The 40,515-nt window shown below is 57.3% G+C and carries 31 protein-coding genes, 1 tRNA gene and 1 pseudogene (1 of these 33 running past the window's edge); 19 read left to right on the forward strand and 14 right to left on the reverse strand.

Annotated features, from left to right (window positions below):
- Positions 1–1,177: the beginning of a bifunctional aconitate hydratase 2/2-methylisocitrate dehydratase gene (locus J7399_RS17115; RefSeq protein WP_209087894.1), read on the reverse strand. It extends 1,613 nt beyond the left edge of the window; the window shows 1,177 of its 2,790 coding nt (coding positions 1–1,177); its start codon is at positions 1,175–1,177; its stop codon lies beyond the left edge, outside the window.
- 369 nt (positions 1,178–1,546) lie between these two features.
- On the opposite strand from J7399_RS17115, the gene J7399_RS17120 reads away from it, so the two are divergent.
- The 7 genes from J7399_RS17120 (at position 1,547) to J7399_RS17150 (ending at position 10,955) form a co-directional block, all read left to right on the forward strand.
- Positions 1,547–2,191, forward strand: a complete 645-nt coding sequence (locus tag J7399_RS17120; protein WP_209087897.1) for a hypothetical protein — start codon at positions 1,547–1,549, stop codon at positions 2,189–2,191.
- Between the two features lie 12 nt (positions 2,192–2,203).
- Positions 2,204–3,193 (forward strand): hypothetical protein, encoded by a 990-nt coding sequence (locus J7399_RS17125; RefSeq protein WP_209087900.1) that lies wholly within the window; start codon positions 2,204–2,206, stop codon positions 3,191–3,193.
- Positions 3,194–3,202: 9 nt separating this feature from the next.
- The gene (locus J7399_RS17130) at positions 3,203–4,867 is read left to right on the forward strand and encodes a peroxidase (protein ID WP_209087903.1); all 1,665 of its coding nucleotides are present in this window, start codon (positions 3,203–3,205) and stop codon (positions 4,865–4,867) included.
- Between the two features lie 209 nt (positions 4,868–5,076).
- The gene (locus tag J7399_RS17135; RefSeq protein WP_209087906.1) at positions 5,077–5,964 is read left to right on the forward strand and encodes a GNAT family N-acetyltransferase; all 888 of its coding nucleotides are present in this window, start codon (positions 5,077–5,079) and stop codon (positions 5,962–5,964) included.
- Between the two features lie 184 nt (positions 5,965–6,148).
- Positions 6,149–6,697, forward strand: a complete 549-nt coding sequence (locus J7399_RS17140) for a hypothetical protein (protein WP_209087909.1) — start codon at positions 6,149–6,151, stop codon at positions 6,695–6,697.
- A 296-nt stretch (positions 6,698–6,993) separates the two neighbouring features.
- Positions 6,994–9,909, forward strand: coding sequence for a Hint domain-containing protein (locus J7399_RS17145; protein ID WP_209087912.1), 2,916 nt, complete (start codon positions 6,994–6,996; stop codon positions 9,907–9,909).
- 8 nt (positions 9,910–9,917) lie between these two features.
- Positions 9,918–10,955 carry a hypothetical protein gene (locus tag J7399_RS17150; protein WP_209087915.1) on the forward strand — a complete coding sequence of 346 codons (1,038 nt, stop codon included), beginning with the start codon at positions 9,918–9,920 and terminating at the stop codon, positions 10,953–10,955.
- Positions 10,956–11,192: 237 nt separating this feature from the next.
- On the opposite strand, the gene J7399_RS17155 is transcribed toward J7399_RS17150, so the two are convergent.
- From J7399_RS17155 to J7399_RS17170, 4 genes are all read right to left on the reverse strand, one after another.
- On the reverse strand, positions 11,193–11,906 hold the full coding sequence (locus J7399_RS17155; protein WP_209087919.1) for a sugar transferase: 714 nt from the start codon (positions 11,904–11,906) through the stop codon (positions 11,193–11,195).
- A 520-nt stretch (positions 11,907–12,426) separates the two neighbouring features.
- The gene (locus J7399_RS17160) at positions 12,427–13,647 is read right to left on the reverse strand and encodes a polysaccharide biosynthesis/export family protein (protein WP_209087922.1); all 1,221 of its coding nucleotides are present in this window, start codon (positions 13,645–13,647) and stop codon (positions 12,427–12,429) included.
- Positions 13,640–15,856, reverse strand: coding sequence for a polysaccharide biosynthesis tyrosine autokinase (locus tag J7399_RS17165; protein ID WP_209087924.1), 2,217 nt, complete (start codon positions 15,854–15,856; stop codon positions 13,640–13,642). Before J7399_RS17165 ends, J7399_RS17160 begins: the two co-directional genes overlap by 8 nt.
- A 98-nt stretch (positions 15,857–15,954) precedes the next feature.
- A complete protein-coding gene (locus J7399_RS17170) occupies positions 15,955–17,403 on the reverse strand; it encodes a hypothetical protein (RefSeq protein ID WP_209087928.1) in 1,449 nt (482 codons plus the stop codon).
- Between the two features lie 191 nt (positions 17,404–17,594).
- On the opposite strand from J7399_RS17170, the gene J7399_RS17175 reads away from it, so the two are divergent.
- From J7399_RS17175 to J7399_RS17190, 4 genes are all read left to right on the forward strand, one after another.
- Positions 17,595–19,064, forward strand: a complete 1,470-nt coding sequence (locus tag J7399_RS17175) for an oligosaccharide flippase family protein (RefSeq protein ID WP_209087931.1) — start codon at positions 17,595–17,597, stop codon at positions 19,062–19,064.
- Positions 19,065–19,220: 156 nt separating this feature from the next.
- A complete protein-coding gene (locus J7399_RS17180; RefSeq protein ID WP_247742938.1) occupies positions 19,221–19,487 on the forward strand; it encodes a hypothetical protein in 267 nt (88 codons plus the stop codon).
- Complete coding sequence (locus J7399_RS17185) at positions 19,487–21,340, forward strand: hypothetical protein (protein WP_209087934.1); 1,854 nt, start codon at positions 19,487–19,489, stop codon at positions 21,338–21,340. Before J7399_RS17180 ends, J7399_RS17185 begins: the two co-directional genes overlap by 1 nt.
- A 97-nt stretch (positions 21,341–21,437) precedes the next feature.
- On the forward strand, positions 21,438–22,235 hold the full coding sequence (locus J7399_RS17190) for a metallophosphoesterase (protein WP_209087937.1): 798 nt from the start codon (positions 21,438–21,440) through the stop codon (positions 22,233–22,235).
- Here the strand turns inward: J7399_RS17190 and J7399_RS17195 are convergent.
- Positions 22,135–23,259: a glycosyltransferase family 1 protein gene (locus tag J7399_RS17195; RefSeq protein ID WP_209087940.1), complete on the reverse strand. Its 1,125-nt coding sequence runs from the start codon at positions 23,257–23,259 to the stop codon at positions 22,135–22,137. The genes J7399_RS17190 and J7399_RS17195 overlap by 101 nt on opposite strands.
- A gap of 217 nt (positions 23,260–23,476) precedes the next feature.
- On the opposite strand from J7399_RS17195, the gene J7399_RS17200 reads away from it, so the two are divergent.
- The gene (locus J7399_RS17200) at positions 23,477–24,535 is read left to right on the forward strand and encodes an acyltransferase (RefSeq protein ID WP_209087943.1); all 1,059 of its coding nucleotides are present in this window, start codon (positions 23,477–23,479) and stop codon (positions 24,533–24,535) included.
- 8 nt (positions 24,536–24,543) lie between these two features.
- Here J7399_RS17200 and J7399_RS17205 read toward each other — a convergent pair whose 3' ends face one another.
- Together J7399_RS17205 and J7399_RS17210 are read right to left on the reverse strand one after the other, a co-directional pair.
- A complete protein-coding gene (locus tag J7399_RS17205) occupies positions 24,544–25,440 on the reverse strand; it encodes a hypothetical protein (protein WP_209087947.1) in 897 nt (298 codons plus the stop codon).
- Between the two features lie 145 nt (positions 25,441–25,585).
- Complete coding sequence (locus J7399_RS17210; RefSeq protein ID WP_209087950.1) at positions 25,586–26,032, reverse strand: hypothetical protein; 447 nt, start codon at positions 26,030–26,032, stop codon at positions 25,586–25,588.
- Between the two features lie 958 nt (positions 26,033–26,990).
- On the opposite strand from J7399_RS17210, the gene J7399_RS17215 reads away from it, so the two are divergent.
- From J7399_RS17215 to J7399_RS17225, 3 genes are read left to right on the forward strand one after another with little or no spacing between them, the layout of a single operon-like run.
- On the forward strand, positions 26,991–28,439 hold the full coding sequence (locus tag J7399_RS17215; protein WP_209087953.1) for a mannose-1-phosphate guanylyltransferase/mannose-6-phosphate isomerase: 1,449 nt from the start codon (positions 26,991–26,993) through the stop codon (positions 28,437–28,439).
- Between the two features lie 12 nt (positions 28,440–28,451).
- Entirely contained in the window at positions 28,452–29,600 is a 1,149-nt protein-coding gene (locus J7399_RS17220; protein ID WP_209079434.1) for a glycosyltransferase, read from the forward strand.
- Positions 29,597–30,697, forward strand: coding sequence for a glycosyltransferase family 1 protein (locus tag J7399_RS17225; RefSeq protein ID WP_209087957.1), 1,101 nt, complete (start codon positions 29,597–29,599; stop codon positions 30,695–30,697). Before J7399_RS17220 ends, J7399_RS17225 begins: the two co-directional genes overlap by 4 nt.
- On the opposite strand, the gene J7399_RS17230 is transcribed toward J7399_RS17225, so the two are convergent.
- Both J7399_RS17230 and J7399_RS17235 read right to left on the reverse strand, forming a co-directional pair.
- Positions 30,694–31,470: a sulfotransferase gene (locus J7399_RS17230; protein WP_209087960.1), complete on the reverse strand. Its 777-nt coding sequence runs from the start codon at positions 31,468–31,470 to the stop codon at positions 30,694–30,696. The two genes, J7399_RS17225 and J7399_RS17230, sit on opposite strands and share 4 nt — an antisense overlap.
- A 101-nt stretch (positions 31,471–31,571) precedes the next feature.
- Positions 31,572–33,203, reverse strand: a complete 1,632-nt coding sequence (locus J7399_RS17235; protein ID WP_209087963.1) for a hypothetical protein — start codon at positions 33,201–33,203, stop codon at positions 31,572–31,574.
- 205 nt (positions 33,204–33,408) lie between these two features.
- Here J7399_RS17235 and J7399_RS17240 point away from each other — a divergent pair, with 205 nt between their 5' ends.
- From J7399_RS17240 to J7399_RS17250, 3 genes are all read left to right on the forward strand, one after another.
- Positions 33,409–34,323: a glycosyltransferase gene (locus J7399_RS17240; protein WP_209087966.1), complete on the forward strand. Its 915-nt coding sequence runs from the start codon at positions 33,409–33,411 to the stop codon at positions 34,321–34,323.
- 173 nt (positions 34,324–34,496) lie between these two features.
- Positions 34,497–35,087 carry an NAD(P)H-dependent oxidoreductase gene (locus J7399_RS17245; protein ID WP_209087969.1) on the forward strand — a complete coding sequence of 197 codons (591 nt, stop codon included), beginning with the start codon at positions 34,497–34,499 and terminating at the stop codon, positions 35,085–35,087.
- Between the two features lie 141 nt (positions 35,088–35,228).
- Complete coding sequence (locus tag J7399_RS17250) at positions 35,229–35,951, forward strand: glutathione binding-like protein (protein WP_209087972.1); 723 nt, start codon at positions 35,229–35,231, stop codon at positions 35,949–35,951.
- Positions 35,952–35,964: 13 nt separating this feature from the next.
- Here the strand turns inward: J7399_RS17250 and J7399_RS17255 are convergent, their stop codons facing one another.
- Positions 35,965–38,214 carry an ATP-binding protein gene (locus tag J7399_RS17255; RefSeq protein ID WP_209087975.1) on the reverse strand — a complete coding sequence of 750 codons (2,250 nt, stop codon included), beginning with the start codon at positions 38,212–38,214 and terminating at the stop codon, positions 35,965–35,967.
- 280 nt (positions 38,215–38,494) lie between these two features.
- Entirely contained in the window at positions 38,495–39,139 is a 645-nt protein-coding gene (locus tag J7399_RS17260) for a 2-hydroxychromene-2-carboxylate isomerase (RefSeq protein WP_209087978.1), read from the reverse strand.
- Between the two features lie 303 nt (positions 39,140–39,442).
- Between J7399_RS17260 and J7399_RS17265 the strand changes: the two genes are divergently transcribed.
- A complete protein-coding gene (locus J7399_RS17265) occupies positions 39,443–40,024 on the forward strand; it encodes a hypothetical protein (protein ID WP_209079425.1) in 582 nt (193 codons plus the stop codon).
- A 56-nt stretch (positions 40,025–40,080) separates the two neighbouring features.
- On the opposite strand, the gene J7399_RS17270 is transcribed toward J7399_RS17265, so the two are convergent.
- Together J7399_RS17270 and tuf are read right to left on the reverse strand one after the other, a co-directional pair.
- Positions 40,081–40,156 (reverse strand) — tRNA-Trp (locus tag J7399_RS17270).
- Positions 40,157–40,318: 162 nt separating this feature from the next.
- Positions 40,319–40,515 (reverse strand): annotated as a pseudogene (gene tuf / locus J7399_RS17275) (elongation factor Tu); the annotation flags it as partial.

A 40,515-nucleotide genomic window follows, 5' to 3' on the forward strand; every position in this document is an offset into this window, starting at 1 on the left:
AGACAGGTGTTGCTTCCACGCCCAGAGCTTCTGCGGCAAATGTCTGCAGCTTCTTACCAAAGACAATCGCGTAAGAGCCGCCAGCTTTCATGAACTCGGCTTTTTGCGGGGTGAAGGCAGAGGACACATCCACCAGCTCTTCGCCGTCTTCGCTCAGCAGCTTTTTGTCTTTGGTGTTGATCTTCAGAACGGTGCCGGTCTCAACAGAGTATTTCTGCTCAAGGATCGGGTTGCCGTCGTTGTTGAGGATCGGGTTGCCATCCTCATCAGTTTTGCGCACCCAGTTCTTCAGGTCCAGACCGATGCCGCCGGTCACGCCAACAGTGGTCAGGAAGATCGGGGAGATGCCGTTGGTGCCCGCCACGATCGGCGCGTAGTTCACAAATGGCACGTAAGGGGAAGCTTGCTTACCGGTCCAGAGCGCCACGTTGTTCACGCCAGACATACGGGAGGACCCCACACCCATGGTGCCTTTTTCAGCGATCAGCATGACCTGCTTGCCAGGGTGCTGTAGCTTCAGCTCTTCGATGTGCTTCTGTGCCGCTTCGGTGATCATGCACTTGCCGTGCAGTTCACGGTCCGCACGGGAGTGTGCCTCGGCACCTGGAGACAGCAGGTCGGTGGAGATGTCACCTTCCGCCGCGATGAAGGTCACGATCTCGATCTCTTCGTCGATGTCAGGCAGCTTGGTGAAGAACTCTGCCTTCGCATAGCTTTCCAGCAGGTCTTTTGCGATTGCGTTGCCGCCATCCAGCGCTTCCTTCAGACGCGCTTGGTCCGCGTCATAGAGGAACACCTGAGTCTTCAGAACTTCTGCAGCTTGCTTTGCGATGGCTTCATCGTCGCCCAGCGCCAGATCCAGCAGCACGCGCACGGAAGGGCCACCCTTCATGTGCGAAAGCAGCTCAAATGCAAATTCCTGAGAAATCTCGGCCACATCAGCGGCGCCAAGAATGATCTCTTTGAGGAATTCCGCTTTCACACCAGCAGCGCTCGTGGTGCCCGGAAGTGTGTTGTAGATAAAGAAGTTAAGCGCACCTTCGCGCGCCTCGTTCCCGGTGTCCTTGATCAGTTCGATCAATTCGGCAACCAGGTCTCCCGCGTCAATCGGCTTGGGGTTCAAACCCTGCTCTTTGCGCGTTTCGATTTCAGCTAGGTAATCCGTATAAAGGCTCATGGCTATCCTGACGAGTAAGCGTTAGAAGAAGCGAGAGCACAGGGTGCTGACAAAGATCAGCGCGCCCTGAAGCGCTCTTTGTATGCCGATGTATACCAAGCTTACCTCGGTTACAAGGTCCAGACCAACGACAATATGCTTAAAACGCGTTGTGAACTAGGCCATTTGGCCGGAATCTCAAGCCCAGCAATCGCTCGCCTGCCACATGGCTGCGAAAGCGCATACCATATAAGGCCGTCTCCGTCACATCTTGCGGATGCGACCAAAGCACACCCCAAATTTTTCCGCCTTTTCCGTTAACAAACCGTCTCAATTGGCTTAGTCTGAGAGAATATTTTTAAGTGTGTTGTTATTTAGGTCGAGGTTTTTATGACCAATGTTGCCGGCAAGGCGTATGCCATGAATGTCGTCACCCCCAGCAGCCCCAAGCTGACATGGCTCAACCGATTGTTTTTCATGGCGGCCCGAGGATTGCCCGAGCGTCTGGCCGGGCTTTTGGGCCTGTCTCTCATTCACTTTGCCCGCTGGGTGATCATCAAACCCAAGGACTGGCCGGATCTCGGGCAAGGCCCGCAAAATCTGCAAAACGACTACGTTCTGTTCTGTTCCAATTTCAATGGGACCTGGGACCAATATATCGACGCCTTTTCCGATGGCATTCCCAGCGGGCTTGATCTGTTCTGGTTTTCCGCCACAAAATACCCGCTGTCGATACCTGTCACGCCCTTCAAAGATTACATCACCCACAATCAGATCAACACGGATTACTACTACAACGCCACCCCCGGCGCCGCGCAGCGTGACATCAAAGGGGCGCTAAAGGTTTATGATGCGCTCCTGCACCTGGAAACGATCTACGCCGAAGAAAGCCCAGAAGCCTTTGCCCGCAGTTTTCGAGAGGCCATGAGCCGGGTTCAAGGCTGTTTGGGCGATGTGGGCTTTGGCCCCGTCGCCAGCCTCAGCACCGAACGCGCGGATCTGAACCGCAACATCTATGTCGCCAATGATGCGTGAGGAGCGCCCCCAATGCCAGATCTGGACAGCGGCCACTATTTCCTGACCACGCTCTCCCCTATCCGCGACAGCGCCGCAGGCGAGCACACCCACACCTCATACACACAAGCCGCCCGCATCGCCTTGGCAAAAATGCCACCCGCGCTGCAATCTCCTGCCACGCAGAAAAGCGGCAAAAACAGCCCCTTTGCGCGCAACACGCGCACCCACTTTGCCCGTATGTTTTTGCTCAATGACGCGGTTTACAACGGACGTGTGAGCAAACGCTTTCGCGGAGACCCGATTGATCCGCAACATGTGGACCGCCTGAACACATCTTATGTGGTTTTTTGCGCCGACATTGACGCGATAACCGAAGATGGCGCCCCCTTGCCGGAAGAGCTTTCCCGCGCGGGACAAAAAGAAGTGCGCGCGGCTTATGCCCGCACGCTCTGGAACACCATGGAAGCCGAATTGCGCGCGGTTTATTGCAATTGTGAGGGCTTTGACGGCGTTCAGTCCGCGGATGACTTCGCGCTCTATCTGGACAAGTGCCACGTCGAAACGACCATGCCGTTTCATGACTACTACCTCAACCTGCCCGACTTTCACCACCTGCCGCTGCGCCGCCTGATTGCCTTGGTCGCTGTGCCACTGCTCTTTGCTCTTTTGGGGCTCTTGCTGCGCCTGATCGGCGTAATGGACATGCCGCTTCTACCTATCAGCACCTTCTGGGCCTTTATCGGCGGCTTGCTCGCGGCTGTCCTCATGGCCGCTGCAGCGGTGTGGTATGTGTGCCAAAACGGGAAGAAACCTCTGCCCCCCGCAGAATATGACGATCTACCCTCAGTGCTTAAGGCACTCTATCTGCAGCAGAAATTTGCCGATTTCGCCATAGACACCCAAGGGGCAGATCCCGAAGAACTCCACGCGCAGTTTGGCGCCTTTCTCGCCGCCCATCAGCCGGCAAACAAGACCGCGCCAACACAGCCCCCCGGCACGATTGCCGCCCCAAAACCATAAGGACAGCCCATGGCACGCACCCTCAATCTGCATGACATTCAGGGCAATGTGATCCGCGCTTATGGCCGGTATTCCTTCCCATATGCCCGCTACTTTTTTCTGCATATCGACAAGGCTGCCGAGGGGCGCAAGTTTGTCGACGCACTTCGCAAGGTTGTCACCACAGGCGCACGCTGGCCGGAAGAGGCCGAGAAACCCGCCTGTACAGTCAATATCGCCTTCAGCTTCATGGGCCTTCTCGCTTTGGAAGTGCCAACACGCACCTTGAAAGGTATGCCCTTTGAGTTCGCCGACGGCATGAAGGCGCGCGCCTTTGTTCTGGGCGATCTGGACACCACAAAGGTGGCGCAGGACGATCCAGAATGGGATGCACATTGGGATCCCATCTGGCAAAAAAACCGCGCTCCCGGCAGCGGAGGGGCTGAGGATGTGCACATCTGGATTTCGCTGAACGCACAACTTGCGCAACCCGGTAAGGCTGCGCCCTCCCCCGCCCTTGAGACACGCACCCAGTGGATGCGCGATCTGTGCGAGGCCTCAGGTGGCGGCGTGCGCATATTGAATGCCGGTCGTGATGACAGGGCGGATTATCTGGAAGCCAATGCCGTGTTTGACACCCACGGCGATGTCGTGCTGCCCACACCCAAAGAGCATTTTGGCTTCGCAGACGGCATCGGTGATCCGGTGTTTGACGGGCAGTACCGCCCCGAAGACATGCCTGATCGGGTGATCGGGCGCGGCAAACGCATGAATGGCAAATGGACGCCCATTGCCACCGGAGAGTTTATTCTTGGCCATCCCGACGAAAGTCAGGAGTTGCCCCCTGCCGCCATGCCGCCTGAGTTTTCACACAACGGCACCTTCATGGCGTTTCGCAAGCTCCATGAAAACGTCGGCAGCTTCAATGAGGTGCTGGAGGCGGAAAGCGCACGCTTCGCTAAGGTGATGTCGGTCCCAAAAGAAGAAGCGCGTGAAACGCTCATGGCCAAAATGTGTGGCCGTTGGTCTGACGGCGTGCCGCTGGCCAAGCACCCAACATTTGCGGGCTGGCAAGCCTTTAAAGCAGGGCGCGGCTTTGACGATCCAGATCCGGTCAAAGCGCTTGAAAATCAGATGGCTTTCCTGCGCTCCCCCTGCGCTTCAGATTTCCGCTACGCAGATGACATGCCAGGCAACAAGGTGCCCGGCGGCGCACATATTCGGCGCATGAACACGCGCGACTATCTCGACCCGCTCAATCAGGACGGCGTTGATGCCGAAGGAATGCCGTACCCCAACAAAAACGCCACCCATGCGCTCAACAAACGGCGCCGCGTGCTGCGTCGTGGCCTGCCCTACGGCAGCTCAGATGCCAGCAAAAACACAGATGAAACCGAACAGGGCGTCGCCATGATACTGATGGGAGCAAGCCTGTTTCGTCAGTTTGAGTTTGTGCAGCAGCAGTGGGTGCAATACGGGCTGGATTTCAACCAAGGCAATAACACCTGCCCCATGCTGGGCGATCACAGCACCCATAAACGCCACACCATTCCGGCGGATCCGAAATGCGGAAAGCCGCCCTACATCATGTCCAAGCTCAAAACCTTTGTGGAGTGCCGGGGCGGAGAATATTTCTTTGTACCCTCAATGACCGCCTTGCGGCTCATTGCTATGGGCGTGGTGGACCCAACATAAACAAGCGACGTGGCGCGGGGTCAGAGCCAAAGCCATTCAATCACCGACAGCACCAGAAACACAGGAATAGAAAGTCCTGTGGCCAAAAGAAGGGCCGCCGCCTTCGTCCATTTCGCGCTTGGTGCGGTCTGACCATATACGGGGGTTTGTTTTGATTTTCTCATGAGTTTATTAACCATGATTTAGGTTTCAGATGCGTTAATGGCCGCATGTTTGATGCTTGCCCAGACCTCCCGCCAACCCCGCTTCAGCAAAGTGATGAATATCGCAAGGCTCTGGCGCTGACCAAGACGCAAACCTCCGCGCTGGAGGACGGCACGCTGGTGCTGCGGCGCAAATTGGCAGGTGTGCCTGTGGCAATGCTCCCCCGCGCACAGCTCTCCCAAGACACGCTCCCCGTGCTGATCCGCAAACCTATCAAAGGCGGCAGCCTCCACAAACACCTCTTGGTGTTAAACCCCGATCAGCCCGCCCCGTGGCTGGGCAAGCTCGGCGCGGTTCCGGTGATGACCCCGCAGCACATCGCGGAGCTATCTTTACAGGGTGATCTCCGCGCGCAACTTCACCAAAAGTGGCGCAACCGATTGCGCTTTGCCGAACAGCAGGATCTGCGTATCACACGGCAGAACATGACACTCAAACCCGATCAGTGGCTGCTGCAACAAAATCAGGCCCAGCAGAAAGAGCGCGGCTACAACGGCTGGCCCGATGCCCTCACGCTGGCCTATGCCAAGGCCAACCCCGGGTGCGCCAAGCTCTTCACCGCTTTCTCCGGCAAGACCCCTGTCGCTGCGATGCTGTTTTTGCGACATGGGCACAGCGCCACCTATCACATCAGCCACAGCACCGCTCTGGGCCGCTCATTGGCCGCACATAACCTGCTTATGTGGCAAGGCATGTGCTGGCTGGCCACCAAAGGGGCTTTGCATCTCGATCTGGGCATTGCCTCCACCGAAGGCTCCGCAGCAGGCCTCGCCCGCTTCAAACTGGGAACCGGTGCAACACTGCGCCCACTCGGTGGCACGTGGCTCTGGTGGCCGCCAATACGCGGAATGCTACGCCCCTTGAGTTTGCTGGACCAAAACCTGATGAAATGAGTGAACGACGGTCCAAGCCAGCAAGAAATAGCAACGCATTTCTAAGGGGGAAACGGGCTAAATCCCTGCGCCGATGGGATGCCATATTTCACCCTCCTGAACGCGTGAATTGAATTCACACAGTGTGTATCACTTGGCCCCACCCGAAGTGCGCTCACTGGCGCAAAGGACCTCAGATTGCGCCATGAAGATCAAAAACCTCATTTCTGCGAGCGCGCAGCAGATCGACAAAGGCATGGAGTTCGAGTGCAATGCCGGCGTCGCGATCAATGGCATTGCGAACCGCGTAAACCACATTTCCAAGCTGAAGCCCAAGCTGACAAACACAGCCGTCGAGCAAGTCAGAAATCTGACGGAAATCAACAGCAGCACATCTCAACCTGAGCGAATCAACCAGCGCAACGCGACGATGGGCGAAGACGCCACCGCCACCGGCCAGATACTTAGAAACGACGCAGAAACCCTGCCAGAGATCGTCGCAATCTTTCACGGTGATAGTGCTGAATCAGGTCCAAGCTCAGGAGAATCGATTGCCGCTCATCAGCTCGGAGAACGCGTCATATGCACAGCTTTCGCTGCGGCCAAACTTGAAGCCTCTTCAAGCTGCAGCTTTCGCATTCTGGTACATACGCAACGCCACAGCGCACAGATCTCTGTAAATAAGGGCATTCTCGTCACTCGTTCGTCCGAAAGGACACACCTGAGACACGAAGAGGTCCCGCACGCGTCCTAATTTTATCACAAATGAAGGGCATTTTCGTGCCCCATGACGACACTGGGGATGACTACGGACTTTGTTCAAGTAAGTTCACACTTTCATAACAAACTCGTTGCTTGGTGCGCACTCACACTCTAAGTAGTGTCGGTTCGCAAATAAGCATCGGGTAGAATACCCGTTGTGCTACGGGACTTACGAAACGGCCCTCGCTGGCATCCTCTCATGTGCGTTTAAGAAGTCTTTTATCAATCTGGGGTTAGCTCTCAGAGAATTTTTGCATTCTGCACGCGCAGACCTAAGGAGGTGCCGAAATGTCAGGCGGTAGTGGTAGCGGATCCGGTAGCGGTTCTGGAAGCGGTTCTGGGAGCGGCTCCGGCGGCGGTGGCGGAGGTCTCGCCCCCCTCAATCCTGGTCCCGATGGTGTCGTACGCGGCGGCAATGGCGGTGAGAACATCTTCCCGGGCTTCACCGATGGCGACGGCGACCGCGTTGATAGCAACGATGCGCGCCTCCCCGGAGAAGCGGGCAACGATGACATCATCTATGCCAACGGCGGCAACGACACAGTCAACGCAGGCGCAGGCAACGATTACATTGATGCAGGCTCTGGTAATGACGTTGCTTACGGCGGTGACGGTAACGATGTGGTTGCAGGCAACGAAGGCAACGACACCGTTTATGCTGGTGATGGCAATGACACTGTGTTCGGCGGCGGCGGGAATGACAGCATCAGCGCTGGCTCAGGAAATGACCGCATCTATGGGGACACGCAGACCGGCAACACTGGCAACCTGATCACCAATGGGGATTTCTCCTCAAGCGCTGGCTGGCATCGCGTCGATGGCAACTACGATGGCGTAAGGCCAATTGTTGGCGGCGGGCACGCACAGTTCAATCAGGGTGGCCGCGCGGCTGGCGACGCAATTCAGCAGTCTTTCGCAACAAATATCGGTGCAGAGCATACTGTATCTCTGGACCTGTTTGAAAACCACTCAGGTGTCGCGCACCACGGTTTCCGTATCGACGTTCTGGATTCAGACGGCAATGTCATTTCGTCTGAAACCGTCGCGGTTCAAGATGGCACGTCAGAGCATGTAAGCTTTACTTTCACAGCGACGACCCCAAACACCACGCTGCGCATCACCAACACGACGGCTACCGGTAACAGCGGCAGCAGCGACGGCAAAATCGACAATGTGTCCGTTATCGAAACCCCGTCTGTGGCGGGCAATGACACTATCGATGCGGGGTCGGGCAATGACTTCGTGGACGGTGGCGCGGGGAATGACAACATTCTGGCGGGAAGCGGCAACGATTCGGTTGATGCGGGCGCTGACAACGACACCGTCTATGGCAACGAAGGCAATGACACCATTAATGCCGGGGACGGCAATGATTTTGTGGCGGGGGGCTTTGGCACCGACTCCATGGATGGTGGCGCGGGCAACGATACGGTCACATACGCAGATTCCTTTGGCACTGCGTCGGAATTTGTGGAGCTTGACCTACAGGCAGGCACCGGGCGTCTGAACGGCGGCGCTGCTGTGGAAACCGTGCGCAACTTTGAAAACGCAATTGGTGCGCGTGGCAACGACACGATCTCCGGCACAGACGGCGGCAACATTATCAAGGGTGAAGGGGGCAATGACACCATCGATGGGCGTGGTGGCAACGACACGCTTTTTGGTGGCGATGGCGATGATCTGGTCACTGGTGGCCAGGGCGTGGACAATCAGGACGGCGGCGCAGGGAATGACACGGTGTCCTTTGAGGGTGCCAACGGCAACGGCATCTCCCATGTGCGCTTTGACATGGCCAGAGAAGAGGCCGACCTGATCAATAGCAGCAACCATGTTGTGAATATTGAGAACGTCACCAACTTCGAAAATGCCATTGGCTCCAGCGGGAGCGACTGGATTTCCGGTGACGGCAATGGCAACCGCATCGAAGGCCGGGACGGCAACGATATTCTTGACGGTCGCGATGGCGATGACACGCTGGAAGGTGATGGCGGCAATGACATCCTCATCGGTGGCAGCGGTGACGATGTGCTCGACGGCGGCGCCGGCAATGACCGACTCTTTGGCCGCTCCGATGAGGATACGTTTGTCAGCAGCGATGGCAATGACACGATTGATGGCGGCAATGACCGCGACACCTACAAGAGCGCCGACCCTGCGGATGAGCACATTGATGCCTTCATCGACGATGGTGGCAACGGCCACATCGACAAACTGATCGAGGGCTCTCGCGACACGGTCAATCAGGTCGAGCATTTTGTGGCAGATGAGACTGCAAATGATGACTCCATCACACTGACAACCAATGTCACCGACGTGTCAACGATCACGGGCTTTGACAACAGTGCCACCGGGGTGTTCACCCCCAACAACGGCGCTGCGATCAACTTTGGTGGCCCAGGTCAGCCCACGCTGCGCGACATTCTGGACGGCAATGTACCGAATGTGTCGCCGGGTGGCACCTACCGGATCACCGATGGCGACGAAAGCGGCCAAGTTGGCAATATCTCCTTTGAGAACTTCGAAGAGATCAACTTCACCGTTGTCTGCTTTGCCCGCGGCACTCAAATCGCAAGCTCGGAAGGCGAGGTCGCCATTGAGACCCTGTCGGTTGGCGACAAGGTGATGACCAAAGACAACGGCGCGCAGCCTATCCGCTGGATCGGCAACCGCCACATCTCGGCGGAGGAGCTTGAAAAGCACCCGAACCTGAAGCCTGTGCGCATCTCTGCCGGCGCTTTGGGGCCGGACATGCCCAAGCGTGACCTGGTGGTCAGCCCACAGCACCGGATCTTTGTCAGCTCCAAAATTGCCGAGCGTATGTTTGGCAAAAGTGAGGTGCTGATTGCCGCCAAGAAGCTGACCATGTTCAAAGGCATTGATGTGGTGGAGGACAACCCGGATGGCGTGTCCTACTATCACTTCCTCTGCGAGAACCACGAGCTGGTCTGGTCGGAAGGCACTGTGACGGAGACCCTCTTCACCGGCACCGAAGCGCTTAAATCGCTTTCCCCGGAGGCGCGGGACGAGATATTTGCCATCTTCCCGGAGCTCAAGACCGGTGGAGAAAATGGCATTCCGATGATCGCGCGCGCCACACCAAAAGGCGCAGAGCTGCGGGTGTTCTTGGAGCGCATGCAGCGGAACCGCAAGACGCTTGTGGACCCCAAAACGGCGGCTTCCGCCGAGGTTCAAATCCGTCAGTGAGGTAAGCCATGAAGGACACGCACAGCGTGGACCGTGTCGGCGGAGTTGAGGTCGCAAGCCTCATCTCCGCCACAGAAAAACTCCTCGGGCAGCCGGTGATCAAAGCCAGCTGCCCGGGTGGGCGTGACCGGGCGGTTTTTCGGATGTATCTGGAAGATCAAACAGTGATTGTGTCCCGTCGGGACAACACCAAAGGCGCTGCACGGGAGCGGCGCATTCTGGAGCATGTCGCCCCCTGCACAGATCATTTCCCTCAACTGATTGGCGAGCATCAGGGGTTTCTGTTTCAGACAGATATGGGCCCGGTGAGTCTCGCAAATCGGATCGGGGCCATACGTCCCGCTGAGCAAAAGGCACTGTTTGACGACGCCATTGTCTCGGTCTTCAACTATCAAATGCACATCGGACGCCCCTTGCCTCAAGCTGAGGTGCCTGTGCTGTTTCAGGACAATGCGAAGCGTCAGTATTTCTGCGACGGCCCCATTCGCACGGCATCGGTCTTTGGTCTGACGCTTGACGGATACGATCCTGACAAACTGGCAATCGAATTTGCACCAACAGACGCATTCTTTTTGAAATGGGACAACCGGCTCGCAAACGCTTCTGTCGCACCGTCAGGCACAATTGGCTGGTTTGATTTTGAGGACAGTTTTGTCGGTTCAGGTTTTGAAGATCTGGCTTGGCTGGCAGCAGATGAATACCATGCGCTGTCTTTTGCCGACATTTACCCGCTCTTTGTCGCACGGATCGAAGAATATCACGGGCTGGCCGCCCCTCTCGTGCTGCGCCGGTTCCATCTGATGACCACCCTCCTAATCGCGCTGCGCACGCGCCGCATCGGGCGTCACTTGATCAAACGCCGCCGCTGGTACACCCGGCAGGAGATCGAGAAATCAGATCGCGTTGGTGCGCATCCTGAGATGGTTCAGGCCCTGCTGCTGCGTGGCGAGACCTTCGCTGCGATGGAGAAAGAAACCTGGCCTCTCGTGAGGATGTTTGAGCAGATCCGCGAACAGCTCCAAGGCGCCCGAGGCACGGCTGACTGACATATGAAAGTGCATATCATATGCGCTTTCTGGATCGAAAAACCTCTCAAAGGAATAAGAGCGCAGATGCCCCCATCTGCGCTCTTATTTTAGTCTAGCGACGGTATTCAAACCAATTGAACTCGTTACTTAAATTGGGTCTTCAAAATTAGACCTCAAATGCATGCGCGCATTTCTGATCTCTATGCCAAAAGAAATTTCCGACTATTAAACCTCACGGCCTGCGCTGAGCTCTGATTAGCACCCAGTGCGTTTGACAACTGCTTGTGACGTCTTAAGCACAATGCGGATGTCAAATCCCATGCTCATGCGCTGCAGGTATTCGTAGTCCATAGCCACACGGTCGTCATAAGAAACGCTATTGCGTCCTGACACCTGCCAAAGACCCGTAATACCCGGTTTCTGAGCGAGGTAGAATTCTTCGCCGTGGCCGTATTTCTTAAGTTCATCCTGAACAACAGGACGCGGCCCGACAAAACTCATTTCGCCGACCAAAACATTCCAAATCTGCGGCAATTCATCCAGGCTGGTTTTTCTCAGGAAATCACCAAACTTTGTAATACGCGGATCATCAGTCAGTTTATGATTTGCATACCACTCTTTTGCCGCTTCCGGATTTTCACGCAGATAGGCTTGGAGTTTTTCCTCTGCCCCCATCACCATTGTGCGCACTTTCCAGCATTTGAACTTACGACCATCTTTCCCAACGCGCACATGACCAAAAAAGCCACTGCCGCCGTCGCGACGCGTCGCAGCCCAAAGGCAAAAAATGACCGGCGCCAAAACCGGAAGCATGATCAAGGCCAGAGCAATATCGAAGGCACGCTTACCGGCGCGGCGATAAAACCGGTTTGCCGTAGCGCGTACAGTAGCCTTTGTGGCTGATCTTTCATCAGAGCGAGTGAAGCTCTGCCGGGCGAACAAAAAACGTTCTTCCACAATATCTTTCATGACCAAAACTCAAAACAGAACTTACGAAAAATAGCGAAAAGTATTCTTAGGTATTGGATAAACAGTAGTTTGATTCTGATTGTAAGTAAATTTTTAACTTATCTATATTCGTGACTTTTCTGCGCTGCAGAGACCTTTTGATTCTCCATTTTTTAGCGCCATGCGTCAGTCAGAAAAACCTGACTAATTTACATAAAAGAGAAATCTCCCTGAAATTCACGCACAATTAGATCGCGCCAATTAGCGAATTTGAAAGCGAAATTGTTCTCAAGTTAAATTTAGAAAATACACATAAACGACATATACTTACGCAAAGCGCTCCAACGAATACCACCCGCGAAATAAGCGCATGAATCTCTCGAAAAACAAGGGGATTTGCGCCATTTGTGACATCCCCTCATTTGGGACGGCACCGGGACGCAGGCATTCATTTTTTGGCGTATTACCTTCAAGGAATTCCCAATAAACGTGTTTTCCAAGACCGGATTCAGTGCAGCTGCAGCGCCCAAAATATCAACACTCAAAAGTCGTTTGCAGCATTGCCCATCAAAGCGGAAACAATCACCGCATCGCCTGGTAGAACGACGGTGTCGCTCGTCGCGTCCAAACGCTCGATTCCGGCGTTTGTTCTACGCAAAATCACGTAATTCATATCCAAAAGATCGCTGGCGGATCCAAGAATCAACCCATTTGAGGAGAGTACAGCCAATCTTTGGCGCTGATTCTCATAGCGTTGCCGCAGACCATCGCGGGCCTGCACAGCGCTCCGCAAGGCTTCCAGCGTTTCAATGCGTCGCTGATCATGAAAGTTGGATTGCGCGCGGGATGCAGCGATCCAGTCACTTTGCGCACGCGACTTCTGTGCCTCCAATTCCAAGATGCGCGCGCGTGCCTCGGACTCAAGGCGTTCTTGCGCCGTGACAATGGTCGCGCGCTGCAGACCGCGCTCCGCCAGGGATCTGGTGCCCTCCAACTCCTCCACCCGGCTCAGCACGACATCCTGCTGAATCTCAATCCGGCTGTCCAAAAGAGCGATTTCCGTTTCCAGCTCTTTGAGATGCTGATCCCAAAGCGCGTCTTGCCTACTCCCCTGCGCAATGAAGGTGCTCAACAGCTGTTGCTCCAACCCAAGCTGCGCTTGGGTGATCTCAGGCAAAGCCACTGGCATCTCGCGCGGATCGACATCTTCTGCGGCAAGCACCGACTTTTGCGCCAACTGCGCTTCCAGCCGCGCGATCCGGACTGTCTGATGCGTGATTTCAAGGGCTGCCGCACGAAGTTGTCCTTTGGCATCTGCCTGAAGCAGTTGCCGCTGGTCATCACTCAAGTCTGTCAACGAAACACCGCCTGCCAAACCAAGCGCAAGCTCCACGGTCAATTGTGGCAGGAAATCAAACGACCCCGGGCGCTGCACTTCTCCGACAATTACGATGGGCGCATGGCTCTCAATCGCCAGACTGATATCCGGATTGACGTAAAGCTCTGCCGTCTGCAGGTCTTTCTCAAGGGCTCGCTCGGCCTCCTCCAGTGTTAATCCCGCGACACGCGACTGCGCCAGCCCTGCGAAACGCAGATACCCATCCAGATCAACGGTGCCTGTCATGGGTTGCGACTCTCCCAGCAAACTTGCCTGAAGCCGGTCGCCAATCACCAGCTTGTAGCCCTCTCCATAGGCCAACGTGGCACCTAAACTCAGAAGCGCGGCACTCAGGCCCAGCGCGCATGCACTCGCTCTAACCATAATTGTAGTGCCTCACATAATAGTCGGGATCCTGCTGTGTGGAGACCATGGTCAAAACCATGCCTTCCGGACGCGCTCCGATACTGGCGAGATGTGTCAGCCCCATTTTAACGGCGCGTTTGGGCGTCTTACGCCAGCGCACCAGATACAACAGGCTGTCCGCCACCCCTGCCACCATCAGCGCATCGGACACCGCGAGCACCGGAGGCGCATCAATGATGACAATCTCATAGTGGCGCTTCAGCGTTTCCACCAACTCGACAAGTTCAGAGTGTTTGACCGCATCAGACAAAATGCCTTTGGAGGAGGAGCTGCCCAGAACATCAAAATTCAGAGCGCCTCCGCGCATGATGGCCTGACTGAGCGAAACACGCCCAGCAATGAAATCCCCAAGATCATGCTCCATTGTCAGATTGGCTTCGCGGTAGATCGCGGACTGTCGCGTATCCAAATCCACGAGTATCGTTGAGCGGTTGGAAATCGCAAACATCCGCGCCAACGCCAAAGCCGCAGTTGATTTCCCTTCATTCGGCACAGAAGACAACAGCACGTAGCTGTGCGATGTACCACTCTCTTTTCGGCTGAGCAGGGTTTCCCGCAGCTGCCGCAAGCGTTCGCTGAATAAGGAATAGGGATCATCTGCTAGGGAGGCAAAGATCTCTCCGGGGCCAGACCAATTGCCTTTGGGCAGGCTGCCCACCACCGGGAAGCCATGCGCCGCTTCCAGCTGCGCACTACGTGCAAACCCATGGCTGCTGGTTTCAAGCACAAGCGCGGCGATCAACCCAATCACCAGTCCTAAGACCGCACCAAAGGCGGTCAGCAGCTTCGGCCGCGGTGCAGAAGGGCCTGAAGGGATTTTTGCAGCGTTGATCAAAAAGGCTTCGGCACTTTGCAATTCAACCTGTGAACGCGCCTCGCTCAAGCGCGCCAGCCAATCCTCATAGGTGCCGCGCAACGCATCCGCCTCGCGTTCCAGCTGGCGCAGCTCAAGCGAAGAGCGCGAGATGGCGGCCAGCTTGGCCTCCAGTTCGCTCACGTTTTCCAACAGCGCCTGCTCGCGAAACTCCAGTATGCGCACATCATTGCGAAAGCCTTCAATAACCTTGCGCGCCTCATCGGTCATTTCCGCATCCAGCTGCGCAATCACCGAAGCGATTTGTCGCCGCTCTGGGTGCTCTTCCTCCAAACGCGTTGCGAGATTGGCATCCTCTTGCAGCAAAACCAGACGGCGCTCCCGCAAGGTCGCGAAGAGAGGCGAGGACAACAGATCACCAACAGCGGGCGCACCGTCTCCCTGCAACACCGCCTCGATCTGCTGAACCTGCGCCTCTTCTGCTGCAATTTCCGCGCGCACCCGGGCCAGCTGATCATTGAGTTCAATCATCTGCTGAGACACGATATCGCTGGAGGCCCCATCGCTGATAATCTGCGCACTCTTGAAGTCTTCGACCGCCGCCTCGGCGCGTTCAACCTGCGTGCGCTGTGCCTCCACCTGATTGGACAACCATGTGGTCGCACGAAGCGCCGCCTCGCGCCGGTTGACGATTTGCTGCTGGATATAGCCATTGGCGAGATTGTTAGCCATGAGGCTGGAGAGCTGCGGATCCACCGTTTCAGACAGGATCTCGATGACATAGGACTGGCCCACGCGCCGAACCGAAAGCCCCTCGCGAATGCGCGAGGACACACGGTTCATCTTCACCCGCTCCGGCGGGATCAGCGCAGGCGGCGCATCGATCTCCTCTGTGGTGTCGGTTTCTGAGCCGGACGCGGGCTTTTTTGAGCGAAACCAGGAAAACGGCGGTAGCGGCGCATTGGCCTCGGCATAAAGCGCATCAATCCGATCCACACCAATGCTGCTGATGGCCTGTTCAAGCAACTGATTGGATTGAATGACCGCAACTTCGCTGTCCAAGATCGGATTGCTCAACTGCAAATCAGACACCAGCGCTTGCGAAGTCGAAATCTGCGTATCCCTTGGGTCCAGCATCAATGTGGCGCGCGCGGTGTAGTAGCTCGTCATCTGCGCGGTCAGCAAATAAAACAACGCCGCGACAGCGAATGAGCATCCTAAAATAAGCCATTTGCGCCGCAGCAAAGAGTGCACAAACTCGCTCAGATCAACCTCATCGCCCTTTGCATTGGTGGCGGGTCGAACGATGTAGGAGCGCTCCGTTCCAAGGTCTTCGTTGCCAAGCGGATTCACATTCAATCTCCGTGCAGCGCCAAAACGCACTGTCGTCTCAATTCAAAAGGCGCCTCATCACTGTCACGCTCTATGCGCAGTCCTCCGGGGCGCGGCACTCAGCTTTTGAGCGACACACCATGCATCTCTGCCCTCAATTTTGGCCGAAAAGGCACCGGTCGCATTGGGCGCCCCAACAGTTCTGATCCTCGGGCAATACCTACGGCGAGCCCCGCCATCGCAAAAAATTCCGTGCCCAGATTGGGTGTCGTCTTGGTCAGCATCGCCTGCAGAAAAACCGCGCCACAGCCATATTGCAGGGCTGAGACCACCAGCGCCTGCTGTGATGCGTGATCCACCGCCCGCGCGCGGATCACCCCGACCAGAAATGCTCCGAACAACAGGGTTCCAACCAAGCCAATATTGCCCAGTGTCGCGCCAAGCCAACCGTTGCCGCGCACCGATCCGATGCCCGCCCCCAGCGTCCATGTGTCCCAGAAATTGACAAACGCCTGCCGGTTCCAGCTCATGCGCTCCACCCCCGAGGAGGAAGACAGCTTGGAAAACAAAACGTGGTCAAAATACTCCCCAACCGCAGGCACAAGGTTGAGGATCAACACAGCGGTTCCGACAAAGAGCGGCAACAAGACAGCAAAAGCGCCCAACATCCTGACCTGCGCCGGAGGCAAATGATCCAAATGCATGTGGCGCAGCTGAAGGCCGAGGAAAATCAGCATAAACGCCCCCACCGCCGCATAGGTACCGCTGGAGGTCGAGCGCAGCACCAGAACCGTCCCCACCAGCAGGCAAATGATCGCCAGCACATTTGAACGGTCGCCCACCCAATATCGCAGCCAAAATCCAAAAAGCCCGATGGTGTAATAACCAAAGGACGACGGCTCCGGAAATCCTCCAACCATGCGCTTTGCGCCCAACAGCATCTGGTGGTCCAGCATCTGATAACCGGAGGTCCGGATCACGCTCAGCAAGTCCGGCATGCCCAGCGCGTAGGAGGCGACATCTGCAAATCCAAGCGCGGCGTGCACAGCCAATGCCGCCGCCATTGCACCCACCACATGCTGCGGCTCGGGCCGTAGCCGGTAAAGCGTGGCGAGCACCAGAAAGGCGGAAGCAGACAGAAGAAGGCGAAAGGCCTGCGCGATATTGCTGTTTGACAGCTGCAAGGGCTGCAGCATTGGTAGCGCCCGGTCCTCATAGCGCACCACCTGAAAAACCTCGGTCTGGCCGACAAACAGGCGCGGCAGGAAAATCGCCGATACAACCGCCCCGATCAAACACAGTAACAGCCAGAACCCGGGGCGATAGGGGCGCAACGTTCCCAAAGTCTGGCTAAACCAACGGCGCTGAAAGAAGAGCTGCACCATCATAACCAGCAGAACAATATCGCTGACCAACAGGGATGTGCCGCCAACTGCCGGAAAGGAAATCGCCGCCGCCGCGCCAAAAGGCAGAGAGATCACAAAGGCCCAAAGCCCGCGATACGGCCCCTGCAATAGCAGGACACTGCACAAAAACACGGCAATAAAAGAGGTCGAGACGAATTGCATACCAAACCAGGTCTCAAATACGCTTTACTTACAAATACCGACAGGATGTAACATTTTAAGGCAATTTAACAGCCGCGTTCCCTATTCACGCGCCAAAACCTCTGAATTACCGATATCGCGCCCTGTGGCGCACGAATTTTCATCACCCGTACTTTGGTTTCTTTTATTCAAAACTCGGATTTACAGGACAGATGGCAGATCGCGCTCCCGCAGCCCAATCCTCAGGTCAATCCAAAATCCAATCCGGCGCGAATGCGGCGCTCTCTATAATTGGCCTCGCATCGCAGCAAATATCCGGATTTGTCATCACGCTGTTGGCCGCAGGCTTTCTCGCCCCCGTTGAATATGGTGTATACACGCTGGCCATAGTCTTTGTGGAGCTGGTGCTCGCGTTCACCTATGCGGGTTTTTACCATTTTATCGTGACCTCGTCGGAGGATGACAAAGCGGTGCTTTCCACCATGTTTTGGCTGATGCAGCTTGTGGGCTGGATTGGCGGCGGGGCACTCATCGTGTTTGCCCCATGGTTGGCACAGGTCTTTGACAGCCCTGATCTCGCCCCCGTCCTGCGCTATCTGGGCCTGCTACAGCCCTTTGCCTCCGGCATGGCCTGGGCCAGCGCCGTTCTGATACGGCGTCAGCAGATGCGGCGGCACTTCATCATCATGCTGCTGCAAAACAGTGCCGCAATGCTCGGCGGCGCAGTGGTGCTTTGGCTGTGGCAGTCGCTCTTTGCACTTGTGGTCTACCGCTATATCCGCGTTGTCATCGGTGTTTTTCTTTACAGCGTCATGACGCCGGATCGGCCACATTTCCTGTTTCACCGCCCGATGGCAGCACATGCGCTGCGCTATGCCTCAGGCCTTTATGGATCCCGCCTGCTGGTGTTTGTCTCCAATTTCGGCACGGACCTGTTGCTGGCCTATTTCTTCACAACGGCAGAATCCGGTCTCTATCGGTTCGCCAATCGGCTTTCGACCGCTACCATTGATATCGTAGGGCAACCCTTGCGCAGTTTTGCGCTCAACCAATTTGGCGCAGCTGCCCGCACAGGGGCTCAGCTGGAGCCGGTTCTCAACCGCTTTTGTGGCGTGATGGTCATTTTGATGGGAGGCTTCGCTGCCACCATTCTGGTATTCGGAGCCGATCTCGTCACGACGCTCTTTCACCCAAGCTATCTCGCCGCCCTTGGCGCCCTATATGCGCTGTCGGTGCGCGCCTTTGCCGGATTTGGAAATGCGCTAATCCTGCCGATCTTTGCGGCCCGCAACAAAACGCAGGTGTCGATGTATCACAATCTGGTCTGGACCAGCGTGATGATCGCCACCATCTTTGTCACCTCCGATCAAGGCCTGAACACGCTTGCATTTGCCCAAGCCTGCGTGGCCATCCTCACAGCAATTGCCGCACTCGTGCTGATTTCTTGGCAAGGCGAGGTGCCCATTCAGGGCGCAGTTTACAATATCCTCATCGCATTGGCGGTGGTGGGCGCCTACTACGCCGCCGCCAGTGGCCTGTGGCTCTGGATCAAAGGTGGGATTGGCGTCAGCGGTCTCAGCCTTGGCATCGGCCTGTCATTGGCCACGCTTCTGGCTCTGGCGACGATCGGCGCGGGAATGCGACTGCGCGTGTTTGATATGCGGGTCTTTGCCGAACGGTAAGCCCATCTTACCAAGCCAACACAGACAGCTTCCGTTGCCCATACCGCGTGACCTGCGCGCGCTGCGCCCACGCCTGATTAAGCACGATCTGGCATCCCCCTTGCCCATCAAGCTCAGGCACCCCGCCTGACCGATTGACCATGCGAGGACACAGCTTTGCCGTCACCAGATGATTTTTCCCAATATCCCGTCACCCTGAATGCTCCGGCGGTGTCTCTGCAGGAGATCACCCCAAACGACAGCGCAGATCTCAGCAAAACCACACGCGCCCTGAACGTCGCCAGCAGCGGAACGGTGCGCCTCACAACCGCAGATGGCTCTGTCGCCACGCTCTTTGTTGCCGCCGGGATCACCTTCCCAGTGCGTGCCACGCGCGTCTGGACCACAGGCACAACCGCAACCGGCATCATCGGGCTGAGCTGATGATTGGGATCGGCCTCGACATCTCTGCAAGCACGCTTGGGGAAGCCGGAACAGTCTCACCGCAACCCAGCTTCATCGCTCTTCTCGATGCAGAAGGGCAATCCAACATCGTTGGCTTCAATTCCATCGACAGCCTGCCTGCCTCAGCCCGACGCCTTTATGGGGACGTAACCCAACTCTCAATCACCGCCGGCGCTGGCACCTCCACGCCAACAGTGGAAACCCTGCCCTATGTGCTCGCCGCAGCAGGTGAAACAATCGCCGGGCAAGAGGGCCGCTACGGGGAGCGCTGTCTGACATCCGGTGGCGGCAGCGGTGGCACAGGCCCAACCATCGGTCTCGCCGCAGCCTTTGACACAGGCACGCTTTGGGGAACGGCGCGCACGCTCCTGCTGGCCAAAGCAGCCACGGCAGGGCAGCATATCGACGCCTTCCGCCCAAGCCTTTCCGGGCAGGTCTGGCAGAATAAGATCCACGGAAGACGCCATCTGCGCCAAGCGCTCGCGGGCCTGCCTGCTCCTCTGCGTTATCAGGCGAAAATCTGGTGGCAGGGCGAAACCAATACCAGCACGCCACGAGCCGAGGCCAACCTCACGCACCCCGATATCACCGACTACGCCCAGCATTTTGAGGAGATCTACGCCTTTGAAGAGGCTCAAATGGGTGCGCAGCCGCCCTGGTTTCTGATCGCACTGTCTCCCATCGAAACCTCCCTTGGGTCCGGCCAACCCGATCCTTACACCGCCGCAATCAACGACCAATTGCGCGGCCTCTGCCGCTGGCACATCGCGCAGGATGGCACCATCACCGACGCGGCCAACGGCGGCCATCCTCAGCGCTATTTTGTCGAGCACGGTTTGCGCAACGGCAACAATGTGCATCTGACAGCGTCTCAAATGCAGCAACTCGGCCAGCTCATCGCCAATGCCCTTGTGGATCTGCGCGGTGCCGATGGCGCGTCGCAATCCTACGCTCCGGCATTGCGCCCTGTCATCACGCGGCTCGCCGAAGCGGACATCTCGAACGCGGATCTGACCCTGTCCTTGCGCAGCACCGATGGCGGTACGCTTTATGTGGCAGCACTGCCAGCAGGCGATCCGGCACCGACGCCCGCGGAGTTGAAAGCTGGCACAGGCTTCCTCGCCAATCAGCAGGAAACCCTGCCAAGCACTCTTCCGCCCGGCGGACAATCCACGGTCCTTCTAAGCGCTCTGCCGCAGGACACGCCATTGGACATCTACGCGTTGCTGACGACAGACGAGATCGACAGCACCCTGCAATCGCTCCCCAACATCACCCTGCCCTCCAGCGCCTCGGTCTGGGATGTGACCTATCAACCAAGCCTGTTCAGCTACTCCGAAAATGGGGCGTTGGTGAACAATGGCGAGACCGGCACCCGCTATGCGCGCGGCACCCAAACACGTGCAACAGGGAAGTTTATCTTTGAGGTCGATGTGTTCGGGAGCGTCGTCTTTGTCGGGATCGGAGATCAGGATGCCCCGCTGGGCGGCGGCACCAATGGTGTGCGCAAAGCAGGCTGGTTGGGCACCACACTGCGCTTTTCCGGCAGTGGGCTGCAGCAGATGGGATCACATATCAACAGCCAGACAACCGTGCAGGTGGCCGTTGACCTGACAGCCCGCCAGCTCTGGCTGCGCCCTACCGGCGCAACCCTCTGGAACAACACTGCCGATGCCGATCCCGCCTCCGGGACCTCTGGTGCAGATATTTCGGCCGTCCTTGGCCCCCTCAAACCGCTCGCAGGCCTTGGCCCTGGAACAACCACCGGCGCACGGTTGCGCACCTCCGGCCTCACATTGCCACTGCCAACGGGCTTTCAGCCCTGGGGCTAGCGGGAGGCTCCGCAATTGTGACCAATCCCTAGCGCTTCCCGCTTGACCCCGGACAAAAGCATGCCAGTCTGAGCTTATACTCCGATCTCAGACTGTGATGCCTCTGTTTCCCCGCCTGTTCCGCACCAAACCGCTCACCGAGAGCGCGCTTGCCCCGCAAAAGCCTTTCTTTGCCGTCGGCGATGTACATGGCTGCGCCGATCGTCTGGACGCAGCCCTTGGCTGGATCGCCTCCCGCCCTGAGGACGCAAAAGCACCGGTGGTGCTTCTGGGGGACTGTATAGATCGCGGCCCCAACAGCGCCGCGGTACTGCGACGGCTGTTCAGCCTGCGTACCGCCTGGCCAGACCTGATCTGCCTGCGTGGCAATCACGAGGAAATGCTGCTCGGCTTTCTGGATGATCCGGTCCAATACGCCCCAATGTGGCTTGGGGCTGGCGGCGCGGAAACCCTGCAAAGTTTCGGCCTCACACCGACCACCAACAGCGAAGACGCGCTCTATGATCTGCGCGATGCCCTTGCGCAAGCCATGGGTGTGGAGATGATCCAATGGATGCTCGACTGGCCCTGGCTCTGGCAATCCGGCAACATCATTGCGGTTCACGCAGGTCTCGACCCAGCCCAATCGCCCGATGCCCAAGACCCGGCAGTGCTGACCTGGGGCAATGCCGACTGCTATGACATTCGCCGCAAAGACGGGCTGTTTGTGCTGCACGGCCATCTCATTGTGGATCGCCCCGGCCTGATCAACGGGCGCATCGCAATCGACAGCGGCGTCTATGCGACCGGCGCGCTCACCGTGGCACGGATCGAAGCCGGTGGCCTTGCGCTGAAAACAATAGACCAGCCTCATCCAGATGCGCCGCAAACTGCGCCGCCGCTGCCTGCCAAGTAAATGCGGCACTCTGGGCGCGCCCTGCCTCGGCCCGCTCTTGTCTTTCCTGCGGGTTGTTGGCGATGTCCTGCATCGCAACAGTCCAAGCTTGAACGTCTTCTGGATCGGCGTAGCGCGCCGCGCTGCCACAGATCTCCGGCACAGCACCGCGCGGCGCAGCAATCACCGGACAGCCGCACATCATCGCCTCTACAGGAGGCAACCCAAATCCTTCCGTCAGCGATGGAAACGTCAGGGCCAGTGCATTTTCATATAAAGCGCGCAATTGCGCATCACTCACCCGCCCCAACAGGCGCACCGACGCACTTTCCCGCAGACCGTTTTCGCCAAACACCCGCGCATTGCCGCCCCCCGCGATCACCAAGGGCGGTGCTCCCGCGCCGCGCCGCTCGGCCGCGGCGATCAACATTTTCAAGTTCTTATGCGGCGCCAAGCTGCCAATCGCGAGAAAATACCCCTGCGGTTCCAGCGCAAAATCTGTTAGGATTTCCGGATCCGCAGCGGTGCGCAAAATGTGATCCGCCCCATTGTGCACCACGCGCGCCTTGCCGCGCGGCACGACACCATGCGCCTCCAACTCCCCCGCTGAAAAGCGGGAAACGGTCAGAACCAATTTGGCCGTCCGCCCCAATCGCGGCTGCACCGCATGATACCACATGCGAAAGGCGCGCGCGTATGCCTGCGGCTGTGTGAACGCCTGCGCATCGTGCATCATCACCACCTGATTTGCTGAGGCAATCGGCCCGATATTGCAAAGGCTGAGCAAGGTCTCCTCTGCCGCCAAACCGGGCAAAGAGACCTGCTCCCAAAGTTGCCCCTTCAAGATGCTGTCGGAAATTTCCACCGACTTGATCGGAGCGTCAGGAAAGGTTCCCAGCTCCTGAATTGGTCCTGGCTGCGGCACCACGCATCGCAGCTCCGGCGCATCGTCCCGCGCCAAAAACGCGCGCATCAGTTCCACAGCAACCCGGTCCACACCGGTCGGCGGTCGCGTCAAAAAGCGGCCATTGAGCAAAAGCGCCATCTCAAAAACACATCAAAGCAAACACATAAAAACAGCCTTACCATGCGAGCGGCTGCCGGATCTTTCAACAGCATTGCCACTTGGAGGCGCAAAATCTGCCCAATGCTGGGCACTATCATCTCCCGTAGGTTGACAGAGCCCATCTTTCCAGCAGAGCTAAAAAAGAGATCCGACCCATCTTTGTGTGCCAAGGCCGTTCGGGGAGAGGTCATTTGCTATGCTGTGTAATGTACAAGTTCTGCGCGCTGTTGCCGCGACCATGGTGGTTCTGCACCACCTGCGCACGCCGTTGCTCCCGCATGCCCCATGGATCAAGGACATCCATGTAGGTGCGGCCGGGGTCGATATTTTCTTTGTAATTTCGGGCTTTATCATCACGCTGACCACGGCGCAGAGAACCGCCACGCCGGCACAGTTCTTTGCACAACGCGCTACACGCATCGTGCCGCTTTACTGGCTGTTCCTATTGCTCATCGCTGGCATGGTGGCCGTTGGGCTGCGCCCCGTTGGCCTCACCGACACAGACGCCACGCTGACCAATCTGTTCAAATCCATGGCCTTCATTCCGTTTGAACGCAGCAACGGCGCGCTTATGCCCATTCTCGGCGTCGGCTGGACCCTCAACTTCGAAGCGTTTTTCTACCTGCTCTTTGGCACAGCGCTTTTTCTGCCCAATCGCCGTCGCCTGATGGTGATCACCACTTACCTGCTGCTCCTACCGCTGGCTGGCCTGCTTCTACAGCCCTCCGGCGCGGTGGCCCTCTTCTTCACCAACAGTATTCTCTTGGAATTTCTCACAGGTTGCTGGCTGGCGCATTGGCACCTGAAAGCAGGCACCATTGGCGGGCGGCGCAGCACCGGTTGGCTGTTGATCGCAGCCGGTGGCCTCGGACTGGTCCTCCCAGAGATTTTCGACTGGGGGCCGGATTTCCAACAACTCATGCCGCTTCGGTTTCTAATTTTCGGCCTGCCGGCCTTCTGCATCGTGGCTGGCGCACTTTGCCTGGAGCGCGCTTTCCAGTCGCTCAAATCCCCGTTTTTGCAACAACAAGGCGCTGCAAGCTACGCACTCTATCTGTCTCACACCATAGTTCTGCAAATCGGAGAAAAAGGGCTCGCAGCCCTTGAAATCGACACACTGTTAGGGCCCATCGGCACTGCGGCAGTGCTGTTTGTTGCGGCAATCGCTGCGGGCACGGCCACCCACCTCTGGATCGAACGGCCTATAACCCGCTGGTGCCGAGACAGTTTCACCCCAAAGCGCTCACAGGCCTAAGCCGCCAGCTATCGGTAAATCCGCTGCAGAACCGCGGCAACGCTCTGAATGGCAATGGCTTCGCCGCGCGAAAAGTTTTGCGCCGCCACCCGTTGCGGCCGGATCTGGATCACCCCTCTGTCAAAGCGATCCGGATTACCGAGGACCGAATGATACTGCGCGCCCGGTGCGACATCCCTCTCGCCACGCCAATCCATCGTGTCCACCAGTCCCAAAAACCAAGGCTCTAGCGCAGCGTGCAAGGTCGGGCGCGGCGCTTTGGCAAAATCCAGATAGTTCACGCGGCTCACCTTCTGCCCTCGGCAGGCCAGACTGCGCGCGGCTTGTTCCACTTTGATCCAGTCGAGCGCGGCGCCCCCCAAACTTGGCTTTTTCATCAAGCTTTTGGTGGAGGGTTCAAACTTCGGTTTTCGCCATGACGCGATCACATCACGGGCATTGCGATAGGCGTGTAAAAACACCGGAGGGCGTTCTGAAGCTGCCAAAACCCAAGCGCGCGGCCCCGCCTTGGAACTGTCGAGCACGATCTCGGCACCGCTCGCAACCCGCACGCCGTCAAACAGCCGAGCCTGCAATGCGTTAAAACGTACAATGCCCGGATCGCGCGCAATCTTTCTGAGATCATACCGCTGTCGCACCAGAAACTTATTGCGGATCACACTGGCCTCCAGCTCCGCAAGTTCCGCCAGATCATCCGCATCAATTTCAGCGTGCGACAAAGCGCTTTGCCAGAAAGTGCAATCGGGTACGGTGGCACCGCAGGAACACATCAACCCGTCAATCGGCAGCCGCCACAGCGCGTGGATTTCTCCAACGCCCACCAATCTGTCTGAACTGTTGAGAACGCGCTCCATAACGGTGGAGCCGCTGCGCCCGGAGCCGATGATGTAAATCAGCCTGTCCAAGAAACCACCCGCAAAACAAATCAACCAACGCTGCCAGCTTATCGCGCGGCCCGTTTGCGGTAAACGACACAGGCTATTCAGGCAGCTCCATTTGGCCAGTCGCTCATTTTTTGATCAGGCTGCTTTGCTCAACGGTATCTCCTGTTCACGCGAGAAGTGCTTCCAAGCGATCATCCTGCTGGCCTTCGCCCAGCTGAAGGTCACCGAAGAGGTTGATGGCCTCACTATTCCGACCCAGCTGATTGCGTGATGCCACAAAATCCGGACCACGCTCATCAACATGCGCCAGCTTCAACACCAGTCGGTCACTTTCGAAAATATCAAAGCTGATGGCGCGCTCGTATACTTCATCGCCGGCCAGTGCTTGTACTTCGACATTGTCCCGCAAAACATCTGATGGGCCACCATCGGCCAGATAGTCGTCAACCGTCACCTCAGCCAAACGATCAACGCCATTTGCGCCGATCACATTGTCATCTCCGTGCCCGACAAAGAGCACCTCGCCCCCTTGGCGGGAGGTCCAGCGGCTCTCATCGGGGTCAAGCTTCAGAGTTCTGTCTTTCAAGACATCGCGTTCCGCGGTGTCAGTCATTTTATCTTCTCCACCTTGGCGCAGACCTTCTGGCTCCTGCACCGGATTGGGACTTTGCGTCCGATCTTCTCTGCCGACCATCGCGGCTTGCTTATGCGCCGGGCTGACGAACCGATCCGTTGAACGCGCCCCCACTCGATAGGAATGCTCCAGAGGCTGTGCATACGCACTCCGCCCGCGACATTCAGGAAACGGCCACTATTCCTCGGTTCAATTCCGGCACCACAATTGCTTCAACAGAGTCGATATCTCTGCGAAGTTAATTTTCTACTGATCACTGAAAACGGTGGCAGCGGCACTACGCACGCGCCTGACACAAGATTATTTTTGCCTTTTGAATTATTTCGAGCGCGTTTGCGAGACACGAATAGTTAACAAAATAATAATTCGGCAAATTGCCGCCGAACTGACGTTAATGCAACCAGCAAACAATCGCCCATAACGCTGTCCGCAATGCTGATTTCTCTCACATTCTGTTGATCAAACCCCCAAGGACGACACGCCAATTCAACGCTCAACCATTTCGATAATTTCGCCAAATCAAAAACACGACAGCGTTTCATAAATCACAAAATCAAAATTAATCCTTCATTAATATTTAATGAACAATACTTAACCATAAGGAGAATAGATCTAGGGAAGATCCCCTATCCGCCACAACCTCTGCCAAAACCACGACCTGACGTCACCGCAACAACCGCCTAACGGCTATGAAAACAACGCCGCATACTCTTTCGTGCGGAACTTTCCTCAAACGGTTAGTTCATGCGCAAAAGAGCTGGCAGTCAGCCTAATTTTCAGGCAATCTCCCGCAGCGGGTGATAGTTTTGTGACAATGTTCTCAATAACTTGAGGCAGTCACATGATACACTTATACCTGAATTCAGTTTCAGGATCTGCGTATACCCTCCCTGAATATTCTTCAGGATCTGTAGATTAATATTGGAGATAAACCCGAATGAAAGTTTCGCCGGTTTTACTTTGTGGCGGTTCTGGAACGCGCTTGTGGCCTCTTTCTAGAAAGAGTTACCCCAAGCAATTTGTCGAATTGGTTGGCAAACACACTCTTTTTCAATCATCCGCCCAGCGCCTTACGGGCGGAATTGAGAATATGAGTTTCTCAACCCCCGTTGTTATTACAAATTCCGACTTCCGTTTTATTGTCACCGAGCAATTAATGGATATCGGAATTGACCCCAAAACCATTCTAATTGAGCCCGAAGGCCGCAATACCGCACCCGCCGTATTGGCAGCGGCCCTGCACCTTCACTCCGAAGACCCGGACGCCGTCATGCTTGTGGGGCCATCTGACCACGTGGTGCCTGATGTGACCGCATTTCAGGCCAGTGTCAAAGCAGCGCTGCCTGCACTTGAGCGTGGTGAACTGGTGACATTCGGCATCACGCCAACCTCTCCGGAAACCGGTTACGGCTACTTGGAGCTCGAAGGCTCTCCCAAGAACGCTGAAGGCACGATCAAGCTGTCGCGCTTTGTCGAAAAACCAAAGCTTGAAGTGGCTCAAGCCATGCTTGAGCAGGGCAACTATCTTTGGAATGCGGGCATCTTCCTGTTCAAAGCCAAAGACATTATCGCGGCCTTTGAGGCGCACGCACCCAACCTCATCACCCCGGTCCAGGCCTCTGTTGAGGCGGCCGAAGTGGACCTTGGTTTCCTGCGTCTGGCGCCAGAGCCCTGGAGCGAGGCCGAAGACATCTCCATCGACTACGCGGTGATGGAGCGGGCATCCAATCTCTCTGTGATGCCTTTCACCGGCTATTGGTCTGACCTTGGCGGTTGGGACTCCGTATGGCGCAACAGCGATCAGAACGATCAGGGCGTCGCGCTATCAGGCAATGCCACCGATATAGGCTGCCGCAACACCTTGCTGCGCTCTGAAACCGACACCCAGGAAATCGTCGGCATCGGCCTCGAAAACATCATTGCCGTGGCCATGAACGACGCGGTTCTGGTCGCGGATATGAGCAAGGCGCAAGACGTGAAACACGCCGTCACGGCGCTCAAGGCCAAAAACGCCTTACAGGCAACCGCATTCCCCAAAGATCACCGTCCTTGGGGCTGGTTTGAAAGTCTCGTCATTGGCGATCGTTTTCAGGTCAAACGTATCCATGTCCACCCGGGCGCATCCCTGTCTCTGCAATCCCATCACCATCGGGCAGAGCATTGGATCGTCGTGGAGGGCACGGCAAGAGTAACGGTGGACAACACCGAACAACTGGTATCGGAAAACCAATCAATCTACGTCCCGCTTGGGGCAGTTCACCGGATGGAAAACCCTGGCAAAGTCCCCATGGTTCTCATCGAAGTTCAAACCGGCAGCTATCTCGGCGAAGATGACATCATTCGCTACGAAGATGTGTATTCGCGGGGGCAAGGTGCCAAAGGATAGGTAGGTTTCGCCATGTTGATGCGCTCCCCGGCACGCAACATCGCACTTGTACATGACTGGTTCCCCGGACTTGCTGGTGGAGAGCACGTAACCGCCGAATTGGCGCGTGCTTTCCCCGGCGCTCCCATACATACTCTCTTTGATTTTCTCACCAAGGAAGAGCGTGACTACGCAACAAACGGTGGGCTCAGCCCGCTCAAGGTCAGCCGCCTTAACCGGCTGCCCGGCGTGCAGAAATACTACCGATATCTGTTGCTGCAATGCGCCCGCGAGATCGAAAAATTCGATATGCGCGGCTTTGATTGCGTGATCAGCTCCTCCGCCGCCTTTTCCAAGGGCGTGATCACCGGGGTCGATCAACCCCATATCGCCTATATTCACTCGCCACCCCGCTATGCTTGGGATCTTGCGCCAGAATATCTGGACAGTCTCGGTGGCGGCTTTCTAGGCCAGCTGAAGCGCCATCTCGCACATGGCATGCTCCACAAATTCCGCCTCTGGGATCTGCGCACGGTGAATATGGTGGACCACATCGTCGCCAATTCGGAATTCATCGCCAAGCGCATCGAGAAGGTCTACCGCCGCAAGGCGCAGGTGATCCACCCTCCCATTGATATGGAGCGTTTCCCCTATAACGAAGGCGCGCGTGATGACTACTTTGTCACCGCATCCCGCTTTGTGCCCTACAAACGCATCGACCTCATTGTCGAAACCTTCGCCCGCCGCCCGGATCTCAAACTCAAAGTCGTGGGCACCGGGCCGGAGCAGTCGCGCATCATGGCGCTTGCCGGTCCCAACGTGGAGTTCACGGGCCGCCTTGCCGACGCCGATATGGCCAAGTGTTTTCGCAATGCCCGCGCCTTTCTTTTTGCCGCACTTGAGGATTTTGGCATGGTCCCGGTCGAGGCGCAGGCCTGCGGCACCCCTGTTATCGCCTTTGGTGTCGGAGGCTCTGCTGAAACCGTGCGCGGGCTGGACAAAGGCGATCCCACCGGCGTGCTCTATAACGAGCAAAGCATTCCGTCGCTGCTCGGCGCGGTCGATCAATTCCTTGCGGTGGAGGACGACATCAAACCCAAAGCCGTGCGCCGCCACGCCGAAAGCTTCCGTAAAGAAGTGTTTCAGAAAAAAATGCAGCAACTGGTTGAGGAGATCATGTGACGACCCGACTTCCGGTTTTTGTCAACGGGCGCTTCTTGACCGCAGACACCACAGCAGTGAACACAGTCGCCCGCGAGCTGACCCTGGCCTTGGCCAGACTTCAGGCGACTGACCCGGACGTCGCCGCCCGCTATGACCTCAAAGTGGTTGTCCCCCCCGCCGCGAAAAAAGCAGCGCAAGCCTTGGGCATCCCGTTTCAGGTCTTCGGACGCCTTGGCGGCATTTTCTGGGAACAGCTGGAACTTCCCCGTCTAAGCCGCCGCGGCCGCATCGCTGGTTTTTTTAACACCGCTCCGCTGCTCGGCAAAAACCACGTCACCATGCTGCACGATGCCCATGTCTTTGATGCACCGGAAAGCTACAGCTTCACCACGCGTCAGTGGCGCAAACTGCTGTCTTATGGTGCGGCCACCGATGGGCGCCTGGTGCTGGCGGTGTCGGAATATTCCAAGTCCCGACTGGTGGCTTTGGGCATCGCCAAATCAGATCAGATCCATGTGGTCTCAAATGGCGTCGGTCATCTGGCCGCTCTGTCTTCTCATAGCTACAACCCCAACAACGCTCCGCTGAAGACGCCTTATTTCGTGGCCCTCTCAAGCCTGCAGGATCACAAGAACATCGCTGTCTTGCTACAGGCCTTTGCACGGCCCGACATGCAAAATGCCCAGCTGGTGCTGGTCGGAAAATCCACTAAACAGGCGTTCCTCGGCGCGGGCCATGTCGTGCCGGACAACGTCCATTTCCCGGGGTTTGTCTCCAATCGGGAACTCGCCGCGCTCTATCAAGGGGCCGTTGCCGTGCTCACGCCATCACGCACCGAAGGTTTCGGCCTCCCCCCTGCCGAAGCGTTGACACTGGGCACCCCGGCCATCGCCGCGCCATGCGGAGCCCTGCCTGAAGTGTGCGGTGACGGCGCACTTTATGCGGATCCCGACAACCCTGAGGACTGGGCGATCAGCGCCCAACTCTTGATGAGCCAACCGGCGCTGCGCAGCTCGCTGATCGCAGCGGGCCGTGCGCATATTTCCGACTTCACCTGGGAGAATGCCGCCCGCGCGGTGATTGCCGCGCTGGATCAGCACCGGGTTGCCTCCTAACCCTCTTCCACCATCTGCAACAACGCCTCATAGGCCTTCCGGCATTGCGCCAATAGAGACGGCGCAATGTTGGGCCGTGGCACGTCCACTTGAGGCGCGCGCCGTTCAATCATGGCATGCTTGCCACTTTGGATCGGATCGCCCGCCCCCGCCGCGATGCTCGCCGCCCGACTGACATAGCGGTTCTCTAGCGGAGGGATCATCTGCAGCATGTCCTGAATGCGCGCCACAGCGCCCTCCGGATCAGACAGCAACGCCTCGCTGCGCAACCCGATGCGCCGCTCTGGCGCAAACCGTGGCCACAGGCGAGTGAGCCGCCGCACCCGCGCCAGATAATATTGCGCCGCTGTGGTCTCATCGGGATACTCGCTGGACCCCACATGCTGAAAGAGATTGGCCACCGACGGGATTGTCGGCTCCGGCGCCCGCAACAAGAAGACCACACGCGCGGCAAAAAACGCCTCTGGCAGGTCACGGTCGAGCCGATTGTGCAGCATCTTGTCAAACAGGTATCGCGCGCTCGGCGACCACGCGCTGCGCCTTGCCTGATTGACCGCCAGCTGCCCCAGGCTCCCGCGTCCTTGATAAGAAATATGCGCTTCGCCATAGCCTGAAATCTGAGGATGGCTGCACAGCACGTTGGATAAGGCCGTCGTCGCGCCGCGCATGTGAGACATCACAAATATCGCGCGGTCAAAGCGGCATTGCGGATTGACCGCCGCCACCGCGGCCCCCACCGGTGCCTTCACAAATGATCTCACAGAAACGGTCATAAAAATGGCCAAACACGCAGAATACAAGATTATTCCTGCGCCATCGCCTCCCCTGTGTCAAAGCTTCATGGACCCGAGGCGACCCTTTTCCCACCCGCTGCTCAGTTACGGGCAACCTCAGCATCAAAAAGCTGAAATCGGTGGCGCAAACTATTCCCTCGTGATGAGCCATTTGCCCGCACGACGATGTCCACAGCCTGCCCCGCAGGCAGTTTGACACCCGTCAGTGCGATCTCCTCTTCCGTTTGCACAACCTGCTGCACCAGCACCCCACCGCTGGCCTTGATGACAACCATCACACCATCGCCACCCTGCCCCGTGATCTCCAGCTTAGCGGACACATCAAGCGTAACGTCCTGCCCTGAGACATAGCGATGCACGATCCCGATATCCTGAGCACGCCCCCCGCCCAGCTGCATCCCGCGCGCCGTCAGCCGCACACCTTCGGCAAGATCCGTGCCAAGGTAAGGCGTCCAGGGCCTGCCCCGCGCCTCCTGCCCCGGTCGCGTGACAAACGGCCTCTCTTCAGCCCCAGCCACCTGCAGGAAACGCTGAAATCCCGGCGCTCTGCCCGGAGCGTCCCCCTCCGAAGGGTAGGCAAACTGATCAAAACTATCGGCCAGCAGCGCCTGCGCCCCCAGCCGAATATCCGTGTCCAGCGCAAGTGGCCGCTCTGCGCTGAAAACCAACGGTGCCTCACGTGACAAGGCCATCTCTTTCCGCGCAGGCACCGCCACCGCATCAGCGCCGCGCACAGTCACATCTGCCGCCGTTACTGTCACCGGACGCGACGCGCCCCAAAGCACCAGCTTGCGGCCGCCATCAAAGGCGCAGCCATAGGTAAAGGCTCCTGCGTCAACCGCCTCAACATCCGTGCCCGAGAGTTCCGCAGCAATCATGCGATAGCTGCGCCCCGCTGGCTCGATGCTCCCATCGCGCGCAAATAGCCCCGCATATTTCCCCCTACGCACCAGCGGATACCAAGCCACGCGGTCCACACCCGCCAGCGCCATCTGGCAATAGTACCGCAGCATGTAGCCCGGCGCCCCCTCCCGGTCGATATGACCAAACTCCGTCACATCAATGCCAAGCCCCGCCATCTCCGGATGCCGCCGCAACACCGCCACTTGCCGTACAAACTGTTCAGGCTCTGTGGTGTAGGGATGAAGTGCTATGGCATCCATCCACGCCGCCGCACCCTGATCAAGAAGCCGCCACAGATAGCCTGCGGGGATTGAATGCGCGGCACCGCCAATGATGCGCACCTCAGGGGCTCGCGCACGCAACCTCTCTGAAACCGCGGCCAGATGTGCCGCATGCAAATCCGCGCGCGCCATCGGCCCCAGCTTACGCGCCGGGCCTTTGATAAAACTGCCTCCGTTGAACTCATTGGCCACCTCTATGGCCACCACGCCCGGGTAGGCCGTGGCCACCGCCTCCACATAGCGCGCAAAGGCGGCGATGCCGTGTTCAGTCATCACCGTATTGCCTGCCTCATAAAGCGGGTTGGCGGGATGCACGATCAGCGTTGTCGCAACCTTCTCCAGATCAAATTGCGCAGGAAAGCCCGTGCGCGGCCTGCCGAAGTCATAGGCGCCTGCCGCGCGTTCCAGCTCTTTCCAGGAAATGGAATCGCGCATGTTGAGAATGGGAAACGCCTGCGCCAGCCGCAGCACCCGATCCTGCTGATCCACCCCAAAATTGCTTGCCACGCCAATTGGCGGTGCCCTCAATTTCCCCTCAGCGCCACTTTGCTGCGCAGATAAAAAACCACCCAACAGCACAGTGGCGATAATCTGCCTAAGCAGCGGGCCTCTTTTGCGAAATACCACCAAACACACCATCAAAAACCGGAAAAGGCACAACTGTCACTTTATCGCATTATGCAACCTGCTAGACATATAGACACTGGAAAATGAAATTTTTCGGAGTGCTTGTATGTCGGTTGCCCCAAAGCGCGTAGCAGTGGTGATTTGCTCGCTTGGTCGCTCTGACACTCTGGCCCAAATGATGCCCTATCTGATGCGGCAGACCGTCTTGCCCAGCCGGATCCTGCTGGTGGTCACCAAACCCGAAGACGCGCCGGATTTTACAAAACTGCTGCCTCACGCACCTGTCCTCCCAGAGGTGATCCTCTCAGAAAAAGGCTCTTCCCGGCAACGAAATGTCGGGCTGGATCACGTTGTGGATCAGTCCGATTTTATCTTCTTTCAAGATGATGACTATGTGCCCAGCTGCCATGTGATTGCGGACATCATCAAAGCTTTTGAGGCCTTCCCTGAGGTGACCGGCGTCACCGGCCATCTCTTGGCGGATGGGATCAACTCTGAGGGCATCAGCATCAAGGATGCGGGACATGCAGTGGTCAATTGGGAGCAGCAAGCGCCGGACGCTGGAAGGGGGGAACCCAAAATCCTGAACTCCGGCCTGCTTGGGCTTTACGGCTGCAACATGGCGGTGCGGTCCACTGCGGCCAAAGACGTGCGCTTTGACGAAAAACTGCCGCTCTATGCATGGCAGGAAGATCTCGACTTTGGCGCCCGCCTTCCAGGCCAGAAGGTCAAACTGCAAAGTCTTGTAGGGGTGCATTGCGGCGTCAAATCTGGCCGCGAGCGCAACGGCGCAATCCTGGGCTATTCCCAGATCGCCAACCCGCTCTACCTGATCCGCAAAGGCAGCATTCCGTGGCGGCGCGGCCTGACCATGTGCCTGCGCAACTTCACCGCCAACCACCTGCGGTCCCTGCGCCCGGAGGCATGGGTCGACAGACGCGGCCGCGCCCGCGGCAACTGGATCGCCATTGCAGATGTGCTGATGGGCCGATCTGATCCCGAAAATATACTGAAGATGTAATTTGAGGTCGCTCCTAACGCCTTCCGCCCAATGGGTTTTCCGGTCCCCACTGCAAGTTTCACGGAAACGTGCGGATTTGAGAAACGCGCAAAGGTTGAACCCCGCATTGAGCAACCACACGTCCTGCGCACCGCACCTCCCCAAGCGGTTGTCCCAAATGCAAGGAATGCATCATGACCAACATACTGATCCTCAACGGCGCCCAACCCTATGAGTTTGCACCAGGTCGGCTGAACGCCTCTTTGACCGACCGCGCCCGCACAGCGCTCGAAGACAAAGGCCATGAAGTGCGCGTCACAACAGTCGCCGAGGGCTATGACGTAGACGCCGAGATCGCGAACCACCAATGGGCGGACACTGTGATTTTCCAGTTCCCGGTCAATTGGATGGGCGTGCCATGGTCTTTCAAGAAATACATGGATGAAGTCTACACCGCCGGTCTGGACGGTCGCTTAAGCGCTGGCGATGGCCGCACCGAGGAGGCCCCCAAGTCCAACTACGGCATGGGTGGCACGCTCACGGGCACCCGTTACATGTTGTCAGTCACGTTCAACGCCCCGCGTGAGTCCTTTGATGATCCTGCCGAGGCTCTTTTTGCCGGTGGCAGCGTCGATGACCTGCTGCGCCCCATGCACCTGAACGCAAAGTTCTTTGACATGTCCGCCCTGCCAACCTTTGCCGCGTTTGATGTGATGAAGAATCCCGACATTGCCGCAGATTTTGAGCGTTTTGACGCCCATCTCGCGGCACATCTCGCAGGCTAACGGCCAACGCCCTCATTCAATCTTGCATCCCAAACTTGGCGGCTGCACCGGTCAAATGTGCAGCCGCCAGCCACGTGTCGCCAGCAATAGCCGAAGATGCTAGCCTGAGGATTCGAGCTTGCCGAACCCCGGAGTGCCCTCATGACCACGCCAGACATCCACCTCTATACCGCTGCCACAATGAACGGCTACAAACCGGTCCTGTTTCTGGAAGAGGCCGGCGTGCCCTACGACCTGACATTCGTTGATTTTGGCAAACGCGAGCAGAAAGCGCCGGACTATATGAAACTCAACCCGAACGGGCGCATACCCACCATCGTGGATCGCTCAAACGGCGATTTTGCGGTGTTTGAGAGCGGCGCAATCCTTTGGTATCTGGCCGAAAAATACGGGAAGTTCCTGCCAACAGATCCAAACGCACGGTCCGAAGCCCTGCAGTGGCTGATGTTTCAAATGGGCGGTGTCGGGCCGATGATGGGCCAAGCCATGTACTTCCAGCGCATCGCCGCGCCCAATGGGCATGAAGAGCCCTACGCAATCAAACGCTTTGTGGATGAGAGCCGCCGCCTTCTCGAAGTGCTCAACACCCGTCTGCAGGGCCGCGAATGGCTTGCGGGCGAGGATTACAGCATCGCCGATATGGCAACCTTTCCATGGGCACGCGCTTACGTCTGGGCCAAGGTTTCGATCGATGGGCTGTCGCATCTGCAAGCGTGGTTTGACCGCATCGACGCACGCCCTGCAACGCAAAGGGCACTCAGCATTCCCAAGGCACAGCCGCAATTCTGGAGCACCTCAGCACAGGATGATGCCTTTGGCGCCGAAAATGCTGCGCGCTTTGCTATGGATGCAAAACAGTCTTAGGTCATCCCAAGCGTCACGCTGCGCCGGTGATCTGTCCGTTTTTCTGGTGATCCGCGATCCAGTTCAAAAGCTGAACCTTGCGCAGCGGCTTTGTGAGAAATTCATCCATGCCCGCATCCAGACACGCCTGCATTTCCCCATCAAAGGCATGCGCGGTCAGCGCCACAATGGTCGGCTGTGCAATGGCCATTTTGCGAATGGCCTTCGTCGCTTCCACGCCGTTCAGACGCGGCATCGACATGTCCATGAAAATCAGGTTGGGCAAAAAACCCTCAACCATCTCAACCGCTTCCTGACCATCTTCGGCAAAGGCCAGCTCCAGCGGCTGATCCTTGAGGTATTTCTTCATGAGGAAACGATTGGTCTGATTGTCCTCAGCCACAAGTATGCGCAGCCCCGGCTCGATCTGTGCGGGCGCATCTGTATTGGCAGCCTGCATAGGGGACAGCTCAGACTGCTCCACATCCTCATAAGGTATCTCAACGCAGAACGTCGCCCCTTCGCCGGGCTCGGACTCCACCATGATGCTGCCGCCCATCACATCCAGAATATGCCGGGTGATCGACAGACCAAGCCCCGTACCGCCAAACTTGCGCGACGTCGCCGCTTCGGCTTGGGTGAAGTGATCAAAAATCTTGTCCTGCTGATCTTTCGGAATGCCGATCCCGGTGTCGCTGACTTCGCAGATCAGGCGCCGCCCGTTTGCATCACAGGTATGGCGCAGCATCACATCCACACCACCGGTGTCTGTGAACTTGATGGCGTTGCCCAAAATATTGGTCAGAACCTGACGAATACGCCCGTCATCAGCCTTCACATAGTCCGGCGTGCTCTCCCCCACATTAAAGGTGATCACCAGCCCTTTGTCGTCCGCCGCAGGGCTCAACAGATCCAAGGTCTCCTTAATGCAAGCGTGCGGTGAAAACACCACCGGGTGCAACTGCATGCGCCCGGCATCCAATTTGGACAGGTCCAGAATGTCGTTGATGATCGCCATCAGCGACATGGAAGATCCGCGAATGGTCTCGGTAAAGCGCGCCTGCTCTGTGTCCAGCTGGGTTTCAGCCAAAAGATCGGCCATACCGATCACACCGGACAGCGGCGTGCGAATTTCATGGCTCATGTTTGCCAGGAACTCCGCTTTGGTGCGGGCTCCCTGCTCAGCCGCCTCACGGGCTTTCACCATGTCTTGCGAGAGTTGACGCGCTTCCGTCACGTCCCGTTCGATCGACACGAAAAACTCAACTTCACCAGTTTCATCGCGGATCGGACAGAGGTTCACATCTACCCAGATGCGTCGACCGTCCTTGGTCACATTCTGCAGCTCACCGCGAAAGGCACGGCCAGCGGCAACAGCATCCTCAATGGGTTTGTAGCTCCGCAGCTCTTCGATGTTGCCGGTCAACAGATCCACAATTGCCTGCCCTTTTGCCTCTGCCAAAGAAAACCCTGTGATCCTTGTGAAAGCGTCATTCACCCAGACGATGTGCCGGTTCTTGTCAGAAATGATCACACAGTCATTGGCGTTGCGGGCCACCAGAGACAACTGGCGCATCTCGGTCTGCTGTTCCTGCAAACGCGCAGTCACCGCCTTCATCTCTGCCCGCTGCTGACGCAGATCCTGAGTGATACGGGCGTTTTCCAGCCCCGCCTTCGAAAACGCGATGAACATATAAAACAGGCAAAACATCAGCATCACACTGGAAGCGCGGATGAGGTAGAACGGCTCAAAGGACCCCAGCTGCAGGGCATGCACCCCCATCAGCACAAACGGGGCGCTAGCATAAAAAAGCAACCTGCAAATGGCCGTTGCCGGATTCTTCGGCAGGGCAATTGTCGCGTTCACCGCGCCGATACAGAGCGCCCCAACGACAAAGAGCAAATCTGCCTCTTCAAGCTCTGCAAAGTAAAACACCCCAATGCTAGCAACAAAGGCGCCACCCTGGATGGCGCTGGAGACCACAGCCAGCCATTGTGCGGGCCAGAATCTCCCCGTCTCAATCAAACGGAGCACATGGGTTCTCAGGATATGACTATCCAACCAGTCACCGCCAACAGCGAGCAGAAAGGCGATCGCAACAATCCACGGATCCAGCGCAAAGCAGGCAATGAAACAGCCGATCGCAAACAGCACCAGCCGCGCCTTCCAACGCGCAGCCCGCTCCTTTGCATACTCTCTAAGCAGCCGACAGCGATTGCGCTGCGCGGCATCAGCCGGCAGGGCGTCCTGCGCAGAATAAAGTGCTGTCGGTGCCTGGGTCATGATCTCGTTAGAGGATAAAAAAGTATTCAGAAACTATTCTAAGGGTCACAAACGTTAACATCGCGAATGGGAAGACCGCCATTTTTCATAGCGTTTTCAGTATTCTAAAAATCATTTGTTGTAAATTTTAAGTTGATCACACGGCTGATCGTGCGGTCAGACACTTACTTTTGGGTGAGCACTCAAGTCAAGCCACCCGTTATGCGCTTACACGCCGCGACGTCACGTACAAATCCGCCGCTCGCCCGCAGCGCATAAAAAACCGGCAAACAGCCTAGCCTCAGCCAACCGGCGGGTTTTGGAACCGATGCGGGCCAAAGGGCGTCTCCAGCGCGTGTTCTAGTAGCTCCAAGTGGTCCTGCCCATAGAACATGTCCCCGTTCAACACATAGGTGGGCGAGCCAAATACGTTGCGCGCCATGGCCTCCTGCGTGTTCGCCGCCAACTGCGCCTGCACCGGCTCCGACATCGCCGCCTTCAGCAACCCAGCCGCATCTACCCCTTCGCGTTGCAGCACCTCATCCAATGCTCCTGCATCATTCAAATCCATATCGTCACGCCAATGCCCCTGCAGCAGAGCAAACGCCAGCCTGTCCAGATCACAGCCCGCCTCTGCCGCCGCAATCATCACGCCGCTGGAGAGCGCGAGCGGCGCGTCGTGAAAGCTCGGACGATGCCCAAGCACCTCCACGCCCCGAAACGCGGCCCACCGTTCGATTTCGCGGCCAAAGAAATAATCCACATGCGCCTGCGTCCGGCCTGCAAAGGACAGCCCGCCTGCATGCTCCACGACTGGCGACAGCTCTATGGGCCGGTGCCGCAAATGCGCGCCCTTCCTGGCACAGATGTCCAGCAGTCTCTGATGCCCGATATAAGCAAAGGCAGAGTGGGTGGAGTAAAAATATTCAATCTCGATTTCAGCCATAGCGGGACGCTAACAGCCGCCCTCCCCCATAACCAGAAAAAAGCGCCAGCCCCCTCCGCCGCGCCGCACAACAAATCAGCAGCCACCGGCTCAACTCCGCCTGTGGCCCGTCACATGCAGATAACACTCTGCCGCAACGACAACCCATGATAGCTTACCTGCGGCGCACAGCGGCACGCTCATCTGCCGGGGATCGCTGAGAATTTCGATCAGCCCCGCCCCCTTTCAGAGCCTGTCAAATGTACCGCTACGGGCCCCAAGGCCCGGTCTGTGCCAGTATGGATATTGTTAAGGACGAGAGACATGAAACGGCTTTTGATTGTCACCGGTTTTGAATCTTCCGGCAGCGTATTCCTTGCCCGCGTGGCCTCACACGTGCTCCAGAAATGCAAAACCTTCGGCGCGTGGGATGGCTACGGCTGGAACGGCGACAGGGGCGACGACCTGGTGATCATCCACCGCTCGATGCCCTACTCCCGCGGGCCGAAAAAATGGTTTGAGGAGCTTCAGGACGAGATCAAGGATCTGGCCGACTATGATGTGCGCTTCGTGATCTGCACCCGCGACCTTTCAATCAGCCGCACCAGCCGCCAGCTCAGATTTGGCGGCGCGACCGCGACGTACAAAGCCGATGATGCGCGCGCGCGCGACATCTTCGCCAACATTATGCAGACACATGAGTATTATATCTTCAGCTTTGAAAGCGCACTGGCGCTGCGCGAGATCTACTATCAGGATTTTTACAAATGGCTTGGGGTGGAGAGCAGCTTCTCGCCCCCGCTCTTTGATGCCAACGCGCCTTATGTGAAGTTCAAAACCCCGCAACGCGCCATCAAACTGGCCCGTATGTCCGCAGGCCGCTTCAGGCGCATGGTCCGCATATAAAATTCCAAATGCGCCGCGAAGCGCACGGATCTCTGACAAGTACATATTTTGGAAAATGGCAGGGGCACCAGGGCTCGAACCCGGGACCTACGGTTTTGGAGACCGTCGCTCTACCAACTGAGCTATACCCCTAACGTGAGCAGTTTCGTAGTGCAGTGCTGCAGGAAGGGCAAGAGGGAAAACGCGCAAAATGCGCTCTCATCGCGGCTTTCTTCCCTTGGCGGGACCGCGCCTTCCCCAAGCAAAAAGGCCGCCCCGAGGGGCGGCCTTTCCGTAAACAATCAGAAGGACTGATTATTCGACGATTTTGGACACAACACCGGAACCAACGGTGCGGCCGCCTTCACGGATCGCGAAGCGCAGGCCGGCTTCCATTGCGATCGGTGCGATCAGCTCAACGTTGAACTTCAGGTTGTCGCCAGGCATCACCATCTCGGTGCCCGCTGGCAGTTCAACAGTGCCGGTCACGTCAGTTGTACGGAAGTAGAACT

The sequence above is a fragment of the Shimia sp. R9_1 genome (genome assembly GCF_017743775.1).
Taxonomy (GTDB): Bacteria; Pseudomonadota; Alphaproteobacteria; order Rhodobacterales; family Rhodobacteraceae; genus Shimia.

Coding starts and splice junctions, on each gene's coding strand:
- J7399_RS17120 (WP_209087897.1), top strand. CDS start 1,547: ATGACCAATGTTGCCGGCAAGGCGTATGCCATGAATGTCGTCACCCCC.
- J7399_RS17125 (WP_209087900.1), top strand. CDS start 2,204: ATGCCAGATCTGGACAGCGGCCACTATTTCCTGACCACGCTCTCCCCT.
- J7399_RS17130 (WP_209087903.1), top strand. CDS start 3,203: ATGGCACGCACCCTCAATCTGCATGACATTCAGGGCAATGTGATCCGC.
- J7399_RS17135 (WP_209087906.1), top strand. CDS start 5,077: ATGTTTGATGCTTGCCCAGACCTCCCGCCAACCCCGCTTCAGCAAAGT.
- J7399_RS17140 (WP_209087909.1), top strand. CDS start 6,149: ATGAAGATCAAAAACCTCATTTCTGCGAGCGCGCAGCAGATCGACAAA.
- J7399_RS17145 (WP_209087912.1), top strand. CDS start 6,994: ATGTCAGGCGGTAGTGGTAGCGGATCCGGTAGCGGTTCTGGAAGCGGT.
- J7399_RS17150 (WP_209087915.1), top strand. CDS start 9,918: ATGAAGGACACGCACAGCGTGGACCGTGTCGGCGGAGTTGAGGTCGCA.
- J7399_RS17155 (WP_209087919.1), bottom strand. CDS start 11,906: ATGAAAGATATTGTGGAAGAACGTTTTTTGTTCGCCCGGCAGAGCTTC.
- J7399_RS17160 (WP_209087922.1), bottom strand. CDS start 13,647: ATGGTTAGAGCGAGTGCATGCGCGCTGGGCCTGAGTGCCGCGCTTCTG.
- J7399_RS17170 (WP_209087928.1), bottom strand. CDS start 17,403: ATGCAATTCGTCTCGACCTCTTTTATTGCCGTGTTTTTGTGCAGTGTC.
- J7399_RS17175 (WP_209087931.1), top strand. CDS start 17,595: ATGGCAGATCGCGCTCCCGCAGCCCAATCCTCAGGTCAATCCAAAATC.
- J7399_RS17185 (WP_209087934.1), top strand. CDS start 19,487: ATGATTGGGATCGGCCTCGACATCTCTGCAAGCACGCTTGGGGAAGCC.
- J7399_RS17190 (WP_209087937.1), top strand. CDS start 21,438: ATGCCTCTGTTTCCCCGCCTGTTCCGCACCAAACCGCTCACCGAGAGC.
- J7399_RS17195 (WP_209087940.1), bottom strand. CDS start 23,259: ATGGCGCTTTTGCTCAATGGCCGCTTTTTGACGCGACCGCCGACCGGT.
- J7399_RS17200 (WP_209087943.1), top strand. CDS start 23,477: ATGCTGTGTAATGTACAAGTTCTGCGCGCTGTTGCCGCGACCATGGTG.
- J7399_RS17210 (WP_209087950.1), bottom strand. CDS start 26,032: ATGACTGACACCGCGGAACGCGATGTCTTGAAAGACAGAACTCTGAAG.
- J7399_RS17215 (WP_209087953.1), top strand. CDS start 26,991: ATGAAAGTTTCGCCGGTTTTACTTTGTGGCGGTTCTGGAACGCGCTTG.
- J7399_RS17220 (WP_209079434.1), top strand. CDS start 28,452: ATGTTGATGCGCTCCCCGGCACGCAACATCGCACTTGTACATGACTGG.
- J7399_RS17230 (WP_209087960.1), bottom strand. CDS start 31,470: ATGACCGTTTCTGTGAGATCATTTGTGAAGGCACCGGTGGGGGCCGCG.
- J7399_RS17240 (WP_209087966.1), top strand. CDS start 33,409: ATGTCGGTTGCCCCAAAGCGCGTAGCAGTGGTGATTTGCTCGCTTGGT.
- J7399_RS17245 (WP_209087969.1), top strand. CDS start 34,497: ATGACCAACATACTGATCCTCAACGGCGCCCAACCCTATGAGTTTGCA.
- J7399_RS17250 (WP_209087972.1), top strand. CDS start 35,229: ATGACCACGCCAGACATCCACCTCTATACCGCTGCCACAATGAACGGC.
- J7399_RS17255 (WP_209087975.1), bottom strand. CDS start 38,214: ATGACCCAGGCACCGACAGCACTTTATTCTGCGCAGGACGCCCTGCCG.
- J7399_RS17260 (WP_209087978.1), bottom strand. CDS start 39,139: ATGGCTGAAATCGAGATTGAATATTTTTACTCCACCCACTCTGCCTTT.
- J7399_RS17265 (WP_209079425.1), top strand. CDS start 39,443: ATGAAACGGCTTTTGATTGTCACCGGTTTTGAATCTTCCGGCAGCGTA.